This window comes from Methylophilus sp. E2MeOHC9 (assembly GCF_058744375.1).
Window position 1 is genome coordinate 2,586,173 of the sequence record NZ_CP196024.1, and the last position, 57,671, is coordinate 2,643,843.

At 47.9% G+C, this 57,671-nt stretch carries 58 protein-coding genes (2 of these 58 running past the window's edge); 39 read left to right on the forward strand and 19 right to left on the reverse strand.

The genetic code is table 11. The features are described from left to right. The 27 genes from ACSSVF_RS12465 to ACSSVF_RS12595 all read left to right on the forward strand — a co-directional run. Positions 1-671 carry the 3' portion of a DegT/DnrJ/EryC1/StrS family aminotransferase gene (locus tag ACSSVF_RS12465; RefSeq protein WP_492403843.1) on the forward strand. 427 nt of this gene lie to the left of the window's left edge, so the window shows 671 of its 1,098 coding nt (coding positions 428-1,098); the start codon falls outside the window, past its left edge; the stop codon is at positions 669-671. Position 672: 1 nt separating this feature from the next. Then, positions 673-1,956 (forward strand): lipopolysaccharide biosynthesis protein, encoded by a 1,284-nt coding sequence (locus ACSSVF_RS12470; protein WP_492403845.1) that lies wholly within the window; start codon positions 673-675, stop codon positions 1,954-1,956. Beyond that, a complete protein-coding gene (locus tag ACSSVF_RS12475) occupies positions 1,949-2,656 on the forward strand; it encodes an SGNH/GDSL hydrolase family protein (RefSeq protein WP_492403847.1) in 708 nt (235 codons plus the stop codon). Before ACSSVF_RS12470 ends, ACSSVF_RS12475 begins: the two co-directional genes overlap by 8 nt. Before the next feature lie 35 nt (positions 2,657-2,691). Beyond that, the gene (gene pseC / locus ACSSVF_RS12480; RefSeq protein ID WP_492403848.1) at positions 2,692-3,831 is read left to right on the forward strand and encodes a UDP-4-amino-4,6-dideoxy-N-acetyl-beta-L-altrosamine transaminase; all 1,140 of its coding nucleotides are present in this window, start codon (positions 2,692-2,694) and stop codon (positions 3,829-3,831) included. Between the two features lie 34 nt (positions 3,832-3,865). Then, a complete protein-coding gene (locus ACSSVF_RS12485; protein WP_492403850.1) occupies positions 3,866-5,659 on the forward strand; it encodes a cytidylyltransferase domain-containing protein in 1,794 nt (597 codons plus the stop codon). A 49-nt stretch (positions 5,660-5,708) separates the two neighbouring features. After that, positions 5,709-6,344: a pseudaminic acid biosynthesis-associated methylase gene (locus ACSSVF_RS12490; RefSeq protein ID WP_492403851.1), complete on the forward strand. Its 636-nt coding sequence runs from the start codon at positions 5,709-5,711 to the stop codon at positions 6,342-6,344. A gap of 1 nt (position 6,345) precedes the next feature. After that, on the forward strand, positions 6,346-7,494 hold the full coding sequence (locus tag ACSSVF_RS12495; RefSeq protein ID WP_492403853.1) for an N-acetyl sugar amidotransferase: 1,149 nt from the start codon (positions 6,346-6,348) through the stop codon (positions 7,492-7,494). After that, on the forward strand, positions 7,491-8,117 hold the full coding sequence (hisH, locus tag ACSSVF_RS12500; RefSeq protein WP_492403855.1) for an imidazole glycerol phosphate synthase subunit HisH: 627 nt from the start codon (positions 7,491-7,493) through the stop codon (positions 8,115-8,117). The genes ACSSVF_RS12495 and hisH (ACSSVF_RS12500) overlap by 4 nt, the downstream gene beginning before the upstream one ends. Further along, positions 8,111-8,887 (forward strand): imidazole glycerol phosphate synthase subunit HisF, encoded by a 777-nt coding sequence (hisF, locus tag ACSSVF_RS12505; protein ID WP_442586208.1) that lies wholly within the window; start codon positions 8,111-8,113, stop codon positions 8,885-8,887. Before hisH (ACSSVF_RS12500) ends, hisF begins: the two co-directional genes overlap by 7 nt. 54 nt (positions 8,888-8,941) lie before the next feature. Next, positions 8,942-10,402 carry a UDP-2,4-diacetamido-2,4,6-trideoxy-beta-L-altropyranose hydrolase gene (gene pseG / locus ACSSVF_RS12510; RefSeq protein WP_492406353.1) on the forward strand — a complete coding sequence of 487 codons (1,461 nt, stop codon included), beginning with the start codon at positions 8,942-8,944 and terminating at the stop codon, positions 10,400-10,402. 3 nt (positions 10,403-10,405) lie between these two features. Further along, the gene (gene pseI / locus ACSSVF_RS12515; RefSeq protein ID WP_492403856.1) at positions 10,406-11,458 is read left to right on the forward strand and encodes a pseudaminic acid synthase; all 1,053 of its coding nucleotides are present in this window, start codon (positions 10,406-10,408) and stop codon (positions 11,456-11,458) included. Positions 11,459-11,464: 6 nt separating this feature from the next. Beyond that, the gene (locus ACSSVF_RS12520) at positions 11,465-12,892 is read left to right on the forward strand and encodes a hypothetical protein (RefSeq protein ID WP_492403858.1); all 1,428 of its coding nucleotides are present in this window, start codon (positions 11,465-11,467) and stop codon (positions 12,890-12,892) included. A gap of 9 nt (positions 12,893-12,901) precedes the next feature. Beyond that, positions 12,902-13,510, forward strand: a complete 609-nt coding sequence (gene hisH, locus ACSSVF_RS12525; RefSeq protein ID WP_492403859.1) for an imidazole glycerol phosphate synthase subunit HisH — start codon at positions 12,902-12,904, stop codon at positions 13,508-13,510. Beyond that, the gene (locus ACSSVF_RS12530; protein WP_492403860.1) at positions 13,507-14,283 is read left to right on the forward strand and encodes an AglZ/HisF2 family acetamidino modification protein; all 777 of its coding nucleotides are present in this window, start codon (positions 13,507-13,509) and stop codon (positions 14,281-14,283) included. The genes hisH (ACSSVF_RS12525) and ACSSVF_RS12530 overlap by 4 nt, the downstream gene beginning before the upstream one ends. Beyond that, the gene (locus ACSSVF_RS12535) at positions 14,280-15,413 is read left to right on the forward strand and encodes an N-acetyl sugar amidotransferase (RefSeq protein WP_492403861.1); all 1,134 of its coding nucleotides are present in this window, start codon (positions 14,280-14,282) and stop codon (positions 15,411-15,413) included. Before ACSSVF_RS12530 ends, ACSSVF_RS12535 begins: the two co-directional genes overlap by 4 nt. Further along, complete coding sequence (locus tag ACSSVF_RS12540; protein ID WP_492403862.1) at positions 15,410-16,258, forward strand: class I SAM-dependent methyltransferase; 849 nt, start codon at positions 15,410-15,412, stop codon at positions 16,256-16,258. Before ACSSVF_RS12535 ends, ACSSVF_RS12540 begins: the two co-directional genes overlap by 4 nt. Positions 16,259-16,267: 9 nt before the next feature. Next, positions 16,268-17,464 carry a glycosyltransferase family 4 protein gene (locus ACSSVF_RS12545; protein ID WP_492403863.1) on the forward strand — a complete coding sequence of 399 codons (1,197 nt, stop codon included), beginning with the start codon at positions 16,268-16,270 and terminating at the stop codon, positions 17,462-17,464. Positions 17,465-17,677: 213 nt separating this feature from the next. Beyond that, positions 17,678-20,005 carry a hypothetical protein gene (locus ACSSVF_RS12550; protein WP_492403865.1) on the forward strand — a complete coding sequence of 776 codons (2,328 nt, stop codon included), beginning with the start codon at positions 17,678-17,680 and terminating at the stop codon, positions 20,003-20,005. 1 nt (position 20,006) lies between these two features. Beyond that, positions 20,007-21,440 carry a hypothetical protein gene (locus ACSSVF_RS12555; RefSeq protein WP_492403867.1) on the forward strand — a complete coding sequence of 478 codons (1,434 nt, stop codon included), beginning with the start codon at positions 20,007-20,009 and terminating at the stop codon, positions 21,438-21,440. Next, positions 21,437-22,669, forward strand: coding sequence for a glycosyltransferase family 4 protein (locus tag ACSSVF_RS12560; RefSeq protein WP_492403868.1), 1,233 nt, complete (start codon positions 21,437-21,439; stop codon positions 22,667-22,669). Before ACSSVF_RS12555 ends, ACSSVF_RS12560 begins: the two co-directional genes overlap by 4 nt. A gap of 1 nt (position 22,670) precedes the next feature. Then, the gene (locus tag ACSSVF_RS12565; RefSeq protein ID WP_492403870.1) at positions 22,671-23,549 is read left to right on the forward strand and encodes a dTDP-4-dehydrorhamnose reductase family protein; all 879 of its coding nucleotides are present in this window, start codon (positions 22,671-22,673) and stop codon (positions 23,547-23,549) included. Next, complete coding sequence (locus ACSSVF_RS12570) at positions 23,542-24,552, forward strand: polysaccharide biosynthesis protein (protein WP_492403872.1); 1,011 nt, start codon at positions 23,542-23,544, stop codon at positions 24,550-24,552. Before ACSSVF_RS12565 ends, ACSSVF_RS12570 begins: the two co-directional genes overlap by 8 nt. Next, complete coding sequence (wecB, locus tag ACSSVF_RS12575; protein ID WP_492403874.1) at positions 24,545-25,678, forward strand: non-hydrolyzing UDP-N-acetylglucosamine 2-epimerase; 1,134 nt, start codon at positions 24,545-24,547, stop codon at positions 25,676-25,678. The genes ACSSVF_RS12570 and wecB overlap by 8 nt, the downstream gene beginning before the upstream one ends. Before the next feature lie 3 nt (positions 25,679-25,681). Beyond that, positions 25,682-26,578: an NAD-dependent epimerase/dehydratase family protein gene (locus ACSSVF_RS12580; protein WP_442586192.1), complete on the forward strand. Its 897-nt coding sequence runs from the start codon at positions 25,682-25,684 to the stop codon at positions 26,576-26,578. A gap of 2 nt (positions 26,579-26,580) precedes the next feature. Further along, positions 26,581-27,153 (forward strand): sugar transferase, encoded by a 573-nt coding sequence (locus ACSSVF_RS12585; protein WP_492403876.1) that lies wholly within the window; start codon positions 26,581-26,583, stop codon positions 27,151-27,153. A gap of 21 nt (positions 27,154-27,174) precedes the next feature. Beyond that, positions 27,175-29,094 carry a polysaccharide biosynthesis protein gene (locus ACSSVF_RS12590; RefSeq protein ID WP_492403878.1) on the forward strand — a complete coding sequence of 640 codons (1,920 nt, stop codon included), beginning with the start codon at positions 27,175-27,177 and terminating at the stop codon, positions 29,092-29,094. Positions 29,095-29,381: 287 nt separating this feature from the next. Beyond that, positions 29,382-31,280 carry an ATP-binding cassette domain-containing protein gene (locus tag ACSSVF_RS12595; protein ID WP_492403880.1) on the forward strand — a complete coding sequence of 633 codons (1,899 nt, stop codon included), beginning with the start codon at positions 29,382-29,384 and terminating at the stop codon, positions 31,278-31,280. A gap of 120 nt (positions 31,281-31,400) precedes the next feature. Here ACSSVF_RS12595 and ACSSVF_RS12600 read toward each other — a convergent pair whose 3' ends face one another. The 3 genes from ACSSVF_RS12600 to flgA all read right to left on the reverse strand — a co-directional run bounded on the left by ACSSVF_RS12600 (position 31,401) and on the right by flgA (position 33,142). Next, entirely contained in the window at positions 31,401-31,883 is a 483-nt protein-coding gene (locus tag ACSSVF_RS12600; RefSeq protein WP_442586188.1) for a flagella synthesis protein FlgN, read from the reverse strand. Positions 31,884-31,887: 4 nt separating this feature from the next. Then, the gene (gene flgM, locus ACSSVF_RS12605) at positions 31,888-32,205 is read right to left on the reverse strand and encodes a flagellar biosynthesis anti-sigma factor FlgM (protein ID WP_442586187.1); all 318 of its coding nucleotides are present in this window, start codon (positions 32,203-32,205) and stop codon (positions 31,888-31,890) included. 169 nt (positions 32,206-32,374) lie between these two features. Next, positions 32,375-33,142: a flagellar basal body P-ring formation chaperone FlgA gene (gene flgA, locus ACSSVF_RS12610; protein WP_442586186.1), complete on the reverse strand. Its 768-nt coding sequence runs from the start codon at positions 33,140-33,142 to the stop codon at positions 32,375-32,377. A 216-nt stretch (positions 33,143-33,358) separates the two neighbouring features. On the opposite strand from flgA, the gene flgB reads away from it, so the two are divergent. From flgB to flgL, 11 genes are all read left to right on the forward strand, one after another. Beyond that, on the forward strand, positions 33,359-33,790 hold the full coding sequence (gene flgB / locus ACSSVF_RS12615) for a flagellar basal body rod protein FlgB (RefSeq protein ID WP_442586185.1): 432 nt from the start codon (positions 33,359-33,361) through the stop codon (positions 33,788-33,790). Positions 33,791-33,807: 17 nt separating this feature from the next. Then, positions 33,808-34,212 (forward strand): flagellar basal body rod protein FlgC, encoded by a 405-nt coding sequence (gene flgC, locus ACSSVF_RS12620; protein WP_442586184.1) that lies wholly within the window; start codon positions 33,808-33,810, stop codon positions 34,210-34,212. Positions 34,213-34,234: 22 nt separating this feature from the next. Continuing rightward, positions 34,235-34,909, forward strand: a complete 675-nt coding sequence (locus tag ACSSVF_RS12625) for a flagellar hook assembly protein FlgD (RefSeq protein WP_442586183.1) — start codon at positions 34,235-34,237, stop codon at positions 34,907-34,909. A gap of 54 nt (positions 34,910-34,963) precedes the next feature. Continuing rightward, positions 34,964-36,178, forward strand: coding sequence for a flagellar hook protein FlgE (gene flgE, locus ACSSVF_RS12630; RefSeq protein ID WP_442586182.1), 1,215 nt, complete (start codon positions 34,964-34,966; stop codon positions 36,176-36,178). A gap of 85 nt (positions 36,179-36,263) precedes the next feature. Beyond that, complete coding sequence (gene flgF / locus ACSSVF_RS12635) at positions 36,264-37,007, forward strand: flagellar basal-body rod protein FlgF (protein ID WP_442586181.1); 744 nt, start codon at positions 36,264-36,266, stop codon at positions 37,005-37,007. A 53-nt stretch (positions 37,008-37,060) separates the two neighbouring features. Next, positions 37,061-37,843, forward strand: a complete 783-nt coding sequence (gene flgG / locus ACSSVF_RS12640; protein WP_379055212.1) for a flagellar basal-body rod protein FlgG — start codon at positions 37,061-37,063, stop codon at positions 37,841-37,843. 25 nt (positions 37,844-37,868) lie between these two features. Then, positions 37,869-38,534 carry a flagellar basal body L-ring protein FlgH gene (locus ACSSVF_RS12645; protein WP_442586180.1) on the forward strand — a complete coding sequence of 222 codons (666 nt, stop codon included), beginning with the start codon at positions 37,869-37,871 and terminating at the stop codon, positions 38,532-38,534. Positions 38,535-38,545: 11 nt separating this feature from the next. Then, complete coding sequence (locus ACSSVF_RS12650) at positions 38,546-39,679, forward strand: flagellar basal body P-ring protein FlgI (RefSeq protein ID WP_442586179.1); 1,134 nt, start codon at positions 38,546-38,548, stop codon at positions 39,677-39,679. An 11-nt stretch (positions 39,680-39,690) separates the two neighbouring features. Beyond that, positions 39,691-40,755, forward strand: coding sequence for a flagellar assembly peptidoglycan hydrolase FlgJ (gene flgJ, locus ACSSVF_RS12655; RefSeq protein ID WP_442586178.1), 1,065 nt, complete (start codon positions 39,691-39,693; stop codon positions 40,753-40,755). 100 nt (positions 40,756-40,855) lie between these two features. Next, positions 40,856-42,535: a flagellar hook-associated protein FlgK gene (flgK, locus tag ACSSVF_RS12660; RefSeq protein ID WP_442586177.1), complete on the forward strand. Its 1,680-nt coding sequence runs from the start codon at positions 40,856-40,858 to the stop codon at positions 42,533-42,535. Between the two features lie 21 nt (positions 42,536-42,556). Continuing rightward, a complete protein-coding gene (gene flgL / locus ACSSVF_RS12665; protein WP_442586176.1) occupies positions 42,557-43,477 on the forward strand; it encodes a flagellar hook-associated protein FlgL in 921 nt (306 codons plus the stop codon). A gap of 75 nt (positions 43,478-43,552) precedes the next feature. On the opposite strand, the gene ACSSVF_RS12670 is transcribed toward flgL, so the two are convergent. From ACSSVF_RS12670 to fliF, 14 genes are all read right to left on the reverse strand, one after another. Continuing rightward, the gene (locus ACSSVF_RS12670) at positions 43,553-44,146 is read right to left on the reverse strand and encodes a PEP-CTERM sorting domain-containing protein (RefSeq protein ID WP_492403886.1); all 594 of its coding nucleotides are present in this window, start codon (positions 44,144-44,146) and stop codon (positions 43,553-43,555) included. A gap of 307 nt (positions 44,147-44,453) precedes the next feature. Further along, positions 44,454-45,221, reverse strand: coding sequence for a flagellar biosynthetic protein FliR (gene fliR, locus ACSSVF_RS12675; RefSeq protein WP_442586174.1), 768 nt, complete (start codon positions 45,219-45,221; stop codon positions 44,454-44,456). Positions 45,222-45,269: 48 nt separating this feature from the next. Continuing rightward, a complete protein-coding gene (gene fliQ / locus ACSSVF_RS12680; protein WP_442586173.1) occupies positions 45,270-45,539 on the reverse strand; it encodes a flagellar biosynthesis protein FliQ in 270 nt (89 codons plus the stop codon). Positions 45,540-45,595: 56 nt separating this feature from the next. Beyond that, positions 45,596-46,360: a flagellar type III secretion system pore protein FliP gene (gene fliP, locus ACSSVF_RS12685; RefSeq protein ID WP_442586172.1), complete on the reverse strand. Its 765-nt coding sequence runs from the start codon at positions 46,358-46,360 to the stop codon at positions 45,596-45,598. Positions 46,361-46,468: 108 nt separating this feature from the next. Then, entirely contained in the window at positions 46,469-46,948 is a 480-nt protein-coding gene (fliO, locus tag ACSSVF_RS12690) for a flagellar biosynthetic protein FliO (RefSeq protein ID WP_492403889.1), read from the reverse strand. A gap of 11 nt (positions 46,949-46,959) precedes the next feature. Beyond that, complete coding sequence (gene fliN, locus ACSSVF_RS12695; RefSeq protein ID WP_442586170.1) at positions 46,960-47,448, reverse strand: flagellar motor switch protein FliN; 489 nt, start codon at positions 47,446-47,448, stop codon at positions 46,960-46,962. Beyond that, positions 47,448-48,449 carry a flagellar motor switch protein FliM gene (gene fliM, locus ACSSVF_RS12700; RefSeq protein WP_442586169.1) on the reverse strand — a complete coding sequence of 334 codons (1,002 nt, stop codon included), beginning with the start codon at positions 48,447-48,449 and terminating at the stop codon, positions 47,448-47,450. The genes fliN and fliM overlap by 1 nt, the downstream gene beginning before the upstream one ends. 42 nt (positions 48,450-48,491) lie before the next feature. After that, complete coding sequence (locus tag ACSSVF_RS12705) at positions 48,492-49,058, reverse strand: flagellar basal body-associated FliL family protein (RefSeq protein ID WP_442586168.1); 567 nt, start codon at positions 49,056-49,058, stop codon at positions 48,492-48,494. A gap of 164 nt (positions 49,059-49,222) precedes the next feature. Beyond that, entirely contained in the window at positions 49,223-50,590 is a 1,368-nt protein-coding gene (locus ACSSVF_RS12710) for a flagellar hook-length control protein FliK (RefSeq protein ID WP_492403891.1), read from the reverse strand. A gap of 24 nt (positions 50,591-50,614) precedes the next feature. Beyond that, positions 50,615-51,061 carry a flagellar export protein FliJ gene (gene fliJ / locus ACSSVF_RS12715; RefSeq protein ID WP_492403893.1) on the reverse strand — a complete coding sequence of 149 codons (447 nt, stop codon included), beginning with the start codon at positions 51,059-51,061 and terminating at the stop codon, positions 50,615-50,617. Positions 51,062-51,079: 18 nt separating this feature from the next. Further along, positions 51,080-52,582 (reverse strand): flagellar protein export ATPase FliI, encoded by a 1,503-nt coding sequence (gene fliI, locus ACSSVF_RS12720; RefSeq protein WP_492406354.1) that lies wholly within the window; start codon positions 52,580-52,582, stop codon positions 51,080-51,082. Positions 52,583-52,660: 78 nt separating this feature from the next. Continuing rightward, the gene (locus tag ACSSVF_RS12725; protein WP_442586164.1) at positions 52,661-53,329 is read right to left on the reverse strand and encodes a FliH/SctL family protein; all 669 of its coding nucleotides are present in this window, start codon (positions 53,327-53,329) and stop codon (positions 52,661-52,663) included. Between the two features lie 24 nt (positions 53,330-53,353). Beyond that, a complete protein-coding gene (gene fliG, locus ACSSVF_RS12730; RefSeq protein WP_442586163.1) occupies positions 53,354-54,352 on the reverse strand; it encodes a flagellar motor switch protein FliG in 999 nt (332 codons plus the stop codon). A gap of 2 nt (positions 54,353-54,354) precedes the next feature. Beyond that, positions 54,355-56,052 (reverse strand): flagellar basal-body MS-ring/collar protein FliF, encoded by a 1,698-nt coding sequence (fliF, locus tag ACSSVF_RS12735; protein WP_492403896.1) that lies wholly within the window; start codon positions 56,050-56,052, stop codon positions 54,355-54,357. Positions 56,053-56,285: 233 nt separating this feature from the next. Here fliF and fliE point away from each other — a divergent pair, with 233 nt between their 5' ends. Next, positions 56,286-56,657, forward strand: coding sequence for a flagellar hook-basal body complex protein FliE (gene fliE / locus ACSSVF_RS12740; protein WP_492403898.1), 372 nt, complete (start codon positions 56,286-56,288; stop codon positions 56,655-56,657). A gap of 74 nt (positions 56,658-56,731) precedes the next feature. Here the strand turns inward: fliE and ACSSVF_RS12745 are convergent, their stop codons facing one another. Together ACSSVF_RS12745 and fliK are read right to left on the reverse strand one after the other, a co-directional pair. Further along, a complete protein-coding gene (locus tag ACSSVF_RS12745) occupies positions 56,732-57,022 on the reverse strand; it encodes an EscU/YscU/HrcU family type III secretion system export apparatus switch protein (RefSeq protein WP_492406355.1) in 291 nt (96 codons plus the stop codon). Continuing rightward, on the reverse strand, positions 57,009-57,671 hold the 3' portion of the coding sequence (gene fliK, locus ACSSVF_RS12750) for a flagellar hook-length control protein FliK (RefSeq protein ID WP_492403899.1). It continues 423 nt past the right edge of the window; 663 of the gene's 1,086 nt are visible here — the last part of the coding sequence; its start codon lies beyond the right edge, outside the window; it ends in the stop codon at positions 57,009-57,011. The genes ACSSVF_RS12745 and fliK overlap by 14 nt, the downstream gene beginning before the upstream one ends.

Genomic DNA, 57,671 nt, shown 5'->3' on the forward strand with positions numbered 1-57,671 from the left:
TCAATCAGATTGCTGAAAAATACCAACTGCCAGTGATTGAAGACGCCGCTCAAAGTTTTGGCGCAACATATAAAGGTAGAAAGAGTGGCAATTTATCTACAATAGGTTGCACCAGTTTTTTCCCGAGCAAACCACTAGGCTGCTACGGTGACGGTGGCGCAATTTTTACCAATGATGATGCACTTGCCCAGGCCATGCGTGAAATCCGCGTACATGGCCAATCCAAACGCTACGTGCATACCAGAGTGGGTGTGGGCGGCAGAATGGATACGTTGCAATGTGCGATTGTCCTCGCAAAACTGGAGCGATTTGATTGGGAAATTGAGCAACGCCAACTGATAGGTCAACGCTACACAGCGCTTTTGGGCGAGAACATGCGCCCAGTGACTCAGCGCCCTGACCGCACATCTGTTTACGCGCAGTACACTGTGTTTACAGATGCAAGGGAGCAACTTCAGGCAACGCTGAACGAACAAGGCATTCCAACCGCCGTCCATTACCCTATTCCCTTAAACGAACAGCCCGCCTATAAAAATCTGTGCTCTCAAGAGCCCACGCCAGTAGCGAATAAAGTAGCGCAGCAAGTGATGAGCCTGCCAATGTCGCCAGATCTGGACAGTCACGCTCAGAACACCATTGCGGATACGCTATTAAAAGTATTACCCGTTTAAAATGCTTAAAACCTTGCTCAGGTCGCGTGTATTTGGCAACACGGCCATTTATACATTAGCAAATGTGCTGAATGGTGCAATTCCATTTTTGCTTTTGCCCATATTGACACGCGTTTTTACTCCCGAGGAGTATGGGCTAGTCACATTAATTAGCCTTTTGATTTCAATTTTTGGCGCATTTACAGGCCTTAGTATACATGGTGCGGTGAGTGTCAATTTTTTTAACAAATCAATCGACCATCCACGCTTTGTTGGCTCATGCGTACAGATTTTAATCGGTAGCACATCCCTAACCCTTTTAGTCGCATATTTGTTTTCCAACCCAATATCACAATTTTTCCATATCCCGAAAAACTGGCTATTAATAGCAACCGTTGCCTCGGCAGCACAATTCATTATCAACATCCGATTAACCTTATGGCAAGTTAAAGAAAAGGCTTTAACTTACAGTTTTGCGCAAGTTTCGCAAACTGTCTTTAATATCTCACTTTCACTTGTATTAGTATTTTGGTTGTTCTTGGGTTGGGAGGGACGCGCCCTTGGCATAGTACTATCCTCATTGTTTTTTTGTCTTTTGGCATTATTGTCGATGCACAACGACAAAGCCATTACCTGGAAGGGTGACCGCTCATATACCAAGAAAGCATTGCTTTTTGGAGTACCTCTCATTCCCCATGTGATTGGCGGGTTAGTAATGGCGATGTCTGACAGATTTTTTATAGCAAAGCTTTTAGATACGAGCCAGGTTGGAATTTTTACAGTGGCGCTTCAAGTATCATTGATTATTAATTTTATTGTTGACGGCCTGCTTAAGTCTTACTCACCTGAGCTAATGAGACAATTACAAACGAATAATGAAACAAAAAAATTGGGTATCGTTAAAAGAACATATTTAATTTTTGGTTTTTTGTTTTTGATAAGCAGCATCTACATTTTTGCATTGCCTCTTGTATTACCATTTATCGTCGGTGACAAGTTCAATGCATCTATTACTTATGTACCGTGGTTAGTCTATGCGGGGATGTTTTCAGGAATGTATTATTTGGTTGGACTTTATATTGTGTTTGTTGGAAAAACACACCTGTTATCAATCATAACGTTGACAGTCAGCCTGATACATTGTGTATTGCTGTATGTGTTGATTAACATCAATGGTTTGATAGGTGCAGCTCAGGCAGCATTGATATCCTCTGCATTAATGTTTGTTTTCACCTGGTTGTTTTCATCCCATGTTTACCCGATGAAATGGCTTTATTTTTTTCCGGCGAGGGTTAAGCATGTATAAGGTACTTATTGTTAGTGACTCGCTCTCAATGGTGAGACCGGACCAAGGTATTATGCACGAAGATTTATATGCCTATCTTCTCCAGCAAGAGTTAAATAACGATGGCTATAATTATTTTGTTTTGAATGCCTCATGTCGGGCAAACTCATCGCAAAATGCGATCTCAATAAATTATGTATGTGAAACCCTGGATTCGATAAAGCCAGACTTGATCATATATTTTCTTGGCATTGTTGATTGCATGCCACGTCTATTCGGTCGTTATCAACGACTCTTGATACGCGCCTTGATGTCGGTCAAGTTACTGAGCAAGCTCGGAAAACTGGTCATATCCTATCATTCAAAGAAAAGATATTTGCTCACTAAACAGAAACTTATTCAATTTGTACCTTTAGATTTGTGGAAACAAAACCTGGAGACATTTGTTGAGAAAACTTCTTGCAAGTTAGTTTTTGTCAACATCCCCCATCCAGGACAGCGGCTACAAACAAGGAATTTTGGGATTAAGGAAATCATTAACGACTACAATAATTGCCTGGACGTTATTGCTCAGCATAGCAATGCTATAGTTTTAGACTTTTACAATGAAACACTGAAAAGACCGGACCTTCTTCTTGATGATGGCTATCACATTACCAAGAATGCCCATCAATGGCTTAACAAAGAGTTATTAAAAACAATCAAGCCAGAAACCAAATAAAATCTTAATACCCAAGCATAACCCTAGAGAGAACTATGATTCCATATGGCCGACAAAATATCAGTGAAGCAGATATCTCTGCTGTTGTAGAGGTGCTTCGATCGGAGTGGCTAACTCAAGGGCCTGGAATTGCTCATTTTGAGTCTGCAGTAGCGAGTCATTGCAAGGCTAAATATGCCATTGCAGTCAGTAATGCTACCGCTGCGTTACATATTTCCTGCTTGGCGCTGGATGTTGGAGCTGGCGATATAGTTTGGACTAGCCCAAATACATTCGTTGCAAGTGCAAACTGTGCAAGATACTGCGAGGCTGATGTCGATTTTGTCGACATTGACCCGATCACGCTCAACATGAGCGTAAGTGCGCTTCAAGCTAAACTTGAGGCTGCTGAGAAAACGGGTGAATTACCTAAAGTGGTAATCCCGGTACACTTTTCAGGGCTGCCTTGCGATATGAAAGCAATCCATGGATTATCAAAAAAATATGGCTTTCGTATCATTGAAGATGCATCTCATGCAATTGGTGCGCAATATGAAGGTAAACCTGTCGGCGCTAGCGAGTATAGCGATATTACCGTTTTCAGCTTTCACCCAGTCAAAATCATAACGACCGCTGAAGGCGGCATGGCTCTCACTAATCAACCAGAACTGGCTGATCGTCTGGCACGCTTGCGAAGCCATGGGATTGCCCAAAGAAAAGAGCATTTAATTAAACCGGCAGAAGGTGCTTGGGAATATCAGCAGCTAGAACTTGGTTTTAATTACAGGATGACGAATCTACAGGCGGCGCTAGGATATAGCCAACTCCAAAGACTTACAGAATTTGTGTCAAAAAGAAGAGAGCTGGCGCGGCATTACCACACGCTCATTGAAGGCCTTCCGGTTACCAGACCTGCTCAATCAGAGGACTCATCCTGGCACCTTTACCCTATCAGAGTTGAGAAGAACAAAAGAAAAAACATGTTCGATGCTTTTAGACAAGCTGATATCTGGGTTCAAGTACATTACATACCAGTACATACACAGCCCTATTATCAAGCATTAGGTTTTAAGTGGGGAGATTTCCCCAATGCTGAAGAGTACTTTCATCAAGCAATTAGCATTCCTTTATTTTTTGACTTATCTCATGATGACCAAGAATTAATCGTGTCTTTCCTTAAAAACAACCTGTCCTAAAACTCAATCTGCTCTAGCTTTAAATAGAAAATATATGATCAAAAAAACATTACCTCTGATTTTTGAATGTGCAAATGCACATGGCGGAGATTATGCATCATTGGAAAAAACCATTCACGAATTCGGTAATGTTAAATACGATGAAAAATACATAAAATTTCAACCATTCCATCCTGACAGGATAGCGACAGCAGATTACGAATGGTACAACGTTTATAAAGAGCTATTACTGACAGCTGAAAAGTGGCGCGATATCATCCAACTCTCAAGCAAATACTTCACAGGGATTTTATTAGACATTTTTGACACCTATGGCGTAGAAATCTTTGCTAACAATGCTGAACTGCTAAGAGGCATCAAGCTACAAGCATCCGTATTAGACAATCAGGAAGTGATTTCATCCATTCAAGGGATTAACCTTTCAGGTAAGCTACTGATATTAAATATTTCTGGCTTTGAAATCTCTCAAATTGAATCAATCATTGAGCAATTTAATTTAATTACCCCAGATGCAGAGATTGTGCTTCAAATAGGATATCAAGCATATCCAACTAAAATAGAAGACTCGGGATTACAAAAAATATCCATCATCAAAGCTGCCTTTCCTCAATACCGGATTTGCCTTGCTGATCATGTCGATGCTGAAAGTGAATGGGCTACAATTTTACCGCTATTAGGCATTTCTTCAGGATGCTCCATCATTGAAAAGCACATTACGCTGGATAGAAGCAGCGCCAAATATGATAAATTCTCTGCTCTGCATTTAGCAGAAATGCAAACGCTAGCTGATAGGCTTACTTCGTCTGAAAGTATTTTGCACGGTTTATTTATCAGTGAAGCTGAAGAAAACTATCTTAAAAAGACAGTTCAGATCCCTGTTTTGAAACACGACTTAGCAGCTGGCAGTCTGTTATCCAAAGCTGACATTATTTTCAGACGGACCCCTTTAGCCGGTATCACATTCAAACAAATCACAGACATCCAATTTGATAAAAAAGTGACAAGTTTGAATTTAAAGGCCGGAGATGTAATTCAGTCATCTCATTTCAAATCGGCAAAAGTTGCGGCTATCGTCGCTTGCAGAATGAAATCAACGCGGTTAAAAGATAAAGCCATATTGCCAATTAATGGTATTCCTTCGGTAGAGCGCTGTTTAAAAAATGTCTCACGGATAAAAGATCTCCAGGAAGTCATACTCGCCACATCGACTATTGAAGAAGATAAAGTACTTTCCGACTATACACTCGGTCACAAAGTTAAATTCTGGCAAGGAGATCCTGACGATGTCATACACAGGTATCTAGGTGCATGCGACGTTTATGGTGTTGATGTCATCGTAAGGGTAACCGCAGATTGCCCTGTTGTTTCTTCAGAAATCGCAGAATACTTACTAACACAGCACTTCCAGACAGGTGCCGACTATACAGCTGCCAAAAATTTTGCCGTGGGTACAGCGTGCGAGATTTATAATACGGAAGCGCTAAGACGAGTCATTAGCTATTTAGGTAGCGCGCAATACTCTGAATACATGACCTGGTATATGCAAAATAATCCGGATATTTTTAAAGTAGAATTGGTTGATTTACCTGACCAACTGATCAGGGATTACAGATTGACGCTGGACTACCCGGAAGACCTTGAGCTTTTTGAAAAACTATTTGAGAAACTCGACTCTGAAAACAAGGAAGCAACCCTTGAGAACGTATTCAGTATATTAGATAAAAATAAAGAATTAGCGGCATTAAATGCACATCTAGTTTTAAAATATAAGACTGATCAGGATTTAATCAACAAATTAAATCAGGTTACAAAAATACAAAAAATCTGAATCGGTACATTCAACTCCATTAAGCTAAATTAGGGATAACGATATTTAAATGAAAGAAAACGAAAAATTTTCGACAGAGCAAGAAGCGTTCTGGGCAGGCAGCTTCGGCTCCGATTACATATCTCGTAACCAGGGAGAGATGTTACTGGCGTCTAATCTGAAATTCTTTAGTAATGCACTTGCAAGAGTAGCCAACATCGACACCTGTATTGAATTTGGTGCCAATATTGGCATGAATTTACGGGCGCTCAAGCTGCTCTATCCCAAAACACTGCTTAATGCGATTGAAATTAATCCGGATGCCGCTAAAGAGCTTTCACAAGTGATAAGCGAAGCAAATGTGTTTGAAGGATCTATATTTGAATATCCGGCAACGCAAAAATTTGACTTGGCTTTGATTAAAGGTGTACTTATCCATATTAATCCAGAGATGTTAAGCAAGGTCTATCAAAAGCTTTACGACGCTTCAAGCAGATACATACTGGTATGCGAGTATTACAACCCATCACCCGTGAGCATTAACTACAGGGGCCATACAGACCGGCTGTTCAAGCGTGATTTTGCGGGCGAGATGCTTGACACTTTTAGTGACCTTAAACTCATTGATTACGGATTCTCATATAAACGCGACCCATCTTTCCCGCAAGATGATATCACTTGGTTTTTGATGGAAAAAAAGGGTTGATATGCTTAAATATTGCGTACGTTGCGTGATGCCGCACACCAAACCAGACCTTCATATTGATGAAGAAGGTATATGTAATGCATGTCGCTCAATTGAAAAAAGAAAAGAAGTTGACTGGGACCAACGGCACCAGGAACTACTGACAGTACTCGAGAAATACCGCAAGAATGGTAGCAACTGGGATTGTATCGTGCCGGTGAGCGGTGGCAAAGACAGCACCTATCAGGTTATCCGCATGCTTCAGCTGGGGCTTAACCCATTGTGCGTGACCTCAACTACCTGTGACCTGTCAGAGATTGGCCGTAAAAATATCGAGAATATAAAAAAACTGGGGGTGGATTATGTTGAGTTCTCCCCTAACCCATTGGTCAGGGCAAAACTGAATAAAATCGGGCTGGTTGAGGTGGGCGATATCTCCTGGCCTGAGCATGTAGGTATTTTCACCATTCCAGTACGCGCAGCGGTTCAATACAACGTGCCATTGATTGTCTGGGGAGAAAACCCTCAAAATGAATACGGTGGCCCTGCCGCAGCATCGGATAACAACACCTTGACCAGACGCTGGCTTGAGGAGTTTGGCGGCCTGCTGGGTATGCGTGTAGCCGATCTGACTGAAAGCTATGGCATTGAAGCAAGACATCTCCTGCCTTACCAATACCCTAGTGATGAAGAATTACAACGCGTGGGCGTGACCGGGCTTTTCCTAGGCCACTATTTACCCTGGGATGGGCTATCCAATGCATTGATTGCCCAGGCCAATGGATTCGTTACTTTTGATCAGCCGGTTGAAGGCAGTATGGTTAATTACGAGAATTTGGACAATCACCAAACCGGCATCCATGATTATTTTAAATACCTGAAATTCGGCTTTTCACGCGCAACCGACATTGCCTGCCTGCATGTGAGGCGCAACCGGATTACCCGCCAGGATGCACTTGAGATTGTGAAAGCCCGTGACGGTAAATTCCCATGGACATACCTTGGCAAGCCTATTGAGAAGATTCTGGAACCATTGGATATGTCGGTCGATGAATTTATCAAAATATGTGACAAGTTCACGAACAAAAAGATTTTTAAGAAAGATGCTTCAGGCAGCCTGATTAAAGATAAATACGGCAATTTAGAGAAACTCAATTACGACAACGCATGAAAGTCGCGATTATAAATTACGGGATGGGCAATTTAGGTTCCGTACGGCGCTCTTTTGAAGAGGTTGGTGCAGACGTAGTGATTGCAAATCACCCATCAACCTTGTACGAGGCAAATAGAATTGTTTTGCCTGGTGTGGGGGCTTTCCCTGAAGGGATGTCGCACCTGACCAAAGGGGGCTGGGTTGAAGCCTTGCAAGAAACGGTATTGCAGCAAAAAAAACCTTTGCTGGGAATTTGCCTGGGCATGCAGATGCTGGCAGATAGTGGCGATGAAGGGGTAGAAACGCCAGGACTGGGACTCATTGCAGGCACAGTAAAAAGAATTGAACAGCTGGGCTGCGATCAACGCGTGCCTCATATGGGTTGGAATGAAGTGCATTATCATGATGCTAAACATGCATTGCTCCAGCATATTCCCGATAGTTCAGATTTTTACTTTGTGCATAGTTATGCTTTTGAGACCAAACATGCTGAAGATTTGTTGGCGACGACGCAATATGGCAGCGCGCTGACAGCCATCGTCGCCAAAAACAATGTATTTGGCTGCCAGTTCCATCCTGAAAAGAGCTCCAAGGCTGGCAGGCAATTGCTTAAAAACTTTATGGCGTATGCATCATGTTAAAAGTAAGAGTCATTCCAACCTTGTTGTGGAAGGACTTTGGCCTAGTCAAAGGCGTTGGCTTCGATAGCTGGCGCCGGGTGGGTTCGGTATTACCGGCCATCAAAGTTTACAACTCCAGAGATGTGGATGAACTGATTGTGGTGGACATCACCGCATCCCATGAGAAAAATGCGCCTGACCACGAGTCAGTAGCAGATTTTGCTGAAGAATGTTTTGTACCCCTGACAGTTGGCGGAGGAATCACGCGGCTGGATGAAGTACTGCACTTACTGCATGCGGGGGCTGATAAAGTTTCAATGAATACAAGCGCTTATACAGACCCCAGCCTAATTGATCAGGTTGCAGGAAAGTTTGGTGCACAATGCGTGGTCGCAAGCATCGATGTCAAACTTGATGCGAATGGCGTTTACAAATGTTTTAGCCATGCCGGCTCAATTGATACAGGCAAAGACCCGGTGACCTGGGCGCGTGAACTGGTTGATCGTGGCGCAGGTGAGATACTGCTCACTTCGATTGACAGGGATGGCACAATGCAGGGGTATGACCTGGCGCTCACCGAACAGGTGACACGAGCGGTCAATGTGCCTGTGATCGCATCCGGCGGTGCTGGCAATTATCAACATATGATTGATATCGTCACGCAGGCAGGTGCTTCAGCTGTGGCTGCTGCCAGCATTTTTCATTTCACTGAACAGACACCCGCTGGAGCAAAACAGGCAATGAAAGCAGCAGGTATTGCTATCAGAGAAAACTTTGTGAGCTACCCCTAAGTGAAGATCCTGTTTCGTACCGATGCATCTGCCGAGATAGGCACCGGGCATGTCATGCGCTGTAGCACATTGGCTGAAGAGCTGCATGCGCAAGGTGCTTATGTACATTTTGTATGCAGGCGCTTGCCAGGCACGCTGCAAAGCATGTTGCTGGACAAAGGCTTTACTGTCTCGCTATTGGACCAGATTCCAGAGAGCTCAGAAAAAAACGACGCGCTATTACCTCACTCTCATTGGCTTGATATCTCGCAGTCTGAAGACGCCTCGGCTACTTTAAATGTCATTCAAGGTGATCATTTCGACTGGACTATTGTAGATCATTACGCGCTGGATAAAACCTGGGAAGCAGCGATGCAGCCAGTGACCCATAAAATCATGGTTATTGATGACCTCGCAGACCGGGAACATGCGTGCAATCTCTTGTTTGACCAGAATTTCCATCTAGATCAACACCACAGGTATCAGCATTTGGTACCTAAAGATTGCCGCATGCTGATAGGCCCTGAATATGCACTGCTAAGAAACGAGTTTAAAACATGCAGAACGCGAGCAGGCATTCGCAGTGGTAGCGTAAAATCCATATTGGTTTTTTTTGGTGGTGTCGATCAGTTCGATTTCACCAGTAAAGCGGTACTGGCATTAGCAAACATATGTGATGCAGATTTAACGGTAGATGTTGTCATTGGTGCTCAGCATCCTGCGCGCGAAGCTTTAATCGCATCATGCGCCGCTCACGGCTTTAATCTGCACATACAGACCAGCCAGATGGCAGAGTTAATGCTTAAGGCTGACCTGTCGATTGGTGCAGGTGGCGGTGCAGTATGGGAGCGTGCATGCCTGAAGTTGCCAACAATCAGTATCGCAATTGCAGAGCACCAAGTCAGCCAATTAAATGACCTGTCTCAAACCGGTATGATTTATTCGTTTGACAGCCATGATGTGACACCACTTAAAATACAAAAACATGTGGAAGCCTTAATAGAAAACCAAGCGCTGCGCCACCTGCTTTCAGTCAACTCAGCCGCACTGGTAGATGGGGCAGGCACAACAAAAGTAGCACGCATTTTACTCACAACGGCACATTTGCGTATGAGACTGGCGACGATTGCAGATGAACAAAATTTGTACGAGTGGAGAAACCATCCAACAATCAGGGCAGTTTCTTTTAACCAGCAAGCGATTACCCTTGAGCAGCATACACAATGGTTTAGAAATACACTTTCTAACCCGCAAAGGCTATTACTGATTGGTGAGCTGAAAGAAAAGCCGGTCGGTGTTGTAAGATTCGATATTGATGGAAGCTCAGCCGAAGTATCCATTTATTTAATCCAAGAAAAGCATCATAAAGGCTTGGGGCAATCACTGCTAAGCAGTGCGGAACAATGGCTCAAAGAAAATAAAACGAATATCTCTGTGATCAAGGCCAACGTCATTGAAGAAAACAGCATTTCACAGCGTTTTTTTACGCAAGCTGGTTACAAGCCTGTCTCCCGCAGCTATGAGAAAGTACTTTAAAACATGAAACAAGCTATTTCGATCGGCCATCACGCTATTGGAGCCGGGCACGCCCCATTTGTGATTGCAGAAATGTCAGGAAATCATAATCAGTCTTTGGATCGCGCCCTTCAGATCGTTGAAGCTGCTGCAAAAACCGGTGCCCATGCGCTTAAAATCCAGACTTACACGCCTGAAACCATGACGCTTGATTTGGATGAAAGAGAATTTCATATTGCGGATGCTGGCAGCTTATGGAATGGCACATCCTTATACAAGCTTTATGGTGAAGCTTATACGCCGTGGGAATGGCACAAGCCTATTTTTGACAAAGCAGCCGAGCTGGGCATGCTTGCCTTTAGCACACCGTTTGACGAGACCTCTGTAGATTTCCTCGAATCACTCAATGTGCCCTGCTACAAAATTGCTTCATTCGAAAACACTGACCTGCCCTTAATCCGCAAAGTGGCAGCGACCGGAAAACCGTTGATCATCTCGACAGGCATGGCCTCGATTGCCGAGTTAGACGACACGGTGCGCGCAGCACGAGAGTCTGGCTGCGAACAATTGATCTTATTGAAGTGCACCAGTACTTATCCTGCCACACCTGAGAACACCAACATTCTTACCATTCCACATCTCAGAACACTGTTCGATTGTGAAGTCGGGCTGTCAGACCATACCATGGGTGTTGGTGTATCAGTGGCCAGTGTCGCCCTCGGTGCCACGGTGGTTGAAAAGCATTTTACACTCGACCGCTCAGAAGGTGGCGTCGACAGCGCTTTCTCGATGGAACCGGCTGAAATGGCGCAATTAGTGGTCGAAACTAAACGCGCCTGGCAAGCCCTTGGCAAAGTCAGTTATGGCGTCACGCATGCAGAAAAAAAATCGCTGCAATTCCGCCGTACACTTTATATTGTGGAAGACATGAAAGCTGGTGATGTGCTTTCCCCAACGAATTTAAGAGCTATCAGGCCGGGGCTGGGCCTGGCACCAAAATATTTATCTGTATTTTTAGGTAAGACATTAACCAAAGACTGCCCAAGAGGGACACCACTTAGCTGGGATCTCATCTAATCAGCCATGATAAGTTTGCAAGATATTCTTGAAGTCGAGAATGACTCGGCCTTGCTTGATGTCAAGTGCACTCAGACCGGGCTTTTATTATGGCCATTGGTTCGCCAGGAAGTCATCCAGTGGGTGATTTCCGAACAGGTATATAAAACCGCGGCTTTGATCAACCTGTCGCCACACGTACAGAGCCGGACAAAAGCCATGAGCGCACTGCTAAAAGCCGCGTGGCACAACCTGACATTTCCTGCACAAACCAGCCCTATCCTGTTGATGGCAACCGGTGCTGGCCTGATCACAAAAAATGGCCAGCTGTTTAATCGGCTTAGCGATTATTTTGCATTGCAACATCATGAAAAAACGCTGGTGATTGAAGATTTATTCAACTGGAACTGGCCTGAAAACAGGGCGAACAACAAGGTGATGTACCACACACCGACCCAGGTAAAGATGTCTATATACTCAAACTTGAAAGTGACGCACAAGCATGTGTCGCTGGCAAAGCAATTGCTTGATATATTTACATTGAATCTTAAGCATCAACTTGGCATCACTTTGCCAGAACACATTTATCAGCTGGTACAGCGCAGATTATCGAAAAAAATCGCCATTTTGCCTGTCAGAAAACAGTTTTACCAAACACTCTTGGGTAAGCTGAAACCGACCTTGCTGGTAAAAGAAGAAGCCTGTTATGGACATTCCGGTGTCATTAACCATACAGCAAGGGAAATGGGCATTTATGTGGCTGAATACCAGCATGGTGCCATCAATGCCGGACACGATGCCTATAACCATGCTGCCAGATTAATCACAGACAAGGCCTATCAGTCGTTATTGCCAAATGCCCTGTTAAGTTACGGGGAATGGTGGCATCAATATATCAACCTGCCTGTTGAAAAGACAGTGATAGGCAACCCGCACAGATCAGAAAGACTTGCAGTAACCTCTGTCGGGCAAATGAATAAAAATGAAATCCTGGTGCTGGGAGATGGGATAGAGACTGGAATGTACCTTGAGCTCGCGGTTTTTTTATCCAAAAACCTGCCCGCATTCAAAGTCGTTTTCAGACCGCACCCCTTAGAACGGCAGAAGCTGGCTGAAATATTGTCATCGACTAGCCTGGATAAACTCACAATAGACTCGCGTCTGGATATCTACGATTCGTTTAGAAGCGCACATGTGGTCATTAATGAGGTTTCAACCGGCCTGTTTGAAGCAGTTGGATTGGTAGACCGCGTATTGATCTGGGATACAGCAAAATCCAGATTCTACTTTCCGCATCATCCATTTGAGTCGTTTACTGATAAAGAAGACCTGCTTTCAAAAGTACGACAGCCGGATCAAGGGCTGGTCGCCCCCGCTCAGGCCGAAAAGATATGGGCAAGTGGCTGGAAAGAGAACTACCAGCACTTTGCCAGGGAGCACTTGATAAATGTATAGGGATTTCGTTTGATAGCCATCATAGATTACGGTATGGGCAATGTTGGCTCCGTATTTAATATGTTACGCAAACTGCGTAGCAAGGTCATTATTACCAGCAAGCCTGAAGAAATCGAGGCAGCTGACAAGTTGATTTTGCCTGGTGTAGGGCACTTTGACCGTGGCATGGCCAATTTAAAGGCTTCCGGTTTAATTGAACTGCTCAATGCGCAGGTTCTGGAGCAACAAAAACCGGTGATGGGCATTTGCCTGGGCATGCAGATGATGACGCGTGGTAGTGAAGAAGGCAGTTTACCGGGCTTGGGCTGGGTGGATGCTGAGACGCGCAAATTCTTACCTGTTGATAATCTCAAAATTCCACACATGGGCTGGAACCATATCTCTGCCCAGCCTGATCGCAAGTTATTTGACTCTGCGACACCGGAACCCACACGTTTTTATTTTGTACACAGCTATTATGTGCAAGCCGACAGGCATCAAGATGTAGCGGCCTATTGCCATTACAGCCATGATTTTGTCGCGGCATTTGAAGTCAATAATATTATGGGCGTGCAATTTCACCCTGAAAAAAGCCATATGTTTGGGATGAACCTGTTCAGAAAGTTTGTGGCGCTATGAACGGCTTGTTTAACCGTGTCATCCCTTGCTTGCTACTACAGGATGGTGGTCTGGTTAAAACCAGGCAATTTGGCCATCCCAAATATGTCGGCGACCCAATCAATGCAGTGCGCATATTCAATGATAAATATGTCGATGAACTGATATTCCTGGATATTCGAGCCTCCCGTTTAAATCTTGAACCTGATTACGACCTGATTGAACGCATTGCGGGTGAGTGCTTTATGCCACTTTGCTATGGTGGCGGTGTAAAAACGCTGGCGCAGGCAAAAAAACTGGTCGCACTCGGCGTTGAAAAGATTGCCATTAACAGTGCGTTCATCCACGACCCTCAGCTGATTCAACAGCTAGTCGCTGAATTGGGTGCTCAAAGTGTCGTGGGTGCCATCGACATCAAGCGCAACTTCTGGGGCCATGAGCGCGTCTATGACGCCAGCCGCCAGCGCCTGACAGCGCTTGAGCCTGAGGCACATCTCAAACAGCTCATCGCCGCGGGTGTAGGTGAGATTATGATCAACGATGTTGAGCGTGATGGCATGTTCATTGGCTACAACATTGAACGACTGAAACGCCTTTCTCAAGTCTGCAGCGTGCCCTTGGTGGCTTGTGGTGGTGCGCAAAGCCTGGATGATATGCAACAGGCTTTCGACAACGGCGCATCTGCTGCGGCAGCAGGCAGTATGTTTGTATTTTATGGCCCACATCGTGCGGTGTTGATTACTTACCCTGAATACGCCCAGATCAGAAAACTGTTTGCAGGAAATGCTTTATGACCAGACCATTACAAGAATGTACCCGCTGTGTAATGGATGAAAGTGCTTCAGAGATCACTTTTGACCAGGCAGGCAAATGCAATTACTGCACCGAGACATTAATCAAGCTGAAAAACTTTCAGCCTGCCAGCAAAGAGGCGCTACAGGACAAATTTAACCAGCTGATTGCCGAAATCAAACTGGCCGGCAAAGGCAAACCTTATGACTGCATTATCGGTGTTAGCGGCGGCGCAGACAGTGCTTACGCTTTGTACATCGCAAAACGCAATGGTTTGCGGCCGCTGGCAGTACATATGGATAATGGCTGGAACTCAGAACTGGCTGTCAATAACATTGAGAATCTTGTGAGAAAACTGGACGTGGATTTATATACACACGTTATCAACTGGCATGAATACCGTGCCTTGCAGCAGGCTTTTTTTGACGCAGACGTGATCGATATTGAATTGCTGTATGACAATGCCATGCTCGCAGTCAATTATCGGCTGGCAGCTAAATACGGAATTAAACACATCCTCGCGGGCACAAACACCACGACCGAAGGCATGAGGATGCCCAAAGGTTGGAACTGGTTCAAATTTGATCAAACCAACATCAGGGCCATTGCCAGAAAATCTCATGCGAAACTAAACAGCATGCCTACTTTAAGCGTGTTGAGTTACGCCTGGTATCGATTTGTGCGTGGCATCCAATGGCTGGATTTCCTGGATTATATTGATTACCACAAACCAACATGCCTGGCAGAGATACAAGAAGAAATCGGCTATCGGCCCTACCCTTATAAACATTATGAATCTATCTTCACCCGCTTCTACCAGGGCTACCTTTTGCCTCAGAAATTTGGGGTTGATAAAAGACGTTTGCATCTTTCAACCCTCATCTGCTCAGGGCAAATGACAAGAGCAGAGGTTAAAGAGCTTCTTGCACACTCCCCCTACCCGGATGAAGATGATCTGAAATCAGACATTGATTATTTTCTGAAAAAAATGAAATGGTCTGAGCAAGATCTGGCAGACTACATAACCAGGCCAGCGAAATCACATGCTGATTACGCTTCAGAATACCTGCAAGCTCAAAAATTAAAAAAAATGTATCTAGCTTTTATTAATTTACTTAAGGGGAAGAAATGAGTGAATCGTCAATATTGCTTAAAAGCGATATCAAGTTTTTTATTAAAAATTTTCTAAAAAAGACACTGGGTATACAAATAAAAAAAGTACGCAAAGAGGATGCCCGCATCAAAAGTAAAGTGTCAGTCAGTGCAATTAAAAAACTGATCAGGGACAAAGGATTCGCTGTTACAGATGGGCAGGCTTCCTGGTTTTATACCGCTTACGAAAGAGGCGATCTAGATCCGCTGACAAACTTTGCCATGACATTCCTGGAAACAAACATCGATAAAAAAGCGCCCATCCTGATCACAGGTTGCGGTACCGGGATCATGGCATTCCATCTTGCAGATGCTGGTTACACGAACATTGCAGGTTTTGATTATCTGAATGAATGCGTCGATGTTGCCCAGCAAGTTTCCACCATAGGCAATTACAACATCACTTTTTATCAGGATGATGGTTTTAACCCTAAAGACACTGGTCAAAAGTATGATGCCATCACGGCTTTGCATTGGGTATTTTCTGCCTGGATGGGCAATTATGGTAATAAAAAGCTACCTGCTGAAAAAGTAGCATCTGCCGACTTCAGAGAAGAGTTACTGACTGATTTCTTGCAAAAATATTCGGCCTTATTAAATAAAAATGGGGTCTTGATTCTCGAATTGACCGATGCAGTGAGCGATTACCGCATTCCAACAGACCATTATCTGGGTGAACTTTCAAAAGACATTTATCCGATAAGACACTCGCCAGAACAAGTTAAAAAATGCGCTGCGCTAGCCAATTTGTCAGTCATCTCAACAAATCTAAGTGTCTTGTATGGCCATCATCCTAGAGCACAATACATTCTTAGAAAACTATAAGTAATTGTGATGAGAGTGTTATATCTGCATCCCGCTGGCGCATTCGGAGGGGCTTCTAAAAGCCTGATCGAGTTGTATGTGACGGCAAAAAAACAGGGAAATATCGAGGCCGTCGTACTGACACCAAGTGGGACGGCGCCAACCGCTTTTGAAAAGGCGGGTATGCAAGTGGTAGAAACCATAGGCTTATCGCAATTTGATCACACCCGATATGGCTACTATCGCCATTTAAGATGGATAATTCTGCTCCGTGAATTGCTTTATTTCCCGGTCACTTTGCTTGCTTTACTCAGTTTGAGCAGGACACAAGCGGATTTCGACCTTATCCATGTGAACGAAATCACATTATTGCCAACAGCACTTCTGGCAAAATGGGTGTTTAAACTGCCTATGGTTTTTCATGTACGTTCAGTACAACACCCGGATCAAACCAGCTGGCGTACACGCCAGGTATTCAAACGACTTAACACACTTGCCAGCACAGTGATTTGCATCGATGAAACCGTGCGCGCCTCTGTGCCCACCTGGCTGAAAACCACAGTCATTCATAACGGCATCAGTATAGCCTCTGGTATTGCTCAGCCTCGAACTCATACAGAGATTGTCAACGTTGGCATGGCCGGCGTCCTGTTACGTTCCAAAGGCGTGTATGAATTTTTGCAGGCCGCAGCCATTCTCGTAAATGATAGGCAAAGGAAGGTCCATTTTACGATTGCCGGTGAAAATGCAAGAGAGACTTCCGGGTTAAAGCAATGGCTGCTAAAAAAACTGGGCTTTTATGAAGATGTGCTTGCAGAAGCCAAACAAATCGTTAAGGAAAATGGACTCGAATCAAACGTGACTTTCAAAGGCTTTCTGCCAGACATTCGAAAGTTTTACCCAGGTATGGATGTGATTTGCTTCCCGTCACACCTGAATGCCTGTGGCAGACCGGTGTTTGAAGCAGCGCTGTTTGGAATCCCTAGTGTAGTCGCTATCCAGCATCCGCTGGAAGATGCCATTATTCATGGCGTGACTGGGTTGGCGATTGATCATCCGTCACCAGTATTATTAGCGGATGCAATTGATACCCTGGTACTTAACCAGAGTTTGAGAAGTACATTAGGCCAGCAGGCACAGGATTGGGCGCTTGCCCATTTCTCTATTGAAAATAGCGCGACCCAACTTATTAACATATATTATTATATTTTAAAAAAAATAAAATAACTCCTACTTTCCTCAGTGCTTACTTTGCTCAACGCCTACTCTGCTAAAATATAATTGGCGGCAAGATAATTTGCTGAGCTGATCTCACAGCGATGCTCTTATAGAAAAAAAACAGGAAATCACAAAAAAGATGATCCTGTCGAAAAATACTGATCAATCGCAATGCTAAAACTCTCTTATTTCCCATTCGCACTCATGTCCAGCAACTTGGCCATGACCGGCCTTTTAATTGTTTGCGGCCTTGCAGGCTTAAACGAACTGGCAGCCGACATTGCGATCACCCAAGCCGTTACCCTTGCTTTATTTAGTGCATTTTCAGCCAATGCAAGAAATCTTATTTTAAAAAGTACCTCGCCCTTAGTAGCAAACCAGCTACTTTACTATCGGCTTATTTTTTTACTGCCTCTGCTAGCCCTTGCCTACTGGCTTTCATCCATATCCAATGTAAATGCGCTTATTGCGCTTATTTTGCTGTTACGCAGATCGATTGAGTGGCTGGATGAAATATTCCTGTCAGAAATGGAACGGCTCAATCATAAAAAAATAGCTTTCCAATATTTTGTGATGCAATCGCTACTACTGGCTTTTGCATTAGTCTGGTTATTGGCCAACATGCCCTTCCCCTTATTTGGCATATTACTTTGGGCAATTTCGCCGCTTTGCTTAAGCGGGCGTTTTTATTTACGCATGCCGGATACCCGCCTGAATCAGCTGTTCGGCATCGTCAGAAAAATCTCGCCGCATATTGGATCAACTGCCGTAATTGGCATCACTGTTTATGTTTTCCGGCTGCTGATGGTTGATTTGCTAGGAAAGGCTGTCGCAGGTGATTTGTTTGTAGCGTTTGCGATCGGGGGCATTTTGGGGTCCGTCATTGCCAACGCGTTTGGTCCAACGATGGTGTTTGCTCAAAAGGAGAACAATAATATTCAATACCCGAAGTTGTTAAAAATCTTGATGGCTGTATTTTTCATCATGGGTGTATGCCTGATTTCCACATCGTCCATGCTCACGCTTTTTAACAAGCCGCCTTTATTCTGGCAAGCGGTGGGTTTATCCATGATAGGGGCTGTGCCTATGGTGATGGCGCAATTGACCCGCCATCGGCTGTTACAAACACACGACGACCATGATTTATTTGGCCCGGATGTTTTAATGAACGTATTTCTGGTCGCCATAATGCCACTGGTTTATTACCTGCTGGGCATTCAGTGCATGGCAGCCATGTATTTGTTCAGCTCGGTATTGGCCTGGTTGTTTTATAAAAGCTATGAGTCTTATGAGCTCGGCCATCTGGCACATTGGAGAAAAACCTTTGCGCAGATGACGCCGCTACTTGTGTGTTTACTGGTCTTGCCGGTTTTCTTTCAGTTTGGTTCTGGCATTTTCACTGCACCAGATCTCTTTTTCGATAGCAATCGTTCCATCTCAAGGCTGCCATTTCCTTTTTCAATCATGGCTAACTTTGCGATTTTATTGGGTATTGGCGCTTTCTCGCGTGCCAGGGTCTCATTGCTATTCATCTTTGTTTCTTTTGTGCTCATGACGGTTGCCGTGGTGATCAGCACGCCGGCAGCTACACTGGCGCAAGAATCCAAGTTTATTCAAATTGCACAATTCACCTTGCCGATGTTTGCACTGATTTCCGGCCAATTCTTTGAAGAGAACAAAAACCCGTCAGCATTCAGTTTTGAGCAGGTGTTTTTTTACACAATACTATTTGTAGTGTCTTTACAGCTCGTATCCACCTTACTTGCGGGTTCGGCAACATTATTGCCATCGCTAAAAATATTTAGCATCTATCAATACTTGCACTATGTACCTGTCATGTTCATCATCAGTTACACCTTTATTTTCGAGCGGTTATGGCGCGATACCTTCAAGCCGACATTACTACTGTTGTTATGGGTACTGCTGGCAATCTATTCAGTCATGACAGGCTCACTGTTCATTGTCGCGACCTATATCCTTTGCATGCTGTCTTATGTGGTTTTCTTCGGTAAATTGAAACAACATAAACCGTTAAAAGCCTTTTTAGGCATGCTTGTCATTTCCATCACGCTGTTTACCTACCATCAGCATTTCAACTTGACGAAAAACGTTGATTTAGCCGCCGGCCCGGTCAGCATGGTCACCAAAGTGCAGTATGGATGGAATCAGAAATCGGATGGCTGGGGAAGTCATTTAGAGGCAATATATCAACATCCTCAAACATTTTTAGTAGGTCATTCACATATTTCAGCGCGCGGAAGCGCCGCCAGCCCTCACAACTACTACCTGGATTTCATTTATAATTTTGGCGTGGTAGGGCTATTGCCATTATTCGCGCTGATCGTATTTACCGTTTACAAAACGTGGACTGAATACAGGCAAGTCATTTGCAACTCACACCTCTTGTACCCGTTGTTATCGATTGTATTTCTTCTGTTTATTGAAAATACCTTCTACATGGGGTTAAAGCAACCTTACCCCGGTATACTCAGTTTTTTCCTGTGGGGCGTTTACCTGAGCCGTTTAAATCAATATAAAAAAAGCAAATAAAATGAATCTTACCTACGCATCTTTAGCAGACAACAAATTATCAAAACCGCTTATTTATCTTTTTTGGGCGGCTATATTTCTACTCTATGTCATCAGTGCAGCCAAATACACAGGGCAAGCACATGTCTATTTGATATTTAGCATCACCTCTAATCTGTTGCTTTATTTTGGCTTTAGAAAGAATGCTGTTTTTTTCGATACTTTTATCGGGATTTTTTTCTGGATAGGGTTTTGGCTTAAATGCGCCATTAGGCTCATTTCCACCAACGGCATGTTTTATGTACCGGTTGGTCATTTTGATGGTTCAGCAGCGGCTTTCGATCAGGGACTACTTGTCAGCAGTGTCGCTTTTTTAGGGCTGCTGGTTGCAAGCCTGCTGAGAGAGCATTTTTTATTCAATTACCCGGAAAAAATCGATGCTGTAAAAACTGGTTTATTTGATTTTTACATTCGTTATCGCAAGTCAATCTGGGTTGCTTTTTTAGTACTGATTTTATTTATTGGAGCCAGTAATGTTTATCTTGGGATTTATCAGAGAGGGGGCATCACCAAAACAGTTTTGCCCTTTGGCCTGAATGGAGTATATAAATGGCTGCTTTTATTTGGCTTGGCATCTATTTCAGCAGTCATACTTTGGCTCGAATTCCAAATCAAAAAATCAACGACTATCACCGTCATTTTGTTAGCCTTAATTGAAGCATTCATTTCAAATGTCTCTCTTTTAAGCAGAGGAATGATTTTAAATTCATCTGCATTATTATATGGCATTCTAAAATGCTTAAAATTTGACACCATTACATTTAAATTGCGCCATATCATTCTCACGTTTTTTGTTTTTTCATTTCTTTTCATTAGTTCTGTTTATCTAGTCAACTTCTTAAGGGCTTCTCTTTTTAATGACTCTTACACTGATGAAGAGGTCGTTCAAGAGATGCACTCCAGTACGACACCGCTGTTTATCGACAGATGGGTAGGTATGGAAGGAGTATTGTCAGTTTCTAGTTATCCCAAGCTAGGCTGGCCTTTATGGAAAGAAGCCGTGAATGAGGTTTATGACGAAAACCAGACCAGCTTTTATGACAACAATTTCATTGAGTCCTCTTACGTAAAAACCGATAAAAGTAAACACCACTTTATTTCGTTACCTGGGATCGTCGCTTTTTTCTTTTATCCTGGTTCATTTGTGTTTTTGTTTTTTGCCATGCTGACCGTTGGGTTTGGTGCCGCTCTTATTGAGTGTGCCACTTATCAGCTTGGTGGAAAAAATGTGATCCTTTGTTCTTTGTTTGCGCAGGTCATCGCATTCAGGTTTGCAAGTTTTGGCTATGTGCCCAAGCAATCCTATTTACTGTTTGGCACATTAGTATTGAATATACTGATCATATTTCTTGCTAATAAATACATCTCGACGAAGCCCGCACGCCATTCAAAATGAAAGTGCTGATCGTCTCTCAATACTTCTGGCCTGAAAGCTTCAGAATCAATGAAGTAGCACGTGATTTGAAGCTTTCAGGCCACGAGGTAGAGGTACTCACAGGAAAACCTAATTATCCGGAAGGGATTTTTTATCAGGGATACAGCGGCGTAAAGCCGATGCAAGAGCGATGGAATGATATTCCTGTCCATCGACTGCCTATGATGGCAAGAGGCAAAAATAACAAATACAAACTGGTCCTGAACTATCTTTCGTTTATTTTTTCAGGCCTGTTATTTGGCCCATTGATGCTTCGTAAAAAGCAGTTTGATGTCATTTTCGTTTACGCGCCCTCGCCTATTTTCCAGGTGATTCCGGCCTCATTTATCGGGTGGTTGAAAAAAATACCGGTGGTATTGTGGGTGCAGGATTTGTGGCCGCAAAGTGTCTCAGCCACCGGGCATATTGAATCGAAACTTGCCTTGAAATTGCTTGAGAAAGCAGTCTCGTTTGCTTATCAGCATACTGATTTATTGTTGGCGCAGTCCAAGGCATTTATTCCGCAAATCAAGCGGCTCAGCCCACCTGACACACCGGTGAAGTATTTGCCTAACTCTGTCGACGACTCATTCCTAAGTCCTGTGGCTGAATATCAGGCATCCATCCAGGCACTGGAGACAGGCTTCAATGTGATGTTTGCAGGCAACATCGGTTCTGCACAGGCGATTGAAACCATTGTCGATGCCGCCGAGAAACTCAAATTAAATGCAGAGATCAAGTTTGTCATCCTTGGCCGTGGTAGCAAACTGGATTGGTTGCAAGCGCAGATTAGTAGCAGGAATCTGTATAACATTGTGCTTGCGGGCCATCATCCGGTGGAAGCCATGCCACATTTACTAAGGCAAGCCTCTGTCTTGCTGGTGACTCTGGCCAAACAGCCAATTTTTGAATTGACCATCCCCAGCAAGATACAGGCGTACCTAGCTTCTGGCAAACCGGTGATCGCCTGCCTGGATGGCGAAGGTGCGCGTGTCATCCGGGAAGCGCAAGCCGGGTTGACCGTGCCGGCAGAAAATGTAGATTTGCTGGTAGAGGCGATCATGCAACTGTATGAAACGCAGCAGAATGATTTAGAACAAATGGGGCTAAATGGACAAAACTATTTTAAAATGCATTTTCAGCATCATTTAGTCATGAATTCGCTTATCAGTCATCTGCAAGAAGCGATACAACAAAAACAGGGGCGTTAACTTGAGAGTTTTAATACTCGGGATCAGTGGCATGTTGGGCAGTGCCATGTTCCGTTTTTTTTCTGGAAAAGACACGCATGAGGTCTGGGGTACAGTCCGCAACAAAAGCAGTTTGCGTTTCTTCCCTGAGAAAGACCACGCCAATATCATCAGCGATGTGGACGTGCTTAACCACCACACGCTGGTAACCATTTTAGCGCAGGTGAAACCAGACTATGTCATCAACTGTATCGGACTGGTCAAACAATTAGCTGAAGTCGATGACCCGCTCATCACCTTACCGGTAAATGCTTTGCTACCTCATCATCTGGCAAAGTTATGTACTTTGGGCGGCGCCAAGCTGCTACAGATCAGCACTGATTGTGTTTTTTCCGGAAGCAAAGGCAATTACACTGAAAATGATGTTTCCGATGCCACTGACCTATACGGCAAGTCAAAATTCATAGGTGAACTGGCGTATGCGCATACCGTCACAGTCAGGACCTCTATCATAGGGCACGAGTTGCAAAGCAAGCATAGCCTGGTTGACTGGTTTTTATCCCAGAAGGAAACCTGCAAGGGCTACACAAAAGCCATTTTTTCTGGCTTGCCAACCATCACACTGGCTGAAATCATTCATGATGATATTCTGCCGAATACCCAACTCACCGGTGTGTATCATGTAGCTTCAAATCCTGTTTCAAAATTTGAGTTACTGTCACTTATCGCACTACAATATGATCAAAAAACGGCCATTGTCGAAGATAATAGTATCGTCATTGACCGCTCTTTAAACGCTGACAAGTTCAAGCTGGCGACAGGCTATGAGGCCCCTTCCTGGCCCATCCTCATAAAACAATTACATCAATACTATCAATCTTTAGGAAATCATCGTGTTTGATAATAAAGTGCTCATGATCACCGGTGGCACCGGCTCCTTTGGCAACACCGTACTCAAGCGATTCTTGTCTACAGATGTGCGCGAAATCCGCATTTTTAGCCGTGATGAGAAAAAGCAGGAAGACATGCGCATTGCGCTGAACAACAGCAAGCTCAAATTCTATATTGGCGATGTGCGTGACTACCACAGCATTTCTCAAGCCATGCAAGGAGTGGATTACGTATTTCATGCCGCAGCATTAAAACAGGTGCCTTCTTGTGAGTTTTACCCGATGGAAGCGGTGAAAACCAATGTCATGGGGACTGAAAATGTGATGAATGCGGCGGTTGCCAATCACGTAAGCCGCGTGGTGGTGTTAAGTACCGACAAGGCAGTCTATCCAATTAATGCCATGGGTATTTCCAAAGCGATGGCCGAGAAGCTGGTGGTTGCCAAAGCTCGCCTGCAACCAGAAAATAGCACCGTGTTTTGCTCAACGCGCTACGGCAATGTCATGGCTTCACGTGGTTCAGTGATTCCATTATTCGTGTCACAGCTCAAATCCGGCCAGCCTTTGACGATCACAGATCCGAATATGACGCGTTTCCTGATGTCACTGGAAGATTCGGTGGATCTGGTGTTATATGCATTCGAACATGGCAAGCAGGGGGATATTTTCGTGCAAAAAGCACCTGCTTCTACAGTGCAAGACCTGGCCGTTGCATTAAAAGAAATATTCAATCAAGCGGGCGATATACGCCTGATAGGCACGCGTCACGGTGAAAAACTGTATGAATCGCTGATCTCGAGGGAAGAAATGGCGCATGCGCAGGATATGGGTGGTTATTACCGCATCCCTGCTGATAACCGCGACCTGAACTATGCCAAATACTTTAGTGAGGGTGAAGAGAAGATTGCACAGTTTGATGACTACACTTCACATAATACGCAAAGATTGAACATTGAGCAGGTCAAAACGCTGTTGCTCAAACTGGATTACATACAGGAAGAATTAAATGCTTAAGGTGATGACCATTGTTGGCACGCGCCCTGAACTCATCAAGATGAGTCGCGTGATTGCCGCGTTTGACCAGCACACCAGGCATATTCTGGTACATACTGGCCAGAACTACGACTACGAACTCAATCAGGTATTTTTTGATGACTTAAGCATACGCAAGCCAGATCACTTTCTGGAAGCGGTGGGTGAAAACGCAGCGCAAACGATTGCACGTGTGATCGAGAAAGCAGATGAGGTATTTGCCATGGAGCAGCCGGATGCTGTGATGCTATATGGGGACACTAACTCCTGCCTGGCGGTGATTGCCGCCAAGCGACGTAAAATACCGGTCTTTCACATGGAAGCAGGTAACCGCTGTTTTGACCAGCGCGTACCGGAAGAACTGAACCGTAAAGTACTGGATCACCTGAGCGATATCAATATGGTGCTCACAGAACACGCGCGCAGATACTTGCTGGCAGAAGGTATTCGTCCGGAAACTATTATCAAAACCGGCTCGCATATGCGTGAGGTGCTTGATTATTACATGCCCAAGATTGCAGACTCTGATGTGTTAACTACGATGAAATTGGCATCTAAGCAGTTTTTTATCGTCAGTGCCCATCGTGAAGAAAATGTGGATAGCACGCAGAACCTGACTGACTTGCTCGAAACACTGAATGCCGTTGCTGAAACGTATGATCTGCCGGTGATCGTCTCAACCCATCCCAGAACGCAAAAACGCCTGGATGCCTTGGGTAAGCAAAACATACACCCTCAGATACAATTTATGAAGCCATTTGGTTTCTGTGATTACATCAAACTGCAGATGGAAGCGTTGTGTGTGATTTCAGACAGCGGCACGATCACAGAGGAAGCTTCCCTGCTCAACCTGCCGGCGATTACGATCAGAAACGCACACGAACGCCCCGAAGGCATGGATGTGGGCACTTTGATTATGAGTGGTCTGAAAAAAGAGCGGGTGCTGGATGCCATAAAAGTCACTATCGACCATCACGATGCTGATTATCGCACCGTGCATCCGGTCACTGATTATGAAAACCAGTTCGTGTCCACGCAAGTGCTGAAAGTCGTGCTGAGTTACGTCGACTATATCAATAGAACCGTGTGGTCAAAACCCCAAGTCTGATACATGAAGTTATTGATCACAGGTACAAGTGGATTTGTTGGCCAGTTTTTACAAAAAACATTAGCCGGGCAAGCACATCATGCAGTTACGCTAAGCCGCGGAACCACTGAAGACTTGCTAAAAGCTGAATCTTACCCAGGCGTTTATCAGCAAGTGGACACCCTGATTCACCTGGCCGGTCGTGCGCATGTGATGCACGAGACAGCTGAAGATATTTACCAGGCATATGCTGCCGTGAATATTGATTACACGCTTAAAGTCGCTGAACTGGCAAGGCGCTTAAAGATCAAGCGCTTTGTGTTTCTGAGTTCGGTAAAAGTGAATGGCGAGGCCTCCAGCCAACCGTTTACTGAAGCAGATACGCCAGCGCCACTGGATGCTTATGGCCAGACAAAGCTGGAAGCGGAAACTGCGCTAAAAGCATTCTGTGCAGCGAATGATATGGAATTAGTGATCATTCGCCCTCCCCTGATTTACGGGCCAGGCGTGAAAGCCAACTTCAGGCAATTAATTAAACTCTGTTTGCTACCGCTGCCCTTGCCATTTGCTGCGGTCCATAACAAAAGAAGCTTTATCAGCCTGGATAATCTGGCCGACTTTATTGTTTTGTGTAGCTGGCACCCCAAGGCGGCTGGTCAGACCTTTCTCATTTCAGATGGCGAAGATCTGTCTACAGCGACATTGATTAAAACCATACGGCAGGCTAGCAAGAAACATTCACTGCTTATCCCTTTACCGGCTGGGCTGCTGACGGTGCTATTCAAACTGATAGGCAAATCCAGCCTGGCGCTGCGATTAATGGGTTCGTTGCAGGTGGATATCACTAAAGCGAAAACATTGCTAGGGTGGCAGCCAAAAATCAGTTTCCATGAAGGTATTGTGCGGACATTAAAAGAATAACCATGTTGAAGAGACTACTCGATATTGTTCTGACGCTTAGCGGAGTCATTGTGTTACTTCCGTTTATGATTATCACTTATCTGCTGGTGAAACTGACTTCTGCCGGACCGGCTTTGTACTGGAGCCAGCGTGTCGGTCGCCAAAACCAGCTGTTCCTGATGCCAAAATTCCGCTCCATGCGCATAGGCACACCTCAAATCGCCACACACTTAATGAATCAAATAGCCAACCCTGATGCGTTTTTGACGCCTGTCGGTAGTTTTATCCGCAAGACCAGCCTGGATGAATTGCCACAGCTATGGAGTGTGCTAAAAGGGGATATGTCTGTTGTCGGCCCACGTCCGGCCCTGTTTAACCAGGATGACTTGATCAGCCTGCGCACAGAAAAGAACGTGCATACCCTGAAACCAGGGATGACCGGCTGGGCACAAATCAATGGCCGTGACGAGATTCCTATCCCTGCAAAAGTGACGCTGGATGCTTATTATCTTACGCATCAATCCCTGTGGCTGGATTTTAAAATCATCCTGTTGACCATACTCAAAGTGTTAAGACGTGATAACATCACTCATTAATTTCTAATAATAAACGTTTAAATGCTCAAACTCCCTGTTCGATTTTTATCCGGGCTTGCCTACCTGCACGATGGGCTGGCATTGGCGTTGGCGTGGTGGATAGCGTTTTTATTTCGCTTTAACTTTGAAGTCCCGGGTGCGTACCAAGGCTATTTTTTAGAGAGCCTGCCTGGCGTCTTTCTTTTTTATAGCATCTGTTTTTATGTGCTGGGGCTTTACCGTGGCCTCTGGCGCTTTGCCAGCCTGCCTGATTTGAAGCGTATCGTGCGCGCGATTGCTTTTGGTGCCCTGCTCACGGCCAGTTTTGCTTTAGTGGCACATCCGTCTATCATCATTCCAAGATCAGTGCTGTTCATACACCCGATGTTACTGGTGATCATGATGGGCGGCAGTCGCTTCCTCTATCGCTCGTGGAAAGAAAGACGTTTATTCAACACTGTCGCCGCACAAGGTAAGCCAGTCATCGTCATTGGTGTGGAAGACAGCTCGCTTAATCTGATTAAAGAATTAAGCAAAAGCCCGGAATGGCGCGTGGTGGCGATGATAGACCCGAATGGCAAGCTGGTTGGCCGTGAGATCATGCATACCAAAGTGGAAGGCAGTTTGCAGGATATTCCACAAATTGCAGAACGCCATGGTTCATTGCATTGCATGATCGCGATGCCTGGCAGCCGCCACGAGAAACGCCGCCAGGCGGTCGAGGCAGCCCGTCAGGTCGAAGGCATGGAGGTGTTGACCTTGCCGGCGATGTCAGACCTGATCAGTGGCCGTGTCAGTTTGTCGCAGATCCGCAAGATCGATGTCGAGGATTTGCTGGGACGTGATGTCGTACAACTGGATACGCATGAGCTGAGCGCCATGCTGGCGAATAAAGTAGTGCTGGTTTCAGGGGCTGCGGGTTCTATCGGTTCAGAGCTATGTCGGCAGATTTTAAGCTTCCATCCGACACAGCTTGTATGCCTGGATATTTCAGAATATGCACTTTATACCTTGCAACAAGAATTCAGCCAGTGGACGACGGATACAGAGCTGGTTTATGTCGTCGCCGATGTAAAGAACCGCGTACGCATCCAGCGGGTCCTACAAAACCATCGGCCAGATGTGGTACTGCATGCCGGCGCATATAAACATGTGCCTATGATGGAGCATTTCAATGTGGTCGAAGCGTTACAGAACAATGCTTATGGCACCTATCAGATCGCATCAGCATGTCAGGCAGCCAGGGTGCCTACGTTCGTACAAGTTTCAACCGATAAGGCCGTTAACCCGACCAATGTGATGGGCGCTAGTAAACGCCTGGCCGAGCTGATTTGCCAGGGCTTGCAGCATAGTGAAAAATCGGTGACCCGCTTTATTACCGTGCGCTTTGGCAATGTGCTAGGTAGCAGTGGCAGTGTGATCCCTAAGTTCCGCGAACAGATCGCGCACGGCGGCCCAATTACCATTACTCATCCGGAAATCACGCGTTACTTCATGTCTATCCCTGAGGCGGCACAATTAGTGTTGCAAGCGGCCACCATGGGCAACGGCGGTGAAGTATTCGTGCTCGATATGGGCACGCCGGTCAAAATCATAGACCTGGCGCGCGACATGATTAAGTTGTCCGGACTGCAGGAGCATGATATCCAGATTGAGTTCACCGGTTTGCGCCCGGGCGAAAAACTATACGAAGAGCTGCTGGCGGACGATGAAAACACGTTGCCTACCAGTCACGAAAAATTGCGCATCGCGCAGGCGCGTACGGCTGATAGTGTTTGGTTAGCCAACCTGCTTGAATGGTTGACCAATAGCCCGCATTTAGCTGAATCACAGCTTAAACAGGATTTACAGCGCTGGGTAGAAGAGTATCAGCCTGATACACGTCCGGCACCAAGCATTTCCTTGCGCGGCGAAACCCTGTCTCTAGATACCCTGCCGTCCCCTTCGCAGCAGATTCACTGATAGCGCACACTCCCAACAGGTTAACCTGGCCGTTGGGAGATACTTGGTTGAGCCAAGCCTACTTTTGACAGCGAATAAACAAGACCGGCAATAACATCATTAAAGAATGGGTTAATGGCACATCAACCTAATCCCACCTGCCGATAAGCCGCGATTGCTTGCCTAAAAAGCATATCGAGCGCGCTATGCCCCCATATACTTTTTTATTTACGCATTAAGCGTAGTCTATGGTTTGATGTCGTTTACAATGTCGGACCCACTCAACAACCTCTGCACCAACGCCCTTTATGCCTCATATTACGCTTGATAATGCTAGCTTAGCATTCGGTCATCATGCCTTGCTTGCCCAAGCTTCATTTCAATTAGACCCCGGCGAACGCGTCGGTTTGATTGGCCGCAATGGTGCAGGTAAATCAAGTTTACTTAAAGCGATTGCGGGCACTATCAAACTGGATGAGGGAACCGTATGGCGGGCTCCTAGCGTACGCGTCGTCTATGTGCCGCAAGAACCCGAACTGGACGATAAGCACACCGTATTTGAAGCGGTCGCAGAAGGCCTGGGCAGCTTGCAGCAAACCATCATAGACTACCACCAGGTCACCCATGACATGGGTATGCCCGACGCAAACATTGAAGCGCTGATGGAACACATGCAAGCATTGCAGCATGAAATGGATGCGCAAAATGGCTGGGTAGCGCAATCACGTGTCGAGACCGTGCTCAGCCGCCTGAAACTGGATGCCGATGTATTGGTCTCCACACTGTCTGGTGGCTGGCGTAAACGCGTTGCACTCGGGCGTGCCCTGGTAGCAGAGCCAGAAGTGCTATTACTGGATGAACCGACCAACCACCTGGACCTGGAAGCCATCGAGTGGCTGGAAGATTTGTTATTGGGGTTTAATGGCAGTGTGTTGTTCATTACCCATGACCGCCGTTTCCTGGACAAGCTCGCCACACGCATCACCGAACTGGACCGTGGCAATCTGACCGACTTTGTCGGCAACTTTTCGCAATATCAGATTAAAAAAGAAGAGCTGCTCGCGGTTGAAGAAACCCATGCGGCTAAATTTGATAAGTTTCTGGCACAGGAAGAAGTCTGGATCCGCCAGGGGATCAAGGCGCGTCGTACACGTAATGAAGGCCGCGTGCGGAGACTGGAAGCGCTACGCCTGGACCGCGCAGCCAGACGTGAGCGTCAGGGCGATGTCAAACTCAACCTGGACGCGGGCGAACGTAGTGGAAAGCTGGTAGCAGAGCTTGATCGTGTTTATAAATCCTATGGCGATAAAGCATTGATCAAAGGCTTCAGCACCCGTATTTTACGTGGCGATAAAATTGGTTTACTCGGCCCGAACGGTATCGGTAAATCGACGCTATTGAAACTTATTCTGGGCGACATTGAAGCAGATAGTGGCGACATCCAGCGCGGCACAAAAGTGAATGTGGCCTATTTTGACCAGATGCGGGAGCAGCTGGATGAAGAAGCCACATTGGCTGACACCATCAGCCCGGGTTCAGACTTTGTGGAAATCGGTAATGAGCGTAAACATGTCATCAGCTACCTGGAAGACTTCCTGTTTCCACCACAACGCTCACGTTCACCAGTAAAATCCCTTTCCGGTGGCGAACGCAACCGTTTACTATTGGCACGCCTGTTTGCCCGCCCTGCCAACGTACTTGTGCTGGATGAGCCGACCAATGACCTGGATATTGATACCCTGGAGTTGCTGGAGAATCTGTTACAGGATTACACAGGCACCCTGTTCCTCGTCAGCCATGACCGTGCTTTCCTGGAAAACACCGTTACACAAGTGATTGCTTTTGAAGGACAAGGCAAGTTAACCGAATTCGGTGGTGGATACGATGACTGGTTAAGATTCAGCCAGGATAGGAGTAGCAAAACAGCTCCTACGCCTAAAGCACCGGCCGCGCCCACATCACCGCCCCCTACGGCAACCACGCGGAAAACCTTGAGTTTCAAGGAGCAACGTGAACTGGAGACCTTGCCGGGAGAGATTGAAGTACTAGAACAGGAACAAGCCGCGATTCAAGCACAATTTGCGCAAGGCGATATTTATAAACAGGCGCCAGACCAGGCAAAAGTGTTGCAGGATAGACTCAGTGAGATTGAAGCATTGATATTGCAGAAACTGGAACGCTGGGAAGCGCTGGAAAAACAGCAGTAACCCAGCACGATACGCGCGAAATCCGCACGGAATCAATTGCTTAGCGGATCTAAACCACGCAATCTGTATTAAAAAAGCCGAATCGATTTGATTCGGCTTTTTTGATTAAACGGGAAACACTTACACAGAGAAGCTGGCGCGTGCGCTGTTGCCACCACGTGACTGGCCATTTTTGCCATACAGTTGTGTGCTATTCGTCGTATTGCCTTGCAACACATCCAGTTTTTCCTGGTTGCGCTGGAAGTGCTTATTGATCAGTACACCATTCAGGCGATTAAGCTCTTTTGCTTGCGCCAACTGTTTCTGGAAATTGATCCAGGCATCATCCATCACTGGGCTGGAACGTAATTCCAGCCATTTGGACATCCCGTTTTCATTTGCCTCAAAGCCTGCCGCCGCCAGCGCTGCATAGCGTTGGTTGGCAGCTTCGCCCAAGGATTGCAACAGTTCCACCCGTTTGTCTACCATCTGTTCAATGGTATCAAGGTCAGCAGAAACCAATGCCGTTTGCTCGTTATGCAAATCCTGAATCAACTCGGCCACAAGGGTGGCATCGGCTTCAAAACTAATGGCCGGAACTGAAGTGCGATTTGCATTACTCATAACGTCATCCTTTATTCGGTTGTATCAAATCTTTAACGGTTTGCAGTAAACCATCCGCCACTTTGGCAGTGTCTACCGAGAAATCACCACGCGCAATCGCTGCTTTAATCTCTTCCACTTTATTGGTGTCAAAGACTTCACCGTTAGCCAGACCGGCTTCCAGTGATTGCAACTGCACCGAAGCCGCTGACAAGGTCACATTATCTGACGATGCGTTGGACGAAGTAGCAGATGCTTTTTCGCTGCTTTTGCTGTTGCTGCTTTTATCTAATACCGGTTTATCAACGGTACCAAGTTTCTTAATGGAGTCTGAAATATTCATGCCGTGCCTCTGTCTCTGTCTATCTGGTTGTAAGGGTCTTTAAACCCTCAATTGTTAACAGTACTAACGACATAGTTTAAGCGAACTTTAGGGCTTAATATACTTTTTATCTCAAGTTTATGATCAATAAGCATTTTTCGACTCTAAAAACCCTGAATACTGTTGCTGGCTAAAAACGCACATCCACTTTACCGGAAGCTTGCGCCACGCCTTTAATCACCTGGCCACTGCTGACTTTCACATCGACCACCTGTCCGACATTCGCAGTTTGCATGGCGGTACCATCTGCCGAGATGACGAATCCCTCACCACGGCTGTTTAACTGCACCATCTGGCCCTGCATAATTACTGGCATCGCTTTGAGCAGCTCAGGTCTTAATACAGTGCCCAATGGCATATTCAACGAAGCTTTTTTACCTTCCAGCATAGCTAGGTCAGTGATGATGCCTGCGGGCAGTTTGGTTAAATCACCGGTCTGCATCACGATATCTGATGTCTGCACAGGTGAGCCCTGGCTGACAGGTAACGCGGTCACTGCAAATTCGCCCCAAACCTGCACATCAGCTTGTACGTATAAGGTCCATGGCTTGGTGGCTGATTGCAAACAGCGCACACCAATATGGGTTTTGCCCCATAAGCGCGCGCCTTGTACGGTAAACCCTTCCATCAAATCACACTCAGCAATGCGGATACGGTTATCTAACGGCTGGATTTCAATATTCACTTTGCCTGGATAGCCCTGCGTCTGACTCTGTACATACTGCATCACCGCCTGGTAGACACGCGATTGCATATCACTTGCAGCAGGCGCTACTACACGCTGGTTAGCCGCAACTGCATTGTTAGGCACACGATCAGCCGCCTGCACATGACAGGCAAAAAGCCAGATCAGGCATGGGATCACTGCAGCAAAAATGGTAGGCAGACGAGGTTTCATGGAGTCTTATTCTACGCATGGCAGGCAGAAGTCATTCATGAAATAAAGGCTATTTACCCCTCTTAATTCAAGAATCGTTATTGTCATCGCCGCGTACACTAAGCACAGCTAGTAAAAGTCATGTGTGCGTGAAAGCAGGCCCGCTTAACTGGGTTAACGACGGCAGATGGCAAAACTTTAAGAGTTTTTTCGGGAACACCCGGGAAAGGAAAGACGATGATCAACAAACTGGATGCCGCGCTGAGTTTTCACCAGACGGCGCTGCGCGTGCGCAATCAGCGTCAGGAATTGCTTGCTTCTAATATTGCCAATGCCGATACACCGCAATACAAGGCACGCGACATCGATTTTAAAGCGACCATGCAGTCGGCATTGCAGCAAAGCGCAGGCGGAAAGTCTGCGCAGCAACCTGCAGGCCTGTTACAGCAAACCAACAGCGGGCATATGAATGCCGCTGGCGGCAACGGCAACCTGGGTTCTAGCGATGTGCTGTTCCGCTCTGTACTGCAAGGGTCAGTCGATGGGAACACGGTAGATATGGACGTCGAGCGTAATGCCTATGTAGATAATGGCATCCGTTATGAGGCCAGCCTCACCATGATGTCTGGCCAGATCAAGAAAATGCTGTCAGCGATCACCGGCCAGTAAGTTAAAGGAGCAAGCATATGTCTTTATTCAATGTATTCAAGATTTCCGGCTCGGCCATGAGTGCGCAATCGCTGCGACTCAATACCGTAGCCAGCAACCTGGCCAACGCGGATAGCGTAGTCAGCTCGGACGGCAAACCTTACCAGGCCAAACAAGTGGTGTTTAAAGCGGTGCAGGACGCAGCCAGCAACACCAGCACGGTACAGGTAGACCGTGTGATTGAAGATACCAAGCCTGGCAAGATGGTCTACGACCCCAAGAATCCGATGGCTAACAGCGATGGTTACCTGACCATGCCTAACGTGAATGTCACGGAAGAAATGGTGAACATGATTTCCGCATCCCGCGCTTACCAGAACAACGTGGAAACCATGAATGCTGCCAAGTCCATGCTGCTCAAAACACTCAATATCGGTCAATAACCTTATATAAGGATTTTTCAACATGACAACCGTCAATACAAACAATCAGGTATCGCAGGACATTCTTGATGCGGTCAACAAAAAAAGTAATTCTAAAGGCAGCAATGTCGATGAAGCACAAGACCGCTTCATGACACTACTGGTCACGCAGATGAAAAACCAGGACCCGCTGAACCCTATGGATAACGCGCAGGTGACCAGCCAGATGGCGCAACTGAACACGGTGACCGGTATTAACAAATTGAATGAAACCATGGGCAGCCTGATCAGCAGCGTACAGCTGGGCCAGTCTTACCAGGCGACCAGCATGATAGGCCATAGCGTATTGGTGTCAGGCAATAGCCTGAGCCATACCGACAAAGGCGGCTATTTTGGTGTGAATGTGCCTAATGGTGCAGACACGGTCTCGGTGAACATCAAAGATGGCGCAGGCCAGGTCGTGCGCACACTGAGCTTCGGCAAACAGGATGTAGGCGTGAATGCCCTGAGCTGGGATGGCAAGGCCACCGATGGCACTGTTGCACCAAGTGGCGACTACACCTATGAGATCACCGCCAAGATCGGCGATGCCACCACCACCGCCACCGCACTCAGCCTGGCGCAGGTACAAAGTGTGTCTAACAGCAGCAGCGGTATCAAACTGAATCTGAGTAACAACTCGGCAGTCGCAGTTTCTGACGTCGTCGAAATCTTCTAATCGATATTTTAATTTTTATTTGCAGCATACAGTCTTTCTCCAGGAGATCACATCATGAGTTTTCAACAAGGTCTAAGTGGTTTGAACGCAGCTTCCAAACAATTGGAAGTCATTGGTAACAACGTATCCAACGCCAACACCGTCGGTTTTAAACAGTCACGCGCCGAGTTTTCCGATATGTTCGCCGCTTCGCTGATCGGCAGTGGTGCGGCACAAATCGGTATTGGTACCAAGCTGGCCAATGTGGCGCAGCAATTTACGCAAGGCAACATCACTGCGACCAACAATACATTGGATATTGCGATCAACGGCGGCGGTTTCTTCCGTTTGAGCAACAACGGTGCGGTGTCTTATACCCGTAACGGCCAGTTCCAGCTCGATAAAAACGGCTTTATCCAGACCAGTGATGGCAACCGCCTGATGGGTAACCCTGCAGATAGCATGAATGGTTCATCCCCGGTCGAACTGCAAATCGATACCAGCGACTTGAAACCAGTGACGACCACCGAAATCACCGGCCAATTCAACCTGAACTCCGAAAGCCCGATCATCGATCAAACAGTGCGCCCTTTTGATCCGCAAGACCCGCAAAGCTATACCAACGCGACAGCCATTAAAGTCTATGATGACCTTGGCAATGCACATAACATCCAAAGTTATTTCGTGAAAACTGCAGCCAATAGCTGGCGTTTATACACCACTGCTGATGGCACCAATATCACCCCTAACCCTGTTCCGGTCATGAACTTCTCCGGTACCGGTGTGTATGACACTGCGACCTCCACTGTGGGCAACATCACTTTCACACCAACCACAGGTTCAGGCCCGGTCACTGTAGCCATGGATTATTCCAACAGCTCGCAATACGGTGCGACTTTCAGCGTGAACAAGCAAAGTCAGGATGGCTACACTTCTGGCCGTATCGCCAGCTTTAGCGTGGGCGATGACGGTGTGATCCTCGGCCGTTATACCAACAATGAAACCAAGCAACTGGGTCGTGTTGTGCTGGCTAACTTTGCCAACCCCAATGGATTGAAATCTTTGGGTGGTAACCAATGGCAAGCGACTAACGAATCCGGCGCTGAATTGATAGGCTCACCGGGCAGCAGCACCATGGGTGTCTTGCAATCGTCTGCCCTGGAAGACTCTAACGTCGACCTGACTGGCGAGCTGGTGAACATGATCACCGCCCAACGTATTTACCAGGCCAATGCGCAAACGATCAAGACCCAGGATCAGGTCTTACAGACCCTGGTCAACCTGAGATAACGCTTTAACTTGAGCTAGCTAGCGCACTAACTTGAGCTAGCTGGCTTAACCCTGAATCTTAATATTGAATGACTGAGGAGCTGGTATGGATCGCCTGATTTACACTGCAATGACAGGGGCCAAACATATTCTGGAACAACAGGCCACGACTGCCCATAACCTGGCAAACGCGACCACCACCGGCTTTAAGGCACAGGTAGACAGTTTCAGAGCGGTGCCGGTACTCGGCGACGGCCTGCCTACACGCGCTTTTGTCGTGGATGCCACGGTAGGCACCGACTACAAATCGGGTGCTATCCAGCAGACCGGACGTGATCTGGATGTCGCCATCACCGGCGAAGGCTGGATCGCGGTGCAGCGTGCCGATGGTTCCGAAGGTTACACCCGCAACGGTGCATTGAAGATCAATGAGAACGGCCAGCTGCAAACCTCTACCGGACTCAATGTCATGGGCGACGGTGGCCCCATCAGCATTCCGCCTGACTCGGCCATTGCGATAGGCAAAGACGGCACCATTTCAACCGTCAGCAATTTAACCACGCCTAGCCCAAGCACCATCATCGCCAGGATCAAACTGACCAACCCGCCGCCAGCCAGCATGAAGCGTGCTGACGATGGTGTATTTGTCACGGCAAATGGCCAGGCAGCGCCGGCTGACGCCAATGTCACCGTCGCCGGTGGCGCATTGGAGAGCAGCAATGTCAACGTGGTGGAAACCATGGTCAATATGATCAGCCTGGCACGTGGTTTTGAAATGCAAATGAAGATGCTGGAAAACGCTCAAAACAACGCCGGAAAAGCCGATCAACTCTTCAGTTTGAATGGCTAAGGTCTGTATTACTATTTAAGTATGAAAAAGGGGAATACCCGAAGGAGTAAAGCATGATACGTTCATTATGGATTTCAAAAACCGGTCTGGATGCGCAACAAACGCAGATGGATGTGATTTCACATAACCTGGCCAACGTCAGTACCAGCGGCTTCAAAAAATCACGCGCTGTCTTTGAAGACCTGCTCTACCAGAACATCCGCCAGCCTGGCGCGCAATCCTCACAGCAAACCCAGTTACCTAGCGGTTTGCAACTGGGTACCGGCGTTAAACCAGTGGCGACAGAACGTATTTTTACCCAGGGTAACCTGCAACAAACAGATAACAGTAAGGATGTCGCGATCCAGGGCAATGGCTTCTTCCAGATCCTGATGCCGGATGGCAGTACTGCGTATACGCGCGACGGCTCTTTCCAGATGGATAGCCAGGGTCAGCTGGTGACTTCCAGCGGTTTCCCTGTGCAACCTTCGATCACTATTCCTGCCAACGCGCAAACACTGTCGATAGGCCGTGACGGCGTGGTATCGATCACAACCGCGGATTCAACGGCATCGACACAGATCGGCCAAATCCAGCTGGCGACTTTCATTAACCCGACCGGTCTGCAATCAAAAGGTGAAAACCTGTATGTAGAGACTACGGCTTCTGGCAACCCGAATACCAATACGCCAGGCTCCAACGGCGCAGGCTTATTGCAACAGAACTATCTGGAAACATCCAACGTAAACGTTGTCGAAGAACTGGTGAGCATGATTCAAACCCAGCGTGCCTATGAGATCAACAGCAAGGCCATTACAACCTCGGACCAGATGCTGCAAAAACTGTCACAGATGTAATCTTTGTTTGAAGGCTATCATTATTATGAATAGATTGGTTACCAGCTTATTGTTTTGTTTAGCGCTCTCACAGTTGCTGGGCGGCTGCGCAGTCACGCCTTCTACCATCGTACAAAAACCGGAAACACCACGCACCACCCTGGGACGCCCTGACGCACGCACCGAAGGCGCCATTTTCAATACTGCTGGTTATCGCCCTTTGTTTGAAGACCGCAGACCACGTTATGTCGGTGATATCCTGACGGTGCGCATCACCGAAAACACCACGGCCAACAAGGCTTCTGACAATGGCCAGAGCAAGGATGGTTCAGTTGGCGCTTCCATCACCGGCCTGTTTGGTCATAACGTACCCAAATCAGCCTTTAACGCCAGCTCCGGCCTGTCATTCAAAGACAAAGCCAGTGCCGATGCCAGCAATAACTTCAGTGGTTCTGTCACCGCGACCGTGGTCGACGTATTACCTAACGGTTACCTGGTCATCAGTGGCGAAAAACAGATCGGCTTTGATAAAGCCACCGAGTATGTCAGGTTCTCCGGTGTGGTTAACCCGGATACCATCACCCTGGGCAACGAAGTGCTTTCTACCAAAGTGGCCGATACACGTGTCGAGTATAGATCCGCCAGCAAAATGGATGCTGCCGAGGCCTTCTCCATCTTCGCCCGCTTTTTTCTTAGCATGATCCCGTTATAGGAGAGTTGAACATGCCACGCCTGTTTAACACATTCACCCGCACTGCCACGCAGCTACTTAACCTGATACTGGTATCAGGTTTGGTGCTATCCGCGCCATTAGCGCACGCAGAGCGTATCAAAGATATCAGCAATATCCAGGGCGTACGCGCCAACCAGTTGATCGGTTATGGTTTAGTGGTAGGCCTGGATGGCACTGGTGACATGACCACGCAAACACCGTTTACCGTACAAAGTATCATCAGCATGATGAACCAGATGGGCATCACTTTGCCGCCTGGTACCAACCTGCAATTGAAAAACGTGGCTGCCGTCATGGTGACCAGCTCCCTGCCCGCTTTCGCACAACCAGGCCAAACCCTGGATGTGACGGTATCATCCATGGGTAACGCCAAGAGTTTGCGCGGCGGTACTTTACTGATGACACCACTAAAAGGTGCGGATGGACAAATTTATGCCATGGGCCAGGGCAACCTTGTGGTTGGCGGCGTAGGTGCTGCAGCCAATGGCAGTTCTACACAGATCAATCACCTGAGCGTAGGCCGTATTTCAGATGGTGCGACCGTTGAACGCGCCCTGCCCAACACCCTGCTCAACCAGGACCTGGTTAAACTCGAATTGAAAGAAAGTGACTTTTCCACTGCCAATAATGTGGTGGAAGCCATCAACAAGAAATTTGGCGCTATGACTGCACAGGCTGAAAGCGGCCGCGTGATCCAGGTGCGTCCACCGGAAACCATGAGCCGCGTCTCTTTCCTGGCTAACCTGGAAACCATTAACGTGGCACTGGCGGCAACACCTGCCAAGATCATCATGAATGCACGTACCGGTTCAGTCGTCATGAACAAGGCAGTGACACTGGATAGCTGCGCAGTTTCTCATGGCAACCTGTCTGTGGTGGTCAATACTTCACCAGTAATCAGCCAGCCTGGCCCATTCTCGAATGGCCAGACCGTATCCACTGCGATTTCTGAGATCAATATCAATAAGGAACCTGGCAAAGTACTCAAGTTGAACAATGGTGCCAACCTGGCAGATGTGGTGAAAGCGTTGAACTCGATTGGCACCACGCCACAAGATTTGCTGGCGATTCTGCAGGCGATGAAAGCAGCAGGTGCGCTGAACGCCGAGCTAGAGGTCATCTAAGCGAGATCGCCATGCAACCACGTGTCGATCCCAACAGCCTGGCCATTGATGGCAGCGCACTCAACGGCCTGAAGAACGCCAAAAGCGATTCCCCGGAAGCCATCCGTGCCGTCGCCCGCCAGTTTGAAGGCGTGCTGATGAACATGATGCTGAAAAGCATGCGCGACACCGTGCCGCAAGATGGCATCACTGATAATGAACAAAGCAAAATGTTCATGGGCATGCTCGATCAGCAGCTCACTACGCAACTCAGCCAGAAGGGCATGGGCCTGACCGAAGTATTGGTCAGGCAATTGAGCAAATTCAGCCCTAAACCCGCTGAAGAGGCTGACAAGGCAAAAACATCATTGCAAGACACAAAAAACAACCTGGTGAACGGCCTGTCATCAAGCAACCCATCTTCAGGCAAAGCGGTGCTCATGCAAGCCGCTCAAAAAATCCGCGAAGCTTACCAGCAATGGGAAGCGACTACCCCTGACAACACGACAACAGATAATGATACCGCCTGGGCGCGCGGCATCCCTGAATTGCCACCACTAATGGAAGAAGCGCAGGCAAATGTGAAGAATTTCACCTTGCCACAAGCTGCACCGTTAACGACAGCCATGAGTGAAGTCGCCAGCAAAACACAGCAGTTTATCCAGCGTATGCTGCCACATGCACAAGCAGCCAGTAGCGGTTCAGGCATTCCGGCCAAATTCATGATTGGTCAGGCAGCACTTGAAAGCGGCTGGGGAAAACATGAAATCAAGACCACCAACGGCGTGAATAGTCATAACCTGTTCGGCATCAAAGCGGATGCCAGCTGGAAAGGCAAAGTAGCGAATAGTGTCACCACCGAATACGTCAATGGCGTTAAAGAAACACGGGTAGAGAAATTCCGTGCCTATGACAGTTACAGCGATGCATTTAAAGATTATGCCAAGCTGATCTCACAAAACCCGCGCTATGAACAAGCCATGAACAATACCCACGACGCCAGTGCTTATGCGCATGCGCTGCAACGTGCCGGCTACGCCACTGACCCGCAATACGGCAAAAAACTGACCCAGGTGATCAAGAACCTGCAAAGTTAATATTAAAGTAATTTGAAAAACTGCCGTTAGGCTTATTAATTGTAACTTTACATTGGTGTCAACCGTTCTGCAGGACCAAGACACATAAGGGCTTTCACGTATGTCCAACATATTAAATATCGGCAAAAGTGCTTTAAATGCAGCCCAGATCGGGATTTCAACCACTGGGCACAACATTGCTAACGCATCCACCCCTGGCTATACCCGGCAGGTGATCGTGCAATCAGCCTCACAAGCGCAGAACTTTGGCTATGGCTTTGTCGGCCAGGGCACGGACATTACCGCCATTACGCGTGTATACAACGACACCTTAGCCAAACAATTACTGAGTACGACCTCTACCAGCAGCGCCAGCACAGCCTATTACAACAGTATTAATGAAATCAACGGCTTGCTGTCTGATTCCAATGCCGGTCTAAGCCCGGTCATGACCAAGTTTTTCAGCGCAATCAGCGCGGCAGCAGCCAACCCGTCAGATGTCGCCACACGGCAAACCGTCATTTCCTCGGCAAACTCACTGCTGAACCGCTTTTCAGCAGTCAACAGCCGCCTGGATGATATCCGCCAGAGCCTGAATACGCAGGTCTCGGCGAGCGTGAACACCATCAATAGCTATGCTACCCAGATCTCGCAATTGAACCTGGTGATTGACAAGGCGATGAGTACTACCGGCAATCCGCCTAATGACCTGATGGATCAGCGTGATCTCTTGCTTACCAAGCTGAGCGAACAAGTCAAAACGACAGTGGTGAAGCAAAGCAATGGTAACTACGATGTATTTATCGGCAATGGCATGCCTTTGGTGGTCGGTGACGACACTTATCCACTATATGCACAATCGAGCTATACCTCGCCAAACCGGCTTGAGATCGCTTATGGCGATAAAAGCAATCCAAAAATCATTGATAGCGCCACCCTGGCTGGCGGCGCATTGGGCGGCATTCTGGCTTTCAGGAATGAGACGCTGGATACAGTACAAAACCAGATAGGCCAGTTGGCGATCACGCTGGCGACACAGTTCAATGAAATGCAGCAAAATGGTTACGACCTGAACGGTAATGCCGGTGTTGCCATGTTCAACATCCCGCAACCGCAGACCACCAGCAGCACTAATAACGTAGATAAATCCAAACTGGCCAGCGCGACATTTGTGCCGGGACAATCGCAGCAGCTGACCAGTAGCGACTACACGCTGAAATATACCGGTGGTCAATACAATATTATCCGCAACAGCGATAAAACCGTGACCAGTTCGGCGACCCTGCCTGTCACTGTCGATGGTATTGAGTTTAATGTGAATACATCGACACCGGCTGAAGGTGACGAGTACATGATCCGCCCTACCCAGGGTGCGGCGGGCAGAATCACACTGGCATTTGATGATGTTGAAAAACTGGCACTGGCCGAACGCGTGGATGCCAATGGCAACGTGGTCGCTTTTAAAGGCCCGGGTGACAATACCAACGGTTTGCGGCTAGCCAAGCTACAAGACGCAGCAAGTGTGCGTTTGCTGGGCAGTAATGCCAACCGCTCCTACGCGCAGGCGTTTGCCTTGATGGTCAGCGCCGTCGGCACCAAAACCAACGAGATGATGGTCACCAGCAAAGCAGATGCTTCTGCGCTTGAAGGTGCTACCAGCGCGATGCAGTCTGAATCCGGCGTCAACATTGATGAAGAAGCCGCCAACTTGTTGCGCTACCAGCAAGCCTACCAGGCGGCTGGCAAAATGATGCAAATCGCCAGCCAACTGTTTGATGTTCTGTTGCAGCTTGGCCAGTAATATTCTGAAGGATAGTGAATCATGAGAATCAGCACCAATTCAATTTACCAGACCGGCACCAATCGCCTGATGGATTTGCAGAACGACCTGAGCAAACTCAACGAGCAGATCTCTTCTGGCAAAAAAGTGCGTACCCCGGCAGATGATCCGGTCGCCGCAGCGCGTATTCTCGAACTGACGAACTCCCAGAACCTGAATGACACTTATGCCGCCACGCGCAATGTCGCCAAAACATCGCTGGAAACCTACGAAACCAATATGACCAGTATTACCAACGTGATCCTGGACGCACAGTCATCTTTAGTGGCTGCCGGTAACGGTGCCTACAACGACCAACAGCGCTTGAATATCGCCAGTGAGCTGCAAGGCCGCCTGGATAGCCTGATCGGTCTGGCGAATACAAAGGATGCACAAGGTAATTATATGTACGCCGGTCACAAGACCAGCACCGTGCCATTTGTGTTGAACACAGTGACAGGTGACATGGATTATCAGGGTGATAGCTCAAAACGCGCCCTGCAAGTGGATGTACAACGGCAGATGCCGGTGACTTACACTGGCAATGAACTGTTCCAGGCCAATGGCAATGATCTGTTTGCCACCCTGAAAGACATGGTCGCCTTGCTAAAAACACCTATTACCGACGCCACCACCCAAAAAACGTTTAGTGATGGGCTGGCTAGCACCATCACAAAAGTACAGGGCGTGCTGGACCAGGTATTGAACGTACGTGCAGACCTGGGCAGTAAATTGAATGAAGTCGACACCCTGGATGTGACGGGCAGTGACATGGATCTGCAATACACATCCTCCATCTCAAAACTGCAGGATCTGGACTACACCGAAGCACTCTCAGATTTGTCTAAGAGAAGCACGATTCTGGAAGCCGCACAAAAATCCTATGTGCAGACCTCACAGCTTTCCCTATTCGCGTTCATTTAATACGCTGGTTTCGCAAATGCATCACAATAAAAAAGACCCTGACGGGTCTTTTTTACTTAGTGCTTTTTAACGTACTCAAGACTGCCTGGATTTCCTGGCTACCAAACCTGCAACCATGATCAAACCGCCGAACATCATGCCATAAGTACTTGGTTCTGGTACCGCTGTCACACTTACGTTATCCAACAATGCACCTATGTTATCACCACCACCATTTTGAAAGGCTAAGGTTGTTGAAGTCAGCGTGGTAAATGTAAACGATCTTGCAAGAAAACCATCACTACTAGCTACGGTATAGTTCCAGGTATTTCCACCAAAGCTCACGACAACGGCATTAGAATCGCCTCTTTGGCTTCCAGCCAAGTCAAAATTGATCACATAGCTGCCTGGACCAAAAATAGCACTTGTCGCTATTTGACCACCACTATTAGTAGACCCGTCTAAATCAAGATACTTACCTTTAGCGCCGGAGAACCAGTCATAAGCAGTACCTGCTCCGATGATATCCACCGAACCACTAATGACATTCCAACCACCAAAACTAGCAGCGGCCGGGATTGCTCCGCTATAAGAATTAAAATCATCTGAAAAAACAACTGCTGCTGAGGCTGAACCAATGCCAATGGCATTGATAGCTGCAGCCAAGACTAACGTTGAAAGTACTTTCATCACATCTCCCCGAAAGAATACTACCTAGTGAAATACCAGCAGTCATCTTGCAAACACATCGCTGGTAGTACTGACAGGTGCCCCATTCTTAACTGAGCGATTGCCGAAACGGACTAATGCCTGACAGGTTAACTATATTGACACACATTATATTTGTTTGCTAGTACCCAAATTGACTACTACTGGTATCACCATGCGAACAGGCTCCCAGCCTCAATAACAGCGCCATTCAGACAGCTTAATCCGGATTGGATAATAGGTTTGGGCTAAGGGAAGAAAATGCGAAGAAACGTGTGAATTAAGAGCGCTAGCGTATCACTTGCAGCATCAGTTGCTGCGCATCTATCAGCCAGCGATTCACCGGGTTGACTAATGAAGGCAGGCTTAACAAAGTCATGACCAGGCCAACAGAAATAGTGATGGGAAAGCCGATACCAAAGATATTGAACTGCGGAGCGGCTTTGGTGAGTATGCCCAGCGCCATGTTGGTGATCAACAGGCTGGCCACTACAGGTAATGACAATAACAAGCCCTGCGAAAAGATATGCCCACCCAGTTCAGCAATCACCTGGCTATTCAGTTGCCAGTGATCCAGCAAAATAGGCATGGTTTCAAAACTCTGCAACATCACCGCCACCACAATCAAATGACCATCCAGGCTCATAAACACCAGTAGCGCCAGCATGGTCACAAATTGCGCCACAGCCATGGTCTGCCCTTCGGTTTGTGGATCATAAAAGCTGGCAAAACCCAGCCCCATGCTCATGCCCATCATAAAACCTGCCAGTTCCACCGCCGTGAACATCAGCCGCATGACAAAGCCCATGCTGATACCTATGACCACTTGCGCCAATAATGAAAGCAGGCCTTGCCAGGACATGACATCTATCGCAGGAACTTGTATGGATGGCAGGATCGCCAGCGTAATCACAAAACCAATGCCCAACTTCATGCGGTTGGGAATAGAAGGATGGCTGAATAAGGGAACGACTGAAACACAGGCCAGGATACGGGTCAAAGGCCAGAGTAGCTGCACTATCCATTGTTGCAGGTCAGAAGCGTGAATGGTCAGCATAGTGTGATGCGATCGCGAGAAAATGCGGCGATTAAACGGACGAAAAGCTTAATTGACCAGTTGCGGGATCATGCTGAACACATGGTGCATGTAATCTACCAGTGTCATCAGCATCCAGTGACCAGCAAGTAACAGCATCGCCATCACGCCCACCAGTTTTGGGATAAAAGACAGGGTTTGTTCGTTGATCTGAGTCGCCGCCTGGAAAATACTGACGATCAGGCCTATCGCCAGTGCAGTGCCTAAAATCGGCGCAGCGACCAACAAGGTGGTCTGCATGGCTTCACTACCTATGGTTAATACTTGTTCCGGACTCATGGTTGCTCCTTTAATCTTAATCGGTGACAGTGTCAAAACGCATCATTAGTACGTCATCACATGACAAAACTCTGGGCCAATGACCCCAGGATCAGTTGCCAGCCATCCACCAGCACAAACAGCATCAGCTTGAAAGGCAAGGACACAATCGCCGGGGAAACCATCATCATGCCCATGGCCATCAGGATACTGGCCACCACCATATCAATGATCAGGAAGGGAATATAAATGGCAAAACCAATCTGGAAAGCGGTTTTCAATTCACTGGTCATAAAAGCAGGCACCAGGATGCGTAACGGCACTTCATCTGGCGTATTGATCGCCTGGGTATGCGCCATATTGGCAAACATGGCGAGGTCACTTTCACGGGTTTGCTTGAGCATAAATCCTTTCAGAGGCAAAGCACCACGATCGAGCGCTTCCTGCATGGTGATTTTGCTTTCAGACAAAGGCTGGTATGCATCAACATAAATCTTGTCGAATACCGGGCCCATGACAAAAAAGGTGATAAACAAGGCCAGCCCGATCAGTATCTGGTTAGACGGGGCTGACTGCGTGCCCAAGGCCTGACGCAATAAAGACAGCACGATAACAATGCGGGTGAAACCCGTCATCATTAAAATCGCGGCCGGAATAAAGGTCAGCGAAGTCAGCAGGATCAGGGTTTGCAGGCTGAGGGTGTAATCCTGGCCACCGCCTGCCGCTGGGGTGACTGAGCCTATGGATAAGCCCTCTGCCGCCCAGGAATGCGCTGGCCAAAGCCAGATCAACCCGACCAGCAAGGGAAATAAAATGAATTTCAACACAGAGATTACACGCATTTATCAGCACACCCGGAGTTTAGTCATGCCGCCAATACCGGGCATGATTCAAAAGATGGAGATAGTGTACGCTGGACCAACCTGTTTCAAAGGTTGGAAATGAGCGACTCAAGGCTTGTTTTTGAAGGATTTGACCGTGTGTTGCATGGCTTGCTGTAATCGCACGGCGAAAGAAGCTTGCGGATCAACAGGCGAAGTCGCTGAAGAATGACTTTGATGTTCTGTCGCAGTATTTGTCGCTAATGGCGTCACTTCGCCCAGTGCTGTCATTTGCCCCTGGCCGACACCAACTACCAGCCAGCGCCCTGCCACTTCCAGCACGACAACGCGCTCACGTGGCCCCAGCTGCACTCCGCCGACCTGTTTGATGACGCCAGAATGAGACAAGCCCTGCCCTGGTAACACACGCCTTAATATCCAGGCAATGGCAGCAATCACCAGCAAGACAATGACGGTGCCGAATACCATGCGGCCCAGACTGTCACTGGCAGAAGGTGGCGGCAAAGCTTTCACGGCTTCAGCTGAAAAGGCCAAGGCAGGCCAGCACAGGCTCACCGTGATAAATGCTGCTAGTTTGTAATACTTCATGTGTGCGTGGATTAACGATTCAATTTACGGATACGCTCGGCCGGGGTGATGATATCTGTCAGGCGGATACCAAACTTGTCATTCACCACCACTACTTCACCCTGGGCGATCAGGCAACCATTCACCAGCACATCCATCGGTTCACCTGCCATGCCATCCAGCTCGACTACCGAGCCTTGTGCCAATTGCAGCAAGTTCTTGATAGAGATTTTGGTGCGGCCTAATTCTACCGTCAGTTGTACCGGAATATCCAGAATGAAATCAATATCATTCTGCGTGCCTTCCAGTTTATTGTTGGCGCTAAACTCGTTAAACACGGCTGTTTTGCTGGTTTGCTCCTGCAGCGCTGAAGACTCGGCTTGCGTTTGCTCAGCCAATGCAGCACCCCAGTCGTCTTCGGCGATGGTTTGCACATCACCGGTATCAGACACACCCATCGCAGCCATCGCCGCTTCCATATCATCATCAGCACTGTTACCAGTGGCGGGATCCATAGCCATTATGACTCTCCTTGCAATTGCTCTTGACTACCGTCAGCGCGAATTAATTTTTCAACTTTGAGGGCGTATTGCCCGTTAAATACCCCATAGCGACATTCCATCACCGGGATATTATCAATCTGTCCTTCAATGGTGTCACTGATACTAATAGGAATCACATCGCCTGCTTTCAATTCAAGTAAATCTGCGACTGTCATCCTGCGCGTCGCCAGGTTAGCGACAATCTCAACTTCTGCCGCCTGTATCTGTTGCGTCATCATTTTGACCCAACGTTTGTCACCGCCCAGGTTTTCACCCTGCAATGGCGAAGTCAGCAGATCTTTAATCGGCTCGACCATGGAATATGGTACGCAGAAATGCATTTCACCACTATTCGGGCCTAGCTCAATATTAAATGTGATGGCTACTACCACCTCATTCGGCGTTGCAATATTGGCAAATTGCGTATTCATTTCCGAACGCAAATATTCAAATTGCACCGGGTAAACCGGCGCCCAGGCTTTGGCATAAGAATCAAACATCAACGTCAGGATGCGCTGGATAATACGTTGTTCTGTCTGTGTGAAGTCGCGGCCTTCAACCCGGGTATGAAAGCGGCCATCGCCGCCAAACATATTATCGACCACCAGAAACACCAGTGTCGGGTCGAGCACCATCACGCCAGTGCCACGCAACGGGCTCATATGGATCAGGTTTAAATTGGTTGGCACCACCAGGTTACGGATAAAGTCGGTGTACTTAATGATCCTGACCGGGCCGACTGATACTTCGACAGTACGGCGCAAAAAGTTAAACAACTCAACGCGCAGCAGTCGTGCAAAACGCTCGTTGATGATTTCCAGCGTCGCCATCCGGCCACGCACGATCCGTTCCTGCGTCGCCAGGTTGTAGTTGCGGATACTGGACTCGTCTGTATCCGACGCGTCACTATCGTCATCGCCCTCAACACCTTTGAGGAGCGCGTCAATTTCATCCTGTGATAGAAACTTGTCAGCTGACATGGTTACTCGCTATAAAACTGGTCTTAAAACGGCGGCTTAAACTTACTGGATCACAAAAGAAGTGAACAGTACCTGCGTTACCTTGAGTGGCTTGCCACTGGCGGTTAACGGTTTTTTCAATTCTGCCAGCAACTCTGCGCTTAATTGCGTTTTGCCTTCAGGCGTTGAAATATCCGTGGCCTTCTTGCTGGTCAGCAATAACAGGATGCGGTTACGTAACACCGGCATCTGTGTTTTGAATTTTTCGGCCAGCTCGGCGCCTTTGACCTCTACGGTCAGGTCCAGCTGTAAAAACTTGTCATCAGGGTCTGGCAACAGATTGATGGTAAATGTTTCAAACTGCACATAAGTTAAAGCGGTTTTAGGGTCAGCGTGGCCTTCAGCCTCGGCCTCTTCTTCATGCTCGCCGGCTTCTGCTTCAGCCTCTTCACCTTCATGCGCAGCTTTAGCTTTGGCATGGTGCGGATCTTCTTTTTTCTGCATCAAAAAGAAAGCAGCACCGCCACCAACGGCAGCCAATGCCAGTACGATGGCAAGAATAACGATTAATTTTTTCTTGGATTTGGGTGCTGCTACTGCAGCTTCCGCTTTAGCGGGTTCTTGAGCCATTGCACAAAACCTTTCATGTGAACTTCAAAATAGCGTGAGAGTTTGTGACATTATGCCCATGGCGAGGGCTGAGAGATTGCTGAATAAAAGGGTGAATTCGGTGCTTAATCAGACTTTGTGCAACGCCAGCCACCCGGCTGGCGCGCTTATCAGGTGTAATACGATCAGGCGAAGGTATCCACCAGGCCGCGTGCGACTCTGGTTTTTACCGCGGTCTGGGGAGCTGCAGCGGTTTCAGCTTCGGCAGAAGATGCTGCCACCCTGCCGTTACCTTTGGCGGATTGTTGTTCAAAATGCTGTTCTGCCTGCTGGCCATTGCCAACGAAAGTATTACCCAGTTCCAGGCCTTGTGACTGCATACGGTCACGCAAATCCTGCAAGCCATCTTCCAGTGCCTGGCGCACTAATGGGTTGTCGGTAATAAAACTGGTGTTCACTGACTGGTTATCCACTTTCAATACGACCTGGATAGGCCCCAGATCGGGCGGTGACAAGGTCAGGCTGGCCACATCATCGCCACTGCCTGCCATGTTCAGCACATGCTGGTTTATCGCGGTTTGCCAGCGCTCATTGCCAAACGGGGTAGCAACTTGCGACATCATGACATTTGAAGTCTGCGACACGCCAGCCGCATTCAACCATGCGCTATTAGGCAACGCCTGTGCCGCAGGCAGCGTGACGGTATTAGAAGTTTCAGACTGGATATCAATATTGCCAGCCCTATCAACGGCTTTTTCAGTGGCTATGGTTTCCTGCACGGCCTCTGCAACCGATTTTGCGATGCCCAGGGTTTCAGAGAAATGCGCAGGTTTTTCAGCCGCCGGGCTTTCAGGGCCTATGCCAGTTGTTTTAGCCTCAGGGCTTACGCCTGCAGCCACATTGGTCGTCAGGGGGTTAGCTGCTTGTTCGGGGGTAACTGTCGCTGATGCATCCAGTAATAGTTCAGCAGATGGCAACGCTGTTTCATCAACCGCATTGGTGAATGCCGCCTGGTCACCAGTCGTGTTCTGAGCTAAAGGCTGGCGCATCGCCAGCATGGTTTGCATCCACGGCGTGAGGCCTACCTCGGCTGGATCAGTGGCTTCCAGATTGGTAATCAGGCGTTTTTTGATATCCAGCGGCGTTTCATCCAGGGCAACAGTTTCTGTTGTCGCGGCTTTATCTTCGACAGCGGTGTTTTCAGCAGCCGGCTTGTCAGTTGCTTTCTGATCACCTGCTTTTGCAGAAGTCGTTTTCGCTGGTTCTTTAGAGACAGGCTGTTCTTTGTTGGATTCGTTTTTGGCTAGCTTGGCTGCCTCTTGCGCTGATTGCGCATGCATAGTCTCTTTCGCCGGTGGGTTATTCTTGGCAACTGCGGGCGTCGCAGGGTTGCTGGCAGGTTTATTGGCCTGCTGCAATTGTTTACGTAAAGCCTGCGCGAACTCATCCGACTGATTCGCCTGTATTTCCTGCACTGGCGTATTGCTGGATGCTTTTTTAGCAGCATCCGCCGCACCCATGTTTAACAAGCTTGCAGAATTTAAAAATGCCATTTCATTCTCCCGTACGATGCAAGGTTACATAGTCGTGCGCTTGGCACGGCTGGCAAACTCATCCATCATTTTCTGATCACGCTTGCGCTCGAGTTTCTCATGCAGTGTGTTTGCACGTGATATCAGCACTTCATACGACTTTTGTTTACGCTGTTTTTCCTGCAGCATCTGTTGCCGCTGCAGAACAACTGACTGTAATTGTTCGATTTGAGCATTTTGACTCTGCACAGCAGTTTCCAATTGCGAGAAAAAGCCCTGAAAATTGCGGTATAAATCTGCTTTGAGTCCTTTTTGCACCACGTTTTGCCACTGTTGCTCATATTCTTGCTGATATTGCCCCAGCAAAGACTTCTGCTGCTGGCCTTGTTCCAGCTGTTTCATGGCCTGCGCCAGCGCTTGCATGGCAAGCTCTACCTCATCGCCAGCTAACTGGCTCAGCAGAGTTAAGGTCTGTGTCGATTGTGTCGCCATATTTCTTGTTCAATCCGCTTAAGACACCACTTGTGCCAAATGCTGCAGGCTGAACTGCATATCTGCACATTCATGAATATCCTGCTGTAGAAAGTCATTGATCTGGTCACGTTTTTTAATGGCAACATCCAGCAAGGGATCTGCACCGGCCTGGTAAGCGCCCACGGCGATCAGATCCTGGTTACGCAAATAGCGCGAGTACAGTTGCTTGAGTAAACGCGCCTGCTGTTGGTGTTCACTGTTGGTGATGTTGTGCATGGCGCGGCTGATCGATTGCTCGATATCAATCGCCGGGTAATGCCCGCTCTCTGCCAGCGTACGGTTGAGCACGATATGGCCATCGAGAATGGCGCGGGCTGAATCGGCAATCGGGTCTTGCTGGTCATCGCCTTCGGTCAGCACAGTGTAGAAAGCAGTGATGGAACCTTCGCCACGTGCGCCGTTACCGGTGCGTTCAACCAGCGCCGGTAATTTGGCGAATACTGAAGGTGGATACCCTTTGGTGGCGGGTGGCTCGCCAATCGCCAGTGCGATTTCACGTTGCGCCATGGCATAACGTGTCAGTGAATCCATAATCAATAATACGTTTTTACCCTGCTTGCGGAAACCCTCGGCAATCGTGGTCGCATAGCTCGCACCTTGCAAACGCATCAATGCAGATACATCCGCCGGCGCAGCGACGACCACTGAGCGTGCCAGGCCTTCAGGACCTAAGATTTGTTCGATAAATTCCTGTACCTCACGGCCCCGTTCACCAATCAGGCCGACCACAATCACATCGGCAGTCGTGTAACGCGCCATCATGCCCAGCAACACACTTTTACCGACGCCGGAACCGGCGAACAAGCCCAGGCGCTGTCCGCGCCCGACTGTCAGCATGGCATTAATCGCGCGCACACCGACATCCATGGTTTCTTCAATCGGCGCCCGCATCAGGGGGTTGATCACGCGCCCACCCAACGGCGCCGTGATATCGGTCGCAATCGGGCCTAAACCATCCAGCGGAATACCAGCGGCATCGACCACACGACCAAGCAAAGCATCCCCTATCGGGAAATGCCGTGCACGGTCTTGCGCCCGGCGGCGTGGCGGACGGCCAAACTGTGGTTTAGGCAGCGTCTCGGTCACATCCATACTGAAGACTTTGGCGCCAGGCACGACGCCTTCCACCGCAGTTTGCGGCATCAACAACAGGTTTTCGCCATCAAAACCGACCACTTCGGCCTCTACACGGCCACCATCTTGCAAAGGGATGAAACAGGCGCCGCCTATCGGCATTTTGATACCAGTGGCAACCATGACCAGGCCGGTGACTTTGATAATACGGCCAGCCACTTCCAGGGGTTCTACCAGGTTGATAATCTCGCGGCAGTCTTTCAGATAGCTTTGCCAGCGCTGGCTGTGGATATTATCCGGATTGGAGGTAGCGGTTTTAGGTGTTTGGTCTACAGCCTGCACCTCAGGCGCGGCTGTGTGTGCTTCTGAACCTGTATCTTGTTCAGCGGGAATAGCAGACGGCATGTCAGCATCGTGTGCAGTGGTCATGTCTTATATAACTCTCATACCGGAATAACGTCAGTGATGGGTGGAATGGTTTTTTTACTCATTCGTTGCAGCAGGTTTGTGCCAGTCATCATAGCGGGACAAGCCTTGCACCAGGCGTTTCCAGCGCATCTCATTGGTCGCATCGATCTGGTTTTCAGCGGTTTCTACCAGACAGCCACCCCGTTCAATCTGGCTATCCTCCACCAGGTTCCAGCCTTGCTCTTTCATTTGCTCAGCGATGCTCGCACGCAGGATTTTGGCATCCTCATGGTGCACAATCACGCGGGCTGGTTGTTTCACTTGTGGCAGGTATTGCATGGCATCCAGCACCACCGGGATAATGCTTTGCGGATCTGCCTGCAGCTTGCTTTTCAGCATGGCTTTTGACAGTTCCAGTGCCAGTGTCAGCACCGATTCAGCAATCGCCACATCCTGCATGGAGAGCGCTTGTTGAAAATTGCCGGACAATTGCAGCAATTGCGCACGTTCGGCTTCGATTTCACTTTGTACTTTGCTCAGGCCGTCGTTGTAGCCGCTCTTGAAGCCTGCTTCATAGGCTTCCTGCCTGACTTGCTTGAGAATGTGGCTGACGGTGCGCGCATTTTCCTCTGCCTGCACGCGATCACGCCTGACACGCTCGCTGGAGGCGACATCGTCAAAACTGGCCATTTCCCAGCGTTGATAAGCGGTCAATTGTTCTTTGGGGGTTGCAGAGGCTACCATGCTGAATATTCCTTCAAAAATGCTTTACACATACTGCTCGCTGTCACCTTTGCCAGCCAGCATGATCTGGCCTTCATCGGACAAGCGTCTAACCGTTTGCAGGATCGTTTTTTGTTGCGTTTCAACTTCGGATAATTTGACCGGGCCGCGGCTTTCGAGATCTTCGCGCATCATATCGGCCGCACGTGAAGACATATTGCGGAAGAATTTTTCGCGCATCTCTTCAGAAGTGCCTTTCAGGGCGACGATCAGTACATCGGATTGCACTTCACGCAACAATACCTGTATACCCCTATCGTCGATGTCGATGATGTTGTCGAAGACAAACATCTGATCCATGATCTGCTGCGCCATGCCATCGTCATAACTCTTCAGGCCATCCATCAATTTGGCTTCATTCTCACCGCTCAGGAAGTTCATGATTTCAGCAGCCGTTTTCACGCCGCCTATGGTCTGGCGTTTGAGGTTATCGTTACCGGCCAGCATTTTCAGCATGCCTTCGTTAAGCTCGCGCAAAGCGGTCGGCTTCACGCTATCCAGGGTCGCGATCCGTAAAATCACATCCTGGCGCAGACGCTCGGTGAAGTGACCCAGGATTTCTGCTGACTGTTCTGCTTCGAGATGCGACAAAATCGTCGCAATGATCTGCGGGTGTTCATTCTTGATGAAATCAGCCACGCTGAATGCATCCATCCATTTCAGGCTTTCAATACCTGCCGCGTCCTGCGACTGCGGGATACGATTCAGCAGATTGGAAGCTTTGTCATCGCCAAAGGCTTTCACCAGCACCGAGCGGATATAACTATCTGAATCCAGGCCAAAGTCGCTACTACCTGCGAAGTCCAGCATGAACTTCTCAAGTACTTCTTCCACTTCCTCTTTCGGCACCGGCTTCATTGAAGCCATTACGATGCCCAGCCGCTGTACTTCCTTGGGCGACAAGTGCTTCATTACCTCGGCAGCTTCATCTTCGCCGAGTGCCAGCATCAGAATGGCGCTTTTTGTTAATCCATCAGTCGCCATTGCTATTTCTCCGCAGAAGTCCAGTTAGAAACAACATTCGCCACCATGCGCGGATTATCCTTCGCCACCTGTTTTGCTGCTTCCAGTGTCTGATTTAATGAGCTTGCGCCGGGCAATGCGGGTGTTTCACCACTTAAGGTCACCAGTGCATCTTCTTCACTACTGCCTTCAGCGCCAGGAAGCGCGGCAGCGGCTGCCATCAATTCCAGCTCTTTTTTGTCTTTACCAGTCAGTTTATTGGACAAAGGCTTGAGCAATTTTTTGTAGATCATCAGCAAGACGATGATGCCGGCCAGGAAGCGCAAGGCATCCTTGCCATATTCAATCGCCATCGGGTCTTTCCATAATGGTGGTTCGACCAGTTTTTCCTGCGCTTCGCTGACAAACGGCGTATTCACTACAGAAATAGTGTCACCGCGCTCGCGGTTGAAACCCATGGCCTGCATGGCCAGGTCACTCACCTGTTGTTTCTCGGCCGTATTCAAGGCACGGAAAGTGGTTTTACCAGTGCTATCCACGACAGGGATATGGTTGACCACAACCGCAACATGCAGGCGTTTTACACCACCTTTGGCTTGCTGGATATAACTGACTGTTTTATCAAGCTCATAATTGGTAGTGGTGTCTTTTTGTGTGTTTTGTGGCGGTGCTGGCGCAGCAGCTGGCGGGGCGTTTTCATCACCACCTTGCGCACCTGGCGCAGTGATAGGCGCGGTGGATTCACCCGGTGGCTGGTTAGATACAGCACCAGGCACTGCGCCGTTGGCGCCACTGCTACTTTGTGATTCATGGTTCTGAGCACTACGGACAGCCATGCTTTCCGGTTTGCTATTAGGTTTGTAGCTTTCGTTAGCCTGCTCAGTGTTTGAAAAATCAATTTCAGCACTGGCTTCAGCATGTACATTCTTAGCGCCTACGATAGGCGTAATAATAGATTCCACGCGACGGGCGATGTTGCTTTGCATGTTTTCGACATAGGCCATCTGTTCAGGATCAAGCCCGTTCTGTTTGGCCTTATTGGCATTGTCAGACAGCAGATTACCGTTCTGGTCGACTACAGTGACATGGTCTGCAGAAAGATTAGGCACGCTGCTGGCCACCAGGTGGACGACGGCAGCGACTTGCTGGCCATCCAGGCGACGGCCATTGTGCAGATTCAGTAATACAGAGGCAGTTGGGTATTGTTGTTCACGGACAAAAACGCTGGGTTTTGGGATCGCCAGGTGGATACGCGCGGCCTGTACCGCTGAGATAGACTGGATGCTACGTTCGAGTTCGCCTTCCAGGCCACGCTGGAAGTTCACTTGCTCTACAAATTGCGAAACGCCAAATTTCTGGTTCTCCAACAACTCAAAGCCGATATTGCCGCCTTTGGGCAGGCCTTGTGCGGCCAGTTTCAAACGAACCTGATGTACCTGGTCGGCAGGGATCATGATCGCACTGCCACCTTCAGAAAACTTGTAGGGGATATTGAGTTTGTCGAGTTCAGCGACAATGGCACCGCCATCTTTATCGGCAAAGTTGGAAAACAGCACACGGTAATCCGGTTTCTGGCTCCATAGCCAAAACACCACCATCACCGCAACAATAGCGGCAATTCCGGCGACAAGCATCAATTTCTGGCCCAGTTGACCGAACATATTCGGTGCAACACTCCCAGGCTCTATATTTGTCGCAAGCGCGGCATCAGCAGCAGCCATCTAACTCTCCATGTTCACAACCTGCACCGGTGCAGATCGTATGTCTTGAACTTGAATGCCCTAATACAGCATTCACCCATGGAACACATTATGCGCCTCACGCCCAAATTCAAATTGGCAAATAAGACGGCTTAATATCGCCTATCTTTCAGAGCGACTCATTTGTAGCAATGTTAAAGTGGCTCCATTGTCATTAAAGGGTGGATACACCCGAATCAACGAAAGGAGACCACATGAGCGTAGGCGGTATTGATGCACAACGCATTTCGTCCATGCTGGCACAATTACGTGCAGCAGCACAAAAACCTGAAGGCCTGGGTGCTGGCGCAACACAAGCACTGAACGCGGTACAGAAACCAGCCGCTGCCAGCCCGACCAGCCAAGTCAGCTTTAGCGACGCCCTCAAATCCTCTCTGGATTCTGTCAACAATATGCAATTGCAATCAGAAAAACTGGGGCAGGACTTTGCCATGGGAAACGATAACGTCAGTCTGTCTGATGTCATGATTTCCGGGCAAAAAGCCAACATTGCCTTCCAGGCTACGGTGCAGGTGCGTAATAAACTGGTCAGTGCCTATCAAGATATGATGAATATGCAGGTTTAACCCCCTGCATTTAGTTCGTTCCACCACATCAATCTCTGTACTCTCCGCTATTGACTAGCGGCGCCGCCTGTTTGTTAAACTAACGGCGCTTCGCGCACAACGCCCTGCTCTAACCGATATAGCCATGCCAGGATTTCGGCAATGGCCTGATATAACTGGGGCGGAATATGCGCATCCAGTTCGACTTGCATCAACAATCCCAACAACGCCTGCGACTCGTGCACATACACATTGTGCTCTTTGGCAATCGCGATGATACGTTCGGCCAGCAGACCGTTGCCTTTTGCCACCACGCGCGGCGCCAGGTCTCCTGCTTCATACGCCAGCGCGATGGCTGACTGGGTCAGAGGCTTATCCGGCAGCATAATGTTGCCTGTCTGCTTCATGCGTCTCGCTGGTGATTTGCAAGGACTCCAGGGTCAAGCCGACAGACTGCAAATTCATGGCCAGCTCACTACGGTTAGATTGCATGGTATTGAATGCATCTACCTCTTCAGGTTGCACACGGATAGAGAAACGTCCGTTGACCATGGTGATACGTACTGTGACTTCACCCAGCTGCGGGAGTTGCAATTTCAGGTTACTTTGCATTGCATTCAATGTAGGGTCGTCTGCTGACTGGGCGGATGACTCGCGCTCGCTGATCTCCCAGTGCATGTTTTGCCCGGGCCACACTTCGCCATGCCAGGCCAACCGTTGCTGCTCCAGCACCTGCAACTGCTGCGCCACCATTTCTGGTGGCATAAAATTGAGTTTATTTTGCGGTTCCTGCAAAAGCTGGTGCCAGGGACGGCTGCCCAGCGCCGCATCTTTGAGGTGGGATTCGTAGAACAGGCCGGAGCTATCCAGGGCATGTTTCAGGTCCTGCGCCAACACCTGTGGTTTTTGCGGGCTATGGCTGACGATGGCTTGTGCCTGCAGGGTGCCCGCTTGCTGCTGAAACATGGGAGAACTCAACCAGCGCTGCAATTGTTGTGCCGGGTTGCTTAAATCGACCTGGCTGGCAGTCTGGCC

Bases quoted from the DNA above. Each gene is read 5' to 3' on its own strand.
- ACSSVF_RS12625 (WP_442586183.1), top strand. From the start codon at position 34,235: ATGACAACCGTCAATACAAACAATCAGGTATCGCAGGACATTCTTGAT.
- ACSSVF_RS12600 (WP_442586188.1), bottom strand. From the start codon at position 31,883: ATGAGTAATGCAAATCGCACTTCAGTTCCGGCCATTAGTTTTGAAGCC.
- flgG (WP_379055212.1), top strand. From the start codon at position 37,061: ATGATACGTTCATTATGGATTTCAAAAACCGGTCTGGATGCGCAACAA.
- fliO (WP_492403889.1), bottom strand. From the start codon at position 46,948: ATGAAGTATTACAAACTAGCAGCATTTATCACGGTGAGCCTGTGCTGG.
- ACSSVF_RS12705 (WP_442586168.1), bottom strand. From the start codon at position 49,058: ATGGCTCAAGAACCCGCTAAAGCGGAAGCTGCAGTAGCAGCACCCAAA.
- fliR (WP_442586174.1), bottom strand. From the start codon at position 45,221: ATGCTGACCATTCACGCTTCTGACCTGCAACAATGGATAGTGCAGCTA.
- flgK (WP_442586177.1), top strand. From the start codon at position 40,856: ATGTCCAACATATTAAATATCGGCAAAAGTGCTTTAAATGCAGCCCAG.
- hisH (WP_492403855.1), top strand. From the start codon at position 7,491: ATGAAAGTCGCGATTATAAATTACGGGATGGGCAATTTAGGTTCCGTA.
- fliN (WP_442586170.1), bottom strand. From the start codon at position 47,448: ATGGCTATGGATCCCGCCACTGGTAACAGTGCTGATGATGATATGGAA.
- fliM (WP_442586169.1), bottom strand. From the start codon at position 48,449: ATGTCAGCTGACAAGTTTCTATCACAGGATGAAATTGACGCGCTCCTC.
- fliE (WP_492403898.1), top strand. From the start codon at position 56,286: ATGAGCGTAGGCGGTATTGATGCACAACGCATTTCGTCCATGCTGGCA.
- ACSSVF_RS12475 (WP_492403847.1), top strand. From the start codon at position 1,949: ATGTATAAGGTACTTATTGTTAGTGACTCGCTCTCAATGGTGAGACCG.
- ACSSVF_RS12590 (WP_492403878.1), top strand. From the start codon at position 27,175: ATGCTCAAACTCCCTGTTCGATTTTTATCCGGGCTTGCCTACCTGCAC.
- pseG (WP_492406353.1), top strand. From the start codon at position 8,942: ATGCGCTGTAGCACATTGGCTGAAGAGCTGCATGCGCAAGGTGCTTAT.
- pseC (WP_492403848.1), top strand. From the start codon at position 2,692: ATGATTCCATATGGCCGACAAAATATCAGTGAAGCAGATATCTCTGCT.
- ACSSVF_RS12530 (WP_492403860.1), top strand. From the start codon at position 13,507: ATGAACGGCTTGTTTAACCGTGTCATCCCTTGCTTGCTACTACAGGAT.
- ACSSVF_RS12470 (WP_492403845.1), top strand. From the start codon at position 673: ATGCTTAAAACCTTGCTCAGGTCGCGTGTATTTGGCAACACGGCCATT.
- pseI (WP_492403856.1), top strand. From the start codon at position 10,406: ATGAAACAAGCTATTTCGATCGGCCATCACGCTATTGGAGCCGGGCAC.
- flgC (WP_442586184.1), top strand. From the start codon at position 33,808: ATGTCTTTATTCAATGTATTCAAGATTTCCGGCTCGGCCATGAGTGCG.
- fliF (WP_492403896.1), bottom strand. From the start codon at position 56,052: ATGGCTGCTGCTGATGCCGCGCTTGCGACAAATATAGAGCCTGGGAGT.
- ACSSVF_RS12495 (WP_492403853.1), top strand. From the start codon at position 6,346: ATGCTTAAATATTGCGTACGTTGCGTGATGCCGCACACCAAACCAGAC.
- ACSSVF_RS12520 (WP_492403858.1), top strand. From the start codon at position 11,465: ATGATAAGTTTGCAAGATATTCTTGAAGTCGAGAATGACTCGGCCTTG.
- ACSSVF_RS12710 (WP_492403891.1), bottom strand. From the start codon at position 50,590: ATGGCATTTTTAAATTCTGCAAGCTTGTTAAACATGGGTGCGGCGGAT.
- ACSSVF_RS12650 (WP_442586179.1), top strand. From the start codon at position 38,546: ATGCCACGCCTGTTTAACACATTCACCCGCACTGCCACGCAGCTACTT.
- ACSSVF_RS12725 (WP_442586164.1), bottom strand. From the start codon at position 53,329: ATGGTAGCCTCTGCAACCCCCAAAGAACAATTGACCGCTTATCAACGC.
- flgF (WP_442586181.1), top strand. From the start codon at position 36,264: ATGGATCGCCTGATTTACACTGCAATGACAGGGGCCAAACATATTCTG.
- flgL (WP_442586176.1), top strand. From the start codon at position 42,557: ATGAGAATCAGCACCAATTCAATTTACCAGACCGGCACCAATCGCCTG.
- ACSSVF_RS12580 (WP_442586192.1), top strand. From the start codon at position 25,682: ATGAAGTTATTGATCACAGGTACAAGTGGATTTGTTGGCCAGTTTTTA.
- flgE (WP_442586182.1), top strand. From the start codon at position 34,964: ATGAGTTTTCAACAAGGTCTAAGTGGTTTGAACGCAGCTTCCAAACAA.
- flgB (WP_442586185.1), top strand. From the start codon at position 33,359: ATGATCAACAAACTGGATGCCGCGCTGAGTTTTCACCAGACGGCGCTG.
- ACSSVF_RS12645 (WP_442586180.1), top strand. From the start codon at position 37,869: ATGAATAGATTGGTTACCAGCTTATTGTTTTGTTTAGCGCTCTCACAG.
- ACSSVF_RS12670 (WP_492403886.1), bottom strand. From the start codon at position 44,146: ATGAAAGTACTTTCAACGTTAGTCTTGGCTGCAGCTATCAATGCCATT.
- wecB (WP_492403874.1), top strand. From the start codon at position 24,545: ATGCTTAAGGTGATGACCATTGTTGGCACGCGCCCTGAACTCATCAAG.
- flgA (WP_442586186.1), bottom strand. From the start codon at position 33,142: ATGAAACCTCGTCTGCCTACCATTTTTGCTGCAGTGATCCCATGCCTG.
- ACSSVF_RS12550 (WP_492403865.1), top strand. From the start codon at position 17,678: ATGACCGGCCTTTTAATTGTTTGCGGCCTTGCAGGCTTAAACGAACTG.
- fliG (WP_442586163.1), bottom strand. From the start codon at position 54,352: ATGGCGACTGATGGATTAACAAAAAGCGCCATTCTGATGCTGGCACTC.
- hisF (WP_442586208.1), top strand. From the start codon at position 8,111: ATGTTAAAAGTAAGAGTCATTCCAACCTTGTTGTGGAAGGACTTTGGC.
- fliP (WP_442586172.1), bottom strand. From the start codon at position 46,360: ATGCGTGTAATCTCTGTGTTGAAATTCATTTTATTTCCCTTGCTGGTC.
- fliI (WP_492406354.1), bottom strand. From the start codon at position 52,582: ATGCCGTCTGCTATTCCCGCTGAACAAGATACAGGTTCAGAAGCACAC.
- flgJ (WP_442586178.1), top strand. From the start codon at position 39,691: ATGCAACCACGTGTCGATCCCAACAGCCTGGCCATTGATGGCAGCGCA.
- flgM (WP_442586187.1), bottom strand. From the start codon at position 32,205: ATGAATATTTCAGACTCCATTAAGAAACTTGGTACCGTTGATAAACCG.
- ACSSVF_RS12485 (WP_492403850.1), top strand. From the start codon at position 3,866: ATGATCAAAAAAACATTACCTCTGATTTTTGAATGTGCAAATGCACAT.
- ACSSVF_RS12585 (WP_492403876.1), top strand. From the start codon at position 26,581: ATGTTGAAGAGACTACTCGATATTGTTCTGACGCTTAGCGGAGTCATT.
- ACSSVF_RS12745 (WP_492406355.1), bottom strand. From the start codon at position 57,022: ATGCTGCCGGATAAGCCTCTGACCCAGTCAGCCATCGCGCTGGCGTAT.
- ACSSVF_RS12595 (WP_492403880.1), top strand. From the start codon at position 29,382: ATGCCTCATATTACGCTTGATAATGCTAGCTTAGCATTCGGTCATCAT.
- fliJ (WP_492403893.1), bottom strand. From the start codon at position 51,061: ATGGCGACACAATCGACACAGACCTTAACTCTGCTGAGCCAGTTAGCT.
- fliQ (WP_442586173.1), bottom strand. From the start codon at position 45,539: ATGAGTCCGGAACAAGTATTAACCATAGGTAGTGAAGCCATGCAGACC.
- ACSSVF_RS12545 (WP_492403863.1), top strand. From the start codon at position 16,268: ATGAGAGTGTTATATCTGCATCCCGCTGGCGCATTCGGAGGGGCTTCT.
- ACSSVF_RS12490 (WP_492403851.1), top strand. From the start codon at position 5,709: ATGAAAGAAAACGAAAAATTTTCGACAGAGCAAGAAGCGTTCTGGGCA.
- ACSSVF_RS12560 (WP_492403868.1), top strand. From the start codon at position 21,437: ATGAAAGTGCTGATCGTCTCTCAATACTTCTGGCCTGAAAGCTTCAGA.
- ACSSVF_RS12535 (WP_492403861.1), top strand. From the start codon at position 14,280: ATGACCAGACCATTACAAGAATGTACCCGCTGTGTAATGGATGAAAGT.
- ACSSVF_RS12540 (WP_492403862.1), top strand. From the start codon at position 15,410: ATGAGTGAATCGTCAATATTGCTTAAAAGCGATATCAAGTTTTTTATT.
- ACSSVF_RS12555 (WP_492403867.1), top strand. From the start codon at position 20,007: ATGAATCTTACCTACGCATCTTTAGCAGACAACAAATTATCAAAACCG.